Source organism: Novosphingobium sediminis, assembly GCF_007991615.1.
Lineage (GTDB): Bacteria > Pseudomonadota > Alphaproteobacteria > Sphingomonadales > Sphingomonadaceae > Novosphingobium > Novosphingobium sediminis.
This window is the reverse complement of sequence record NZ_BJYR01000001.1, coordinates 171754-227344: the sequence shown is the minus strand read 5'-3', so window position 1 is coordinate 227344 and position 55591 is coordinate 171754. Positions and strand designations below refer to the sequence as shown.

Genomic DNA, 55591 nt, shown 5'->3' with positions numbered 1-55591 from the left:
CGCCAGATATCGGCGGCGACCACCGGATGCGCGACGATCTTCACATCCGGAAACGCATCCTGCAGCACTTCCATCGCGAAGAAGTGATCGGGATGATCGTGCGTGATGAAGATCGTGGTGAGATGCTTGCCGCTGTCGAGCACCATCGCGACGACGCGGTAGGCATCGGCGCGGGTAAACGGCGCATCGACCAGCACCGCATCCTTCTCGCCCTTGATGAGCGCGATGTTCGCGAACAGCGAGCCGCCGCTGGTGCGCAGCGTCTCGACCGTGAGCGGCTTTTCCTGTGCGTTGGCAGAGGTGGCGGCAAGCAAGGCGCCCGCCAGCGCCAGAAGCGTTTTCCTGATCATCACAGAATTCCTGACTTGCCGGGGGCGAGGATGTGGTTGGGATCAAGCGCATGCTTGAGCTTGGCGTTGAACGCTCGGTTCACCGTGCCGAACTGCTCGGCAACGAGGTCCATCGCGTGGACGCCGGTGCGGTAGCTCGCCCAGCCCCGCTCGCCGAAGCCCGTGACCAGTTCGCGGTAGCAATCGTCGGCACGCTTTTCCTCGGCCGGGTCAGACTTGTCGTAGAGCAGCGCGATGATGTGGTGCAGTTCGCGGCTGCCGATGGCGAAGGCGGCGGTGTAGTCGAAGCCGTGCTTGCCGAGGATCTGCTTGGCGAGCTCAACCTGCCCTTGCGTCTCGCTGCCCTTTGCAGGCGCGACCGGCGCGAACCACGCGAGCCCGCCGCCCCCACCACCTTCTTTGGCGCCACGCCAGCGCGCAAGGCCGATCTCGTCGAGATTGAGGCCGCCCTGCATCAGTGTCGCGTGGTGGTGGAACCACGGGTTGTCACCCACGTCTTCCTGCGTCAGCACCTCGCCGTCGATCGCGGCAAAGGCGGCGCGGACGATCTTCTCGCTTTCGGCGATCATCCCTTCGGTGCCGTAGAGCGCGATGTAGGTGTTCCACATGCCGAGGTTGTTGTCGTGCGCAGCCTTGGCGACCGCCTCGTCGGTGATCGGCGTGGGCTGATCCCAAACCTCGCCGCGCCGCTTGAACATGGCGAGTTGGTAGGCCGCGCCCATCATCAGCACGACGTTCGGCACGATATTGGCGATCCGCAGCGGACGCATCGCCTCAACGATGCGGGCGACGTCCTCCATCTTCTTGTGGCGCACGACGAAGGGCTTGTAGACCGGTGGCTGCGGCATCAGCCACATGCCCATTTTGGTGACGACGCCGAAGTTCGACTGCGTGAACAGGCCATCGAGATAGGGTCCGTAGCCCCACTTGAACGCCTGCCACGCGGATGGGTTCTTCGTCGAACCCATGCCGGTGCGCAGGATTTCGCCGTCCGCGAGGACGACTTCCATTCCGCACTGGACCATGAAGTGCTCGCCATAGGGGGTATAGCCGACGCCGCGATCAAGCGTATTGCCGACCGGGCTGGCGATTGGGCCTACAGTCGGAACGTCGATCCACAGCGGGATGTTGTTCTCGACGAGGTAGTCCTTCAACTGGCGATAGGTAACGCCCGGCTCGACCAGCGCGGTGCACAGCTCGGTATCGACCGAGAGAATGCGGTTCATGCGCTTCAGGTCCAGCACCATCTGCCCGGGGGCAGCGGTAGTCGCCTGGCCGTAGCCCATGTTCTTGCCAGTCGATATCGGCCAGATCGGCTGGCGGAACTGGTTGGCGATCTTCACGATAGCCTGAACCTGCTCCACGTTCTCCGGGCAGACCGCGCCGACCGGCACATGCTTTGCATAAGGATCGGGCGTGTACGACTTCTTCCACGGCGATACCGCTTCCGGATCGGCGAAGACCCATTCATCACCCACAACCTTGCGCATGGCAGCAACCGCGCCCGCAAAATCGCGCTTCCTCACGCCGGGCGCGAGGACGGCCTTGGCCTTCGCGCCGGTGCCGAGGCCCACAGCGGCGGCCCCTGCTGCCGCGCCGCCCAGCAGGGAGCGGCGGTCGATATTCGCGGTCATTGGCCCTTTTCCTTCGGGTCTGCGCTGCTTTGCTGGACCCATGCTGCCAGGGCCTTGAGTTCGGCGGGAGTGACTTCGGTGGGTCGGAAAGCGGGCATCGCGTTCTGGCCATGACGGACAATGTATTCGACCGCCTCTGCCGGGAGTGCCCTGCCCCGTATCACCGGGCCGACGTTCTTGCCATGGCAATAGCCGCAAACGGATGCGTAAACCTGCTCCGGGCTACGCTGCGCTTGGTATTCGCCCAGCTTCTGCGCGGCTTGGGCGGTGCCCGCCAGCGCAAGTCCGGCGGCGAGGAGGACCGCGCGCTTCACTGGTACTTACCCAGCATCATGCCGCCGTCGATCACGACGTGGCTGCCGGTCATGTAGTCTGAGGCATCGGAGGCGAGCAGCAGGGCTAGCGGCTTCAGTTGATCCGTCTCAGCCACAGCGCCGAGCGGCACGATGGCGTCCCACGCCTTGCGCGCGACGGGATCCTTCTTGAGCCAGCCCCCGCCGATGTTCGTCACGAACGGACCCGGTGCGATGGCATTGATGCGGATGCGGAACTCGGCAAGTTCCAGCCCCAGCGCGCGCACCATATGCAGCACGCCTGCTTTCGCGGGCATATAAGGCAGGCCGACGATAGGCTCAGTCACCAGCCCTGCGTTGGAGGCGGTGCAGATGATCGACCCGCCACTGCGGCCATTGGCACGACCGGGCTGCTTCATCACGCGCACGGCGTTGCTCACGGTGTAGAACACGCCGGAGAGATTGACGGAGATCGACTTGTCCCAACGCTTGGGATCGTAAGTATCGACCTGACCATCGGGATTGCGGTGCCCGGCCGGATTCCAGAAACCCGCGCCAGTATCGATGCCGGCATTGGCGAAGGTGATATCAAGGCCGCCATAGACCTTGGCGTGGGTATCGAAAGCAGCAGCGACGGCATCGAAATCCGACACATCGAGCCTGTCGAAGCGCACCTCGCAGCCAGCCTCGCGCAACCGCGCTGCCTCGCGTTCGGCGCCTTCGCCGTCGATATCGGTCAGCGTGACCATCGCGCCTGCTTCCGCCATCGCTTCGGCATAGGCGAGGCCGATGCCCGAGGCCGCGCCGGTGACGAGCGCAGAGCGGCCCTTGATGTCAAAGCGGTCCAGAGTTGCCATTATTGTTGTGTCCTCTCCTGCCACAGCGGCCTTATTCGGCGGCTTGGGCTTGTCGTTCGCGGTCGATCAGGCGCTGCAGCATGCGGCGGGCGCGCACTCCGCCGCCATCGCCGTTCAGGATCAGCGGGCGCAGATCCCAGAAGTCCCGGCCTCGCATCAGCCGGTGGCTATCGCGGATCAGCGGCATGTCCTCCTGCTCGAACGCAAATTCGAGCGCGGCGCGCATACCGGCGGTAAACTCCGCATCGCCCAGCGCAAAATCGCGCGCGGTGGCCCAGAAGTAGTGCGTGGTATCCGGTGTTTCCGGCGTGAAGGCGTGCAGCGAGGGAAGCAGCGTGCAATCTTCGCGCGGCGTGCCCGGAGGCCCGGCGCGGAAATCGAAGTAGAGCACGGCGGGCGCGTGCCAAACGACCCAGCCATAGAAATCCTGCTTTACGCCGATGCGGCCCAGCATCCCGCCGATGCCTTCGGAGAGGTAGTCATCTAGCCGGATATACTCGGCATGGACCGTCTCGCCGTCCTGCCAGAACTTGCGGTCGCCCTCGGTAAAGGCGGCGGCCACCAGCGCCGGGTGGACGAAGTTGGCGTGGCTGAGATCGAGGATATTGTCGCTGTAGAGCTCGTAATGCCCTTCCGCGACGGTAGCGCCGCGCACGGCTTCCCACTTGGGATCGCCAAGCCAGCTGAAATCCGGGATCAGCGCGGGATCGGCCTTGTCAGCCTCTCCCATCCAGATCCAGAGGAGCGCGTGGCGTTCCACCAGCGGATAGACGCCGAGGCGGTTTTCCGGGAGTTGCCCGCCCGGATGCGGATTGTGGACGCAGGCGCCGGTGCCGTCGAAGCGCAGTCCGTGATAGGGGCACATCAGAGTGCCCTCCACCACCTTGCCCTGCCCGAGCGGCGCAAACCGGTGCGGGCAGCGGCCCGAAACCGCGTTGGCCTTGCTCTCACCATCGCGGAACAGCGCGACAGGCTCTTCCAAAAACACGCGCTGCTGGGGTTCATCGCCCAGATCGCTTGCCCAGCCCGCTACGTACCACGTGTTCCGCAGATACGTACCGACCGGCTCCGGACCGAGTTTGGGAACCCCAGCAGCGTTCATTTCAGCCTCTCCTCAGAGATAGAGCTGCTTGTTGATCGGGATGTTGTTTTCCCGGCAATAGGTCTCGTAGTGGTTCATGAACCACCACACATCGAGCGTCTCGACGTGGTTGCCATGCTCGTCGAAGAACTCGTTGGCCCCCTGCATGTGGAACAGCGCCTTCATCCCGTTCGGATCATCGGTCACGAGTGTGTGTGCGGTGCCCGGCGTTTCGGTGATGAACTCGCCCGGCTTGCACACCCAATCGTATTCCAGATAGCGGAACGAGCCTTCCAGCCCGATCGCCCACACGCGGCCGCGGTGCTTGTGCGTGCCGATCACGCCGGGGCCCTTGATCCACAGGATGTTGACGTAGACGTTGTCACGCACATCGAACGCCAGATGGCGGATCGCGGCGTTGTCGCCAAAAGGCACCCACGGGCTCTCTGCTTCCGAGGCGCCGACATACGTGCCCTCTACACCCTTGGACTTGATAAGCGCGCCGTAAAGCTCGGGCACATCGACGATCTTGTAGGCGCCCGAAGGCGGCGCGGTCATGGTAGCCATGGCTGGCGGTCCCTCAGAGATAGAGCTTGGGATTGATGGGAATGTCGTTTTCGCGGCAGTAGGTCTCGTAGTGGTTGATGAACCACCAGACGTCCGAGGTGTCGGCGTAGTTGCCGTTCTCGTCGTAGAACTCGATCGGGCCCTGCATCCACCCGAACAGCTTCACGCCTTCGGGGTGCTCGGTGACGAGGGTGTGGCTCTCGCCCGGAACCTCGAGGATCAGGCCGCCGGGCGAGGCAACCCAATCATACTCCAGATAGCGAACACTGCCTTCGAGGCAGACCATGACGATCGTACCGCGATGGAGATGCGTCCCGACAACGCCGGGGCCCTTGACCCACAGGATGTTGGAGAAGATGCCCTGCCGCACGTCGAACGCGAGGTGCTTGATCGCGGCGTTTTCGCCGAAGGGCACCCACGGACTGTCAACGTCGGTCTGCGCATCGATATAGCGGCCGCCCGGGCTCAGGCGCGCGACGAGTTCGCGGTGGGCAAAGCCGACATCGACGATTTCCTTCTTGGACGAAGGCGGTGCAGTCATCACGTTCATTTCGGGCGCTCCTCTTCAGCGGATAAGCGTATCGACATAGTCGGCGCCGATGCCGACCCGGTCGTAATGCTCGCGCGCGTTCTTGATGTAGTCAAACACATCGAAGTGGCCGGTGGTGTTGCCATCATCATCCAGCCACATCAGCGGGCCGGAGACGACGAAGAACACCTTCATCGGATCTTCGTGCTCATAGCAGACCAGCGTGTGGCTCTCGCCCGGCGTCTCGTAGATGAAATCGCCCGCGGTCGCGGTCCAGTCATGCTCGAGATAGGCCCACTTGCCGCTGATCGTGTAGGCCCAGATCGGGTGCGGGTGATAGTGACGGTTCACGAGGCCAGCGGATTTCGACATGAGCACATCGGCCCACATGTTCTTGGTCGGGCTGATCCAGACGGGCTTGGAGCTCACCGTCTCGCTGATCGGAACCCAGTAGCGCTCGTCACCCTCGGCGATCTTGGACATGTAGACTTCGGGAAGCCCGCCTTCCCGGAAGACCTTCTCGACCGGCTTGATGCCTTTCCAGAACTCGGAGTGGGCGGTTTCAGGCATTTTTCTCTCTCCACTTGCCAGTAGGGCGGGAACCTTCCGGCACCCGCCCCCTGTTTCACTCAGCTCAGAACTTCACGCCAAGCCGCGCGTACCACTCACGCGGACGGCTGTAGGTGCCGTAGAACTGGCCACCGGCGATCTGGGCCTGTCCGGTCACCAGATAGCGGGTGTCGGTGAGGTTGGTCCCGCCGACAGTCAGATCCCAGTGCTCGCCCGGCTCCTTGTAGGTGATCGAACCGTTGAGGATGTCCGTCGCCGCACGCTGCAGCAGATAGGCACGCTCGGTATCGTTCCACAGCGAGGTCGAGTGGGTGAAGTCCGCCACGAAGATCAGCTTGCTGCCGTTCTCGAACTTCGCCTCGTAACGCGGACTGATGTTGAACTTCCACTTCGGCGTCTTGGGCAGCTCTCCGCCCGGGAACACGCCGGCCTGGAACGGGTTTGCGGCAACCTGTGCCGGCCCGAGGACCGAGGTGTACTTGGCATCGAGGTAACCAACAGAACCCGTGAGGGTGAAGCCATCGACCGGCGCCGCGGTCACTTCGACCTCGAAACCCTTGATCTTGGCATCGCCCGCGTTCTGGATGGTCGGCGAGACGCCCTGCTGGAAGTTCAGCTGGATGCCCTTGTAGTCGGTCTGGAACACCGCCGCGTTGATCTGGAGGCGGCGGTCGAGCAGGGTCGACTTGACACCCAGTTCATACGTGGTCGCCTTTTCCTCACCGAAGCCCGGAGCATAGGGCAGCGGGTTGGAGAGGCGCGTCGTCCAGCCACCGGTCTTGTAGCCCTTCGACCAGCTGGCATAGACCATCACGTCGTCGTTCGGGTGGAACTGGAGACCGACCTTGGGCGCGAAGTTGTTGAACTTCTTCTTCTGCACACCCGCGACGTAGTAGCGAAGCGGCTGGCCCTGGTTCGGGAACCCGGCGGCAATGCGGCAATCGTCGCTGATCGGATCGATGTTGGCGCAAGCTGGCGGGCCGGCTCCGATCCCGGCGAGGAAGTTCAGGATCTTGTAGGTGAGGCCGTTGGCGTCGGACTGGAAGCCTTCGAATTCCTTGTCCTCGTGCGTGTAGCGGCCGCCTAGCGTGATGCCGAACATGTCGTTGAACTTGTAATCCACCTGACCGAAGAACGCGTAGTTCTTGGTCGAGAGATTGTTCGGACCATCGACCTGCAGCAGGCCTTCCGCGAAGGTCACGTAGTCGTGCAGGTTGCCCGCTTCCTTGAAGAAGTAGGCGCCGAGCACGTAGTTGAGCTTCTTGTCCATGGCATTGCCGAGGAGCTGGAGCTCCTGGCTGAACTGCCACTGGTCGGTGGTGAAGCTGGTGTGCAGGAAGTTGAGCGGCGACCCGTCGAGGTCGGTGCCCACGTTCCAGTGCAGTTCGCGGTAGCCGGTGATCGACTTCAGCGTGATCGAATCGCTGAGGTCATACTGCAGTGTCAGCGAGCCGCCGTAGGACTTCAGCTTCGAGTAGTTGTTGCCGTTGGCATAGCTCTTGTCGATGTCGCCGGTCAGGAAGCGATCATCATAAGGCAGGCGGTTGTTCTTGGGATCCGCATCGACATTGACGCCGTAGACGGTCGGGTTGTCGAAGATCGAGTTCAGGCCGCCGATGCCACCGATATAGGCAAAAGCGGGCGGGCCGCCGCCGCAGTCGGTCGACGAAGCGATGATCGCGCAGTTGTAGGTGCCCGCAAAGACCGCCGGCGTGGTCTTGATGAGCGTGTTGGCGATCTGGCTCTGATCGACGTTGGTGTAGTCGGCAGAGAGGGTCGCGGTGAACGGACCCTTGTCGTACTTCAGCTTGCCGCGCAGGTTCCAGTTGCCGTCGCCGCCTTCAGTGCCGAGCCCGGCGTTGTTGTAGCCGGCAGCCTTGTAGTTCTGGATGTTCGTCGAGGCGTAGTTGCTGGCCCCCGGATACGCGATGCGCTGGAGGTAGCCGCTGCGGTTCTTGGTCGAGAAGCTGACCGAAGCGCCGAGGCCGTCGGCAATCGGCAGGTCGACCGTGCCGCGCGTCTGGACGAGGCTGAAGCGGCCGACAGTGACGTCACCGACGAAGCGGAATTCCTTGCCCGGATCATGCGTGACGATCGAGATCGCGCCGCCGATGGTATTGCGGCCGAAGAGCGTACCCTGCGGGCCCTTGAGCACTTCGATGCGCTCGACGTCCGGCAGGTCCTGGTTCGCGCCGACCGAGCGGGCGAGGTAGACGCCGTCGAGGTAGATGCCCACGCCCGGATCGATGTTGAACGCAAAGTCGTTTGCGCCGATGCCGCGGATATAGGCCGAAAGCACCGCCGTCGAACCCGAGAAGGGCGTGCCGGCGTCCAGCGTCACGTTGGGCGCAAGATTGGACAGCGCCGCAACGCTGGTGACCGCGCGCTCCTGCAGCGCATTCGAGGTAAACGCCGTGATCGCGATCGGCACGTCCTGCACGTTTTCCGCGCGCTTCTGCGCCGTCACGACGATTTCCGCGATGCCGCCTTCGGGCGCGGCTTCAGCCTGGGCCTGCGGTGCGCTTTGCGCGAAGGCCGGTGTGCCCAGCGCTGCGGCGAGCACGGCAAGCGATACCGTTGTTCGTCTCATGTTGCTCTCCCTGTAAAAATGTCACTGACCGTTTCGTCCGGAGGACGGACGGACATGCGCATTCGTATGCTTACGCCGCTTCGGACCGACCGGCTTGCACTGGAGCGCAAGGCGATCAGGACTAAAGCGCAATTCGACCTATTTGCGCCGCCATTCACGTGGTGAAACGCCAAAGCGCTGGCGGAAAGCCCGCGCGAAGTAGGCGCTATCGTTGAAGCCCAGATCAAAGGCGACTTCGGTTATGCTTGCGCCCGGCGCTGCGGCAAGGCGCTCGGCAGCCCGGGCGAGGCGGCGCTCGAGGATGTAGGCGCTCGGCGTGGTGCCCATGCCGGCAAACAGGTTCTGGATCGTCCGCACCGACGCGCCGCAAGCCGAAGCAAGGCTGAGCGTGCGCAGGGCCGGATCGGCCAGTTGCGCCTCGACAATCCCGAGCACGCGGCGGTGCAGCGCACTATCTGCGGCAGGCGCTGCGGCATCAGGACGGGTCGCACCGCGCATGGCGAGCGCGACGAGGTCATAGAACACCTGGCTCACCCCATCCTGCCAGTCGGGATCGGCAAAGCCTTGCTGGCTCTGTCGCCACAGCGACAAGAGAAAATCGTGGAACACCCGCGCACCCGGCGTTTCCCCGCTCATGCGCTGGCGCAGAGCATCATCGATCCCGGGAAAACGCTCCGCCAGCGGCGCACGGGGGAATTCGACCACCAGCAGTTCGTGTGCGGCAAGGTCGATCGCGTAGGCCTCATGCGGGGAGGCGATCACGAAGTCTCCGGCGCCGAGCAAGGTCTCGGTTCCGCTCTGGCGGTGGCTGCTGGAGCCGCGGCACTGGAGGTGCAGGATCAGCCGCTCGTCCGCAGTATAGCGCGGATCGCGGCCGACGAACGATGCCGTCGAACGCGGGCGGATCATGGCAAGATCGCCGACCTGCCAGGTCCACATCTCACCGCTGAAATCACCGCTTCTGCTCTTGACGTACGTGCCGCTGTAGACGCGGTCGACCAGCTCGTTCCAGAACGCGAGCCGTTCGGGCGGGGCAATTCCTTCGGTGGCGAATTTCTGCACTGCTGTCATGGCGGGGGCGTCCTTTGCAGCGAGGTCAGGCGGGAACGGGAGCGCGGCGGGCGACGACGCGCGGGGCGGATTCGACAAGGCCAAGCGCGCAGATCCCGGCAAGGATGCACAGCGCGAGCATCAGCCAGAGCGCGGCAGACAGGCCGTAGACATCGGCAAGCGCGCCGGCGAGGAAGGGGCTGAGCACCCCGCCCAGAACTTCGCCGGTGCCCATCACGACACCGGTCAGTGTCGCGGTCAGGCGCGGGTCGACGGACTCGGACGGGATCGTCGCCATGAACATCGGGAACAGCCCGTTGAGCCCCCATCCGAAGAAGAAGATCGCCGCCAGCACCCACGCCGAACCGGTGTAGTAGAGCCCGCCCAGCGGCAGGATCACGCCAAGAAACGCAAACCCGATCATCACCGGGCGGCGGCCAATGGCATCCGAAATCGCGGGAACAACGAAGCTGCCCAGCCCCGCAGAGAGGCCGAGCGTCGCCATCAGCCAGCCCATCGTCTCGGGCGCGAAACCGCGCACCTTGGTGAGGTAGAGCGGCATGAACGCCCAGCACACCACGAGGTACGAAACGAGCAGCACCGAAATGATCGCGCAGAGCACGACGTTGCGGTGGCGAAACGCTTCCGAGAGCGGCACCTTGGGCTGCGCATCATCGTGGGTTTCGGCGGGCGGTTCGCGCAAGGTGAACCAGATCAGGATCGCGGTGATGAGGCCCGGCGCGGCGGCCAGATAGAAGCCCTCACGCCATCCATAAGTGGCAGCAACCGGCACCAGCAGCAGCGGCGCAAGGCCCGAACCAAGCAGGTTCGAACCAAGGTTCTGCGCCACGCCCATCGCAAGACCGCGCCGCTCGGGCGCGACTTCGCTGACGATCATCGAATGGCTGACCGGCATCACGCCGCCTTCCGCCGCGCCCATCAGCAGGCGCGCACCGAGCAGCATGAAGAACGATGAGGCAAGACCCGATGCGAACGAGCACAAGCAGAACGCAATCGTCGCGACGACGACCACCGGTTTCTTCGAACCGAGCTTGTCCGAAATCCGCCCAACCGCAAGACCCGAGAGCGCCCAGGTCAACGACAGTGCCGAGCTGAACATGCCAACCTGCGTGTTCGACAAGTGCAGATCGGGCTGCACATAGGGCATCAGGAAGTTGAGCGCATTGCGATCGAAAAACAGGATGCCAAAGTTGAGGCTCAGCAGCCCGACAACCCAGGCCTGATAGCCACCACTCGCGCGTTGCTGCGCGCCGCTCACAGGAACGGCCTCACGGGATCGGTCCTGCCATCCCAGTCCTGCGCCGCTTGCCATTGCGCGGTGAAAAACATGTTCATGCCCTCGGTTGCCGGGATCAGCTCGAGGAAACCCGGCCCCGCAGGATCGATGTTGTCCAGATATGCGACCGAGCCACCGGTCGGCACCGGCGCGCGGAAAGCCAATGCGTGGCCGCGATCGAGATAATCGGGCAGCGCAGCGTCGACGTCCTCGAACGCGATGCCGAAATGGTGGAAGCCGTAGCCGCGCTGCTCGATCACTTCACGATAAACGGACGGATGATCATCCAGCGGCTGGATGAGTTCGATCTGCATGTGCCCGGCAAAGCCCATCGCAATGGCGACATCGGCCTCGGAAGGCGCACCGCGATAGATCTGCCCTTCGCCCAGAAAATGATCGAGCAGGTAGAACGGCCCTGCCCCGAGGTCGCGCTGGAAATGAGAGATCGCGGCGCGGATGTCGGCAACGACGAACGCAGTCTGCACCACGCCCCCGATGCGTTGTCCAAAGCCCAGTGCCTGCGCCATTGCCTCTCGATCCCCTTCCTTCATGCCCGCCGCTGTTTTTCGGTCAGGCGCTTGCTCGCTAGAGCGTAATCACGACCTTGCCGAACAAGGCGCTCGATGACTGGTAACGGTAGGCATCGATGGCCTGCTCAATGCCGAACGTGCGGTCGATCACCGGCTTGATGCCGTGCGTGTCGATGAAGCTGTGGAGCCGGCTCGCCATCCCGCGCGAACCGACGAAAATGCCGCGGATCGAGCCGCCCTTGAACATCAGGCCATGCGGATTGGTATTGCCCTCGCGCGTCAGCACGCCGATCAGCGCGATCTCGCCGTTAAAACCGACCGCCGCGATACTCTGCGCCAGCGTCCCCGCGCCGCCGACCTCGACGACATGATCGACGCCGCCGCCAGCCAGCTTCGCCGCTGCCGCACCCCATTCGGGTACTTCACGATAGTTGATCGCCTCGTCCGCACCGAGCAGCTTCACACGGGCCAGTTTCTCATCCGATGAACTGGTTGCGATCACCTTGGCACCCGCCGCCTTCGCAATCTGCAGGGCCAGCAGCGAAACGCCGCCGGTGCCAAGCACGAGCACGCTTTCTCCTGCACGGACCGGATGCGGCCCTTCCATCAGCGCATTCCATGCGGTGACACCGGCGCAAGGAAGACAGGCCGCTTCCTCGAACGAGAGGCTTTGCGCCAGCGGCACGACACCGTGTTCGGGCAGGACGACCAGATCCTGCAACATGCCGGTTGCCGGCGGGGCACCAAGCGCAGGGCCAGCAGCCGGATTGGGCGGTCCATCGAGCCAGTTCTGGAAGAACGTTCCGGCGACGCGGTCGCCCGGCTTCACCGAGGTGACACCCGCACCAACCGCGACAACTTCGCCCGCGCCATCGGAAAGCGGCACGGTATCCATCGCCACGGTGCCGCCCATGTAGAGCCCTTGCGGGATGATCTGGTCACGGAAGTTGAGCGAGCAAGCGCGCACCCGCACCAGCACTTCGCCAGGGCCCGCCTGCGGTTCGGGCGCATCGCGCAAGGTCATGTCGTCCAGCGACGACGCGCCTGCCCGGATCACCCACTGCCGCATGCCTCAACCCTCCCATTTTGTGATGTGCGATAGTCGCACAGGAAGGCGCTGATTTAATCAGTAACACAAACAGATTTCACATGGTGCAATAGTCAGCCGAAGCTTTGCGCAAGCACCTGATCAGACAGCATTTCCTGCAAGCGGAGCGCCCACCGATTGAGTGGCAACTGCCCGGCCGATCGCCTGCGCGGTCTGATGCAGCGCCTCAAGGTGGCGATGCATCACCGCCTCGTCGGTGCCCCGCTTGGCAGGCCAGGTGAGATTGATCGTCGCGATCGGGGCACCGTTCGCCATGATGGCAACCGCCATCGAACGCCGCCCATCCCGCAGCACAAGCTGCTTCGAACGGTCTGGCCAGGGGTGCAGCGGTTCGCGCAGCGCATAGCCCCGATCGCGGGTCTCGGCGAGAATGGTGCGCAGGTCGTCCTCGCTCCCGGGCGCCGCATCCTTCGGGCGCAGCCGCGCGATGATCGCCTCGCGCTCCTGCTCATCGCAAGCCGCCAGATAGGCGCGGCCCGTGGCGGTATGGATGTAGGAAAGCTTGACGCCAACGGGTCCGAGAATGGCCGAATCGAGCCGGAACAGCGGGCTGTTCGTCTCCAGAATCTCCATGTGATCGAGCCGCGGAACACCCAGCACCGAAGGCCACGCCACTTTGGTCGAAAGCGCCTTCATGTAGGGCGAGGCGATCTCGGCAATATGCTCCACGGCGCTGCCAGTGCCGCGCGCGGCGGGCCCGAGATGCGGCAGATAGGCCCCATCCGCAAGGCGCTGCCAGATGAGTCCCTTGCGCCCCAAAGTGAGCAGCATGCGCAGCAAAGTCGCCTTTGGCAGCTGGAGCGCCTGATGCAGTTCATGCAGGCTCACCGCGCGGCGGGCCTGCACCTCGATCAGCACATCGAGCCCGCGTTCCAGCGCGCGTACGGTCTTTACCTTGCGTTCCAGCATCGTCTCTTCCCGGTGCTTCTTTCGCTTACCGCGCCAACCGGCCCGTCAGCGTGTTTCACCTTATGCAACGCGCCCATTGCATACCGTGGTGCAAAGTCAACCGCGATGTCGCACTCTTGGGACAGGGAGAGCGAGGGACAACCATGGCCGACACGAGCAAACCAAGCGTCATGCTCATCGTGACGCAGGACACCAAGGAAGAAGAAGCGCGCTTTGTCCGCGCGGTGCTGGAAGCGGCCGGGGTGCGCGTCGTCCACCTCGATCCCAGCGTGCGGCGCACCGTCGGCGGGGCGGAGATTTCGCCCGAAGACGTTGCGGCGGCAGCGGGCATGACCATCGAGGAAGTCCGCGCGCTCGGCCACGAAGGCAAGTGCCAGGACGCGATGATCCGCGGCTCGATCGCAGCTGCCCATGCGTGGAACGCGAAGGATCCGATCTCCGGCATCCTTGCGGTTGGCGGCTCGATGGGCTCGGCGCTCGCCGGTGCGCTCATGCAGAGCTTCCCCTACGGCCTGCCGCGCATGATCGTCTCGACGATGGCTTCGGGTTTCACCAAGCCCTACATGGGCGTGCAGGACATCGCGATGATGAACGCGGTGACTGATATTTCCGGCCTCAATTCGATCAGCCGCGACGTGTTCCGCAACGCCGCAAACGCGGTCGCAGGCATGGCCAAGGGCTATGATCCGAAGGCCGCAGCGGAAAAGCCGCTCGTCCTCATCACCACGCTCGGCACCACCGAAGCGAGCGTCAAGCGCATCCGTGAGGCGCTGGAAAGCGATGGCTGCGAGGTCATGGTGTTCCACTCATCGGGCGCCGGCGGACCTACGCTGGACGGCCTCGCGGCGGGCAAGGATGTCGCGCTCGTGCTCGATCTCTCGCAAACCGAGATCATCGACCACATCTTCGGCGGCCTAGCCGATACCGGCCCGGACCGGGGGCGCGCCGCGCTCCTCAAGGGCATTCCGACCATTCTCGCGCCCGGCAACGCGGATTTCATCATCGGCGGGCCGATCGATGCGGCGCGCGCGCAGTTCCCCGGCCGCCGCTATCACGAGCACAACCCGCAGTTGACCGCCGTGCGGACCAACATCGACGATCTCAAGAAGCTGGCCGACCACCTCGCGGCCAATGTGCGCGATGCCAAGGGGCCGGTGCGCGTGTTCACCCCGCTCCACGGCTTTTCCAATCACGATAGCCCTGCCGGGCACCTCATGGATCCAAGCGTACCGCCGCCATTTGCCGCGTACCTGCGAGAGGTCATGCCCGCTGAAGTTCCCGTGACTGCGGTTGACGCGCACTTCAACGACACCGCGTTCTCCGACGCAATCATCGCCGCCTCGCGCGAACTTCTGGCAGGCCGTACATGAACGACGATCTCCCCCTTACCGCCGAAGACATCGCCGAAATCGCGGCGATCATCGAGGCATCGCCCTACCGAGAACTGGACCTCTCTACCCGCCGCTTTCGCCTGCGCCTGGCGCGCGGCGATGGCGCGGAAACGAGCCTGACGCAGGAATGGCAATGGGCCGGGAGCGCGCCCGAGGCCGCCATTGCAGCCGATGCCGAGCATAGCGCCGATCCCGATGCCGTGGCAGCGCCGCTACCCGGCACGTTCTATCACGCCCCGCAACCCGGTGCGCCGCCGTTCGTGGCGGTCGGCGATGCAGTCGGCCCAGAAACGGTCGTCGGCATTGTCGAGACGATGAAGCTGATGAACCCGGTGCACGCCGGGCGCGCAGGCACCGTCGCCGGAATCCTTGTCCCCAACGCGACGATGGTCGCCAAGGGCGAACCGCTGATCAGGCTGAGCTGAGCCGATGATCCGCCGATTGTTCATAGCCAACCGCGGCGAGATCGCCCTGCGCGTGATCCGCACGGCGAAAGCCATGGGGATCACCACGGTGCTCGGTGTCTCCAGCGCCGATGCCGCCTCGCTACCCGCCTTGATGGCAAACGAGACCGTGCTTCTCGGCCCCGGCCCCTCCTCGCAGAGCTACCTAGCGATCGAACAGGTCGTCGCCGCGATGGTCGGCGCAAACTGCGATGCGGTGCATCCCGGCTACGGCTTCCTCTCCGAGAACGCCACTTTCGCAAAAGCGGTTGCAGAGGTGGGCATTCGTTTCGTTGGCCCTGACATCAGGACGCTCGAAGGAATGGGCGACAAGCTCGCCGCCCGCGCTCTCGCGGTCGAAGCAGGCCTCCCCGTCCTTCCCGGCGGTGAAGCAGCAACGCGCGAGGCGGTCCATGTCCGTGCGGGCCAGACCGGCTACCCGCTCCTGCTCAAGGCTGTCTCCGGCGGCGGCGGCAAGGGCATGCGCCGCGTCGACCGCGCCGAAGACCTCGATGCCGCGCTTGATATGGCGCAGGCCGAAGCACAGGCCGCGTTCGGCAACAGCGCGGTCTATGTCGAGCGCTTCGTCGCCAAGGGCCGCCACGTCGAGGTGCAACTGCTCGGTGATGGCACCCGCGCCATCCACCTTGGCACACGCGATTGCTCGATCCAGCGCCGCTTTCAGAAGCTGGTCGAGGAGGCTCCCGCCCCCGCCATGCCAGCAGAAGCGCGTGCCGGTATCGAGGACGCTGCGGTCCGCCTCGCGCAGCATATCGGCTATTGCGGCGCCGGGACTGCCGAGTTCCTCGTCGATGCGACCGACTTCTCGTTCTACTTTCTCGAGCTCAACGCGCGCATTCAGGTCGAGCATCCGGTTACCGAGGCGATCACCGGCGTCGATCTCGTCGAGCAGCAATTGCTGGTGGCATCCGGCAAGCCCTTGACGTTGACGCAGGCGATGGTGCGCCCGTTCGGCCACGCCATCGAAGTGCGCATCAACGCCGAAGACCCCGAAGCCGATTTCCGCCCCGCCCCCGGCCGCATTGCGCGCGCGGCATGGCCTGCCGGCCCCGGCATTCGCGTTGATACCCACATCGCGGCAGGCGGCGAGGTTCCGCCATTCTACGATTCCCTGCTCGGCAAGCTCATCGTCCATGCGCCGACCCGTGAGGAAGCGGTCGCGCGGCTCAAGGCGGCGCTGGCCAGCATTCGCATCGAAGGCGTGCCGACCACTGCCGGGCTCCACGCGCGCATCGCCGCCGATCCGCGCTTTGCGATTGGCGGCGTCGACACTGGTTTCCTGACAGGATTAGCCCAATGACCACCCTGAAGCTGGTCGACGTGACCATGCGCGATGGCAACCAGAGCCTGTGGGGCGCCACCGGGCTCAACACAGCGCACATGCTGCAGGCCGCCGCGCTGACCGAGGCTTGCGGCTTCCGCGCCATCGACTTCACCTCGTCGAGCCACATGGCCGTGGCCGTCCGCTACTTCCAGAACAACCCGTGGGAACGCCTGCGCCGCATGTCGTCCGCGATGCCGACGACGCCACTGCAATTCATCACCACCGGCCTGCGCTTCATCGCTTGGCAGCAGGCGGATCCTGAATTCATGCGCCTCGTCTACCGCGCGCTGCAGGTAAACGGCGTCGGCCGTTTCGTGCTGCTCGATCCGATGCATGAAGTGCCCGCCGTGATCGAAGCGGCGCGGCTGGTGAAGGAAGAAGGCAGCGCCGAGGTGATGTGCGCGCTCACCTTCACGCTCTCGGAATTCCACACCGACCAGTTCTACGCCGATTTCGCCCGAGCTGTCGGCCAGAGCCCGGATATAGACCTGTTCTATATCAAGGACCCTTCGGGCCTGCTTTCGCTTGACCGCGTGCGGACGCTGGTGCCCGCCGTGAAGGCCGCCATTGGCAATCGCCCGCTTGAAATCCACGCCCACACGACGATCGGGCAAGGCATGCTCTCCAGTCTCGAAGCCGCGAAACTCGGCATTTCCGCGATCCATGTCGGCATCGGTGCGGCAGGTGACGGCTCGTCGCTCCCCGAAGCGAACCGGATGCTGGCCAATCTCGATGAGGCGGGCCACACTGTCGATATCGATCGAGCCGCGTTGGCTAAGCTGACGTCCTATTGGAACCGTACCGCGCTTGCCGAAAACCTGCCGTTCGGGCAGCCGCAGAACTTCGACGCGAGCTTCCTCCGCCACCAGATCGCAGGCGGCGTGATGACAACCACCGCGCGCCAGCTCGCCGAACTCGGCCTTGCGGACCGCCTTCCCGCCGTGATCGCCGAAACCGAACAAGTCCGCGCCGAACTCGGCTATCCGATCATGGTCACGCCGTTCCCGCAGATGGTCATGAGCCAAGCGCTGTTCAACGTGATCGGCGAACGCCGCTATGCGCAAGTTTCCGATCAGGTGATCCGCTACTGCCTCGGCAAGTTCGGCAAGCCGACGTCCCCGATCGACAAGGCCGTACTCGCAGCGATTATGGACCGGCCCCGTGCGCGCGAACTGGAAAACGAGCCGACCTTCCCCGCGCTCAGTGATCTACGCAAACAGTTCGGCCATGCCATGCCCGATGAGGAGTTCCTCCTGCGCGCGGTAATACCGCCCGAACAGGTCGATGCGATGCTGGCCGCCGGCCCCTCGCGCGCCACCTACACCCCCGAGGCTGCACCGGTGATTGCGCTGCTGAAGAAGCTCGCATCCAAGCCCACCGCGCGCGACCTCATCATCGAACGCGGCTCGTTCCGCCTTGCCCTTCATGCCGGAGCCAGTCTGTGACGATTTCCCCTGAACACGCCGCGCGGCTCAAGGACGCCGCGGGTTTCATCTTCGATATGGACGGCACGATTGCCCTCGGCGATGCGCAGAGCGGGGGCCACAATGCCCTGCCCCACGCCGTCGCGCTGCTCGAAGCCCTGAAGGCACGCGGCACGCCCTTCGTGGTATTCACCAATGGCACCGCCAAGCCGCCAGCGGCCTATGCCGCATCGCTGCGCAAGGCCGGGTTCCCGGTGGAAGACGCGCAGATGCTGACGCCTTCTTCGTCCACGGCTGACTGGCTGAAGCGCACCGGCATCGGCAAGGTCCGCGTGCTGGGCAACCCCGGCTGCCGCGCGCCGCTCGATGATGCCGGCCTAGATGTAGTGGGGCCGTCCGACGAGGCCGATGGCGTTGAAGCCGTTTACACCGGCTGGTTCCGCGAGTTTGATTTTCCCGCGCTCGAAGCCGCCTGCGATTCGCTGTGGAAGGGCGCCAAGCTCCTTACCGCAAGCAATGTTCCGTTCTTCGCCACCGCCAATGGGCGCGCCATCGGCGCGAGCTACCCGATTAACGCGATGCTGACGGCGATGACCGGAAAGCGCCCGCGCATCCTCGGCAAGCCCTCGCGCGTCGCCTTCGATACCGCGCGTCTGCTGATGAACCTCCCGCGCAGCGCGGCGAAGCAGATGGTCGTCGTTGGCGACGATCCCGCGCTTGAAATGCGCATGGCCAATGCCGTGGGTGCGCTCTCTGTCGGCATGGCGACGGGGATCATGGCCAAGGGCACCGAACTTCCCGAGCGCGACCGGGCGGCGGTGCTGCTCGACAGTCTGCAGCCGCTGCTGGACCTGCTTTAACGCTTCCTCGCTGTCGGAGCGTGGAAATCTGGCGGCTTGCCGGACACCCAGGCGACGAATTTGGCGACCACCGGATCGGCCCGCAGGGCCACAACATCGGCGCCGATCCGCGCCAGTTCGCCATTGCTGAACTGCGCATGGAGCGTGCGGTGGCAGATCGGATGCACCGCGACCGTCTCGCGCCCGCCCCGGCTCTTGGGCACGGGATGGTGCCATTCCACCTTGCGCCCGAGCGGCCGTTCGCAGAGCCAGCAGTGTTCCGCCACGGCTATTCCGTGCCTTGCGGTTCGTCTTTCATCTGGCCCGCACGCCACAAATAAAGCCCGGCGCTGATAATGATGCCCGCGCCGAGCAGCGCAGTCGCATCGGGCTGTTCGTGAAACAGCAGCCAGCCATAAAAGCCCGCCATGATGAGCTGGAAGTAGGTCATCGGGGCCACGGTGGCGGCGCCGATCCGCGAGGTGGCAAAATAAATCAGCGCGTGCGCGGTGCTGCCCGTAACCGCGATTATCGCGCTCTTGGCGACAACGCTCCACGGCGGCGGGCCGACATGGAGCATGGCAATCCCGCTGAAATGGCCGATGAGCGTGAACAGAACGAGGAAAAGCGTGGCAAAGATCGCCACGTTGACCTGCATGGAAAGCGCCGAGCCGCGGCCTAGCACCGCCCGGTTGCCAATGATGAGCAGCGCCATGCCAACAGCCGCGAACAGGGGGAGCATGGCCGCCGGTCCGATCACGGCAAAGTTGGGCCGCAGCACGATCAGCACGCCGGCAAAGGCCACCAGGCTGGCAATCCAGGTCTCGCGTCGCATCGGTTCGCCGATCAGCGCGGCAGCGAGCAGCGCCGTCACCATCGGGCTGGTGAAGGAGATCGCAGTTGCCTCCGCAATCGGCATGATCTGCACGGCAGTGAAGAAGGTGGTGGCCGAAAACGCAACGCCGAACCCGCGCACCGCATGCCAGCCCATCCGCTCCATGCGGAAACCGCCCCAGCCTTCACGCCAATAGAGCAAGGCGCTTAGGCCCAATGTGCCGATGACATAGCGCAGCGCTGCAATCGCCGGTCCGGGCCAGAGCCCCGTCATCGACTTGACCAGCGTATCGCCGGTCGAAAGGAATGCGAAACCGCCAAGGGCGAGCAGCAGTCCGTCTCTCGTCTGGTTGCGCAATCGCCCCTCCCCGTTCCAGCCTCTTTGCGGGAAGCGGCCTTACGCGCAACCCTCGATACTGGTCATGTTCCACAATCAGTGGCATGGCGACGCGACAGCCTTGCATCAAAGGCTCGTTGAGGCTTCTTTACGGCTTGTTTACCAAGCTTTGCGTACCATTCGCGCATTGCAGGAGGTAGTTTGATGGTGGAACAGCACGGACGCGATGCCGCAGCCGCGCTGCACGGATCAGCGCACTCCCCTGCGCAGGCCCCCGCGCTTTCCGTCGTCGTGCCCTGCTACAACGAAGCCGAGGGGCTGCAGGAACTGCACCGCCGGCTGATCGCCGCGATCGAACCCCATTTTGCGCATGATTTCGAGATTGTGCTCGTCAACGATGGCTCCCGCGATGCGACCTGGGCGGGCATGGTTGCGCTGTCCGATGCCGATCCGCGCGTCCTTTGCGTCAACCTTGCGCGCAATCACGGGCACCAGTTGGCACTGACTGCGGGCCTCGCGCAGGCGGCTGGAGAGCTGATCTTCGTGCTCGACGCCGATCTGCAGGATCCCCCCGAACTGATCGGCCCGATGCTCGAACTCATCCGCGCCGGCCACGATGTCGTCTATGGCCAGCGGCGCAAGCGTGACGGCGAGACCGCGTTCAAGCGTGCGACCGCCTCTGCCTTCTACCGCCTGCTCGACCGGCTGGTCGATGTCGATATCCCGCGCGATACGGGCGATTTCCGCCTGATGACCCGCCGTGTGCTCAATGTGCTGCAGGCCATGCCGGAGCGCTACCGGTTCGTGCGCGGCATGGTGAGCTGGGTCGGGTTCCGGCAGGTTGCCCTCCCCTATGATCGCGACGCGCGCTTTGCGGGCGAGACCAAGTATCCGCTCCACAAGATGATTTCCTTCGCGATCGACGCGATAACCAGCTTCTCGGTTGCGCCCCTGCGCATCGCATCATGGATGGGGGTCTGCGCCGGGATCGGAGCGATGCTCATGCTGGCCTATGTTCTGGGCGCGTGGGTCAGCGGCCATGCGATCAGCGGCTGGACTTCGACGCTGGCGATCATCCTCGTCCTGGGCTCCACCCAGCTGATGATCCTCGGCATCATGGGCGAATATCTTGGCCGCATGTATATGGAAGCCAAGCGCCGACCGCTCTACATCATCGACGAGGTGCACGGCGTTCGCGGTGCGCGCGGCAGTGCCGTCCACCAGCTCCACGATACCATCAAGGAACGCGTTCATGGGTGAGACCATGCCGGTGCACGCCCCGGCCGAGTTCGACAAGGTCGCGCAGGACTACCGCGCCCAGCATGCCCAATCGACCGGCGTATCGGAAGCGGAGCTGGACTATTTCGCCAGCTACAAGATCGAGCACGTCAAGCAGCTGTGGCAGGCCCGCGGGCGCTCGCCGCGCATGATCATGGATTTCGGCGCCGGGATCGGCAACGCGCTGGCGCCGATGCACGAAGCGTTTCCCGATGCGGAAATCATCGCGCTCGACGTTTCGCGCGCCAGCCTCGATCTCGTTGATACGCAGGCGATCCCGAATGTGCGCACGCTCGCATATGACGGGCTCAAGGTTCCCCTGCCCGATGCCAGCCTCGACTGCGTGTTCATCGCCTGCGTGTTCCACCACATCCCGGCCGAGCATCACATCGCCATCCTGGCAGAGCTGCGCCGCGTCCTGCGGCCCGATGGCGTCATCGTGCTGTTCGAACACAACCCGCTCAATCCGCTGACCCGCCTTGCCGTAGCCCGCTGCGAGTTCGACCGCGATGCAGTGCTGATCGGCGCGGGTGAAATGCGGCGGCGCATGGTGGCAGCCGGCTTCGTCCGTACGCGCCGCACGTTCTGCCTGTTCTTTCCGCCCGCGCTCAAGGTGTTAAGCCCGCTCGAGCGTTTCCTCGGCTGGCTGCCGCTGGGCGCACAATACCACCTTGTCGAAAGCTGAGCTGAACCTGCCGTGATCTTGCGCAAGGTGGATGCGCGTTAACCATACCTTGAGGGCTCGTGCGTATCCCTGAGAGGATGCTGAACCCACCCTTCCCCGCAAGCGATGCGATGGCGCCCGTTCACCGGGCCCGGTCGCACAGTGTTCTGCTGGAAAGCCGCAGCCTTGCGCTTGGCATCATCGGCTTCCTGCTGCTCGATCAGGTGCTGCTGCTCGCCATGCTAGGGCTTTCACCGCTCGCCATGGGCGCCGCGGCGACCCTTTCGGCAGCGCTTTGCGCTGCGCTGTGGCGGCTGCGGGGATGGACCGGTGAAGCCGCCGTGCAGCCACGCACGTTCGGTCTGCTGTTCGCTGGCGCGCTCGTCCTGTTCATCCTCGGCGGTGAAGGGCGCTTCGTTTATGCGAACACCGATTGGCAGGTGCGCTATGCGGTGCTCAACGATCTCGTCAATCATCCGTGGCCTTGGGCCTACCAGACCGATGCCGGGCCGACGATGCTGCGCTGCCCGGTCGGTATCTACCTTGTGCCGGCGCTCGTCGGAAAGATCGCCGGCTCCTACGCCGCGCAGCTGGCCTTGCTGGTGCAGGATGCCGCGCTGCTGACGGCGGTGGTGGCGCTTGCCGCGCCGCTGTTTGCCGGCGTGGTGCGCCCCTGGCTGACCCTCCTGCTTGTGCTCGGCTTCAGCGGCCTCGATCTCATCGGGCAGCTGATCTACGGCGGCAGCGCGCTCGTCCACCTCGAGCAATGGGATCTGATGCAGTACACCGCCGTGGTGACGCTGGCCTACTGGGTTCCGCAGCACGCGCTTGCCGGATGGATCGGTGCAGCGTTCTACCTCAGCTGGCGAGCAGGCAAGATGCCGCTGGCGGTTATGCTGAGCCTCGTTCCCGCGCTGGCACTGATGTCGCCGCTGGGCGGTCTCGGCATCGTGCCGTTCGTGATCGCAGCCGGGCTTGGCGAACTTTTTGCTCGCCGGATCAGGCCCGCCGACATCTTCCTGCCCGCCGTTTCTGTCGCGCTTGCCCTGCCCTCGCTGCTCTATCTGGCGAGCGGGCTCGGCGGTGTTCCCAGCGGCACCTCGCACTATCCCGTGCAGGCCTATGTCCTGTTCTACTTGTTCGAGGTCGTGCCGTTCCTGTGCGTCCTCTATCTCTCGCGCGGATCGTGGAACCTTGACCGGGTCACTTTGCTCATCAGCGTCGTCATGCTGCTGGTTCTGCCGTTTGGCCGAGTTGGCGAGAAGATCGACTTCATGATGCGGGTCTCGATCCCGTCCCTCGCCTTCATCGCGATCGCCATGGCCGGCGTGCTGCGTTCGGCCCCGGACGCGCAGGACCAGAACGGGCAGGCCGCCCGCCGGATCGCAATCTGCGTCTTCCTGATCGGGCTGGTCGTGCCAATCGGCGAAACCGCCCGCGCCATCCTGCTGCCGCGCGCGCCAGAAGTGCACTGCGGCTACTACGGCGTCGTGCCCGGCGGCTATTCCACCTACATCGCGCCTTATGACCGGATGATCGGCGCGATTCGCCCCGCCCACCCGGCTATTGTGCCGATCCGGGAACCCGCCAAGTGCTGGGATGTCCCATGGCCGGACGCCGCAAAGCCCGGCTTTCCGGAGTATGTGCTGGTATGACGGGCGCTCTCGCCCCCCTCCTGCCGCACCGTCTGTGCGAAATCGGGATCTGTTTAGGAAATCCTGAAGGTTTCGGCGGTATTCACCACGCATCGGAAGATCGTGCTGACCATTGTCGGTGCAAGTCATCCGTTACGAGAACAGGGAAATCTGCATGAGCGCATTTGGCCGCAAGTCCGGAGTCAGCGGGGGAAGCACTGCAATGCGTCCGTCGTTCGGCGTGGCGCGTCCGATGAAGGCGGGCGAAGGTTCGGCTGCACCGGTTCCGGTGCCGATGGGCGGTGAGCAATTCCCGCCGCTCCCGAACATGGATGTTGCTGACACCGGTGCGAAGGACAAGTCGGACGCGATGACGCGTCTGGCCGACCGCATCAACGGGGTCAACGAAGGCAACTATCAGGCAGAAGGCTTCGAAGCCTCGGTCCACAAGATCAAGGAACAGGTGCTTCCGCGCCTGCTCGAACGCGTCGATCCCGAAGCGGCGGCCACGCTGACCAAGGAAGAACTGTCCGAGGAATTCCGCCCGATCATCATGGAAGTGCTGGCCGAGCTCAAGGTCACGCTCAACCGGCGCGAACAGTTCGCGCTCGAAAAGGTGCTGATCGACGAGCTGCTCGGCTTCGGCCCGCTTGAGGAACTGCTCAACGACCCCGAAATCACCGATATCATGGTCAACGGTCCCGAGCAGACCTACATCGAAAAGAAGGGCCGGCTGGTCATCGCGCCGATCCGGTTCCGCGATGAAAGCCACCTGTTCCAGATCGCCCAGCGCATCGTGAACCAGGTCGGCCGCCGCGTCGACCAGACCACGCCGCTGGCCGACGCCCGCCTCAAGGATGGCAGCCGCGTCAACGTGATCGTGCCGCCGCTCAGCTTGCGCGGCACCGCGATCTCGATTCGTAAGTTTTCCGAGAAGCCGATCACGCTCGACATGCTGCGCGATTTCGGTTCGATGTCAGACAAGATGGCAACTGCGCTCAAGATCGCAGGCGCCTGCCGCATGAACATCGTCATCTCGGGCGGTACCGGTTCGGGTAAGACGACCATGCTCAACGCCCTGTCGAAGATGATCGACCCGGGCGAACGCGTGCTGACCATCGAAGACGCGGCCGAACTTCGCCTGCAGCAGCCGCACTGGCTGCCGCTCGAAACCCGCCCGCCGAACCTTGAAGGCCAGGGCGCCATCACCATCGGCGACCTTGTGAAGAACGCCCTGCGTATGCGTCCTGACCGCATCATCCTGGGCGAAATTCGCGGCGCGGAGTGCTTCGACCTGCTCGCAGCCATGAACACCGGCCACGATGGTTCGATGTGTACGCTCCACGCCAACAGCCCGCGCGAATGCCTTGGCCGTATGGAAAACATGATCCTGATGGGCGACATCAAGATCCCGAAGGAAGCCATCAGCCGCCAGATCGCAGAATCGGTCGATCTCATCGTGCAGGTGAAGCGCCTTCGCGACGGTTCGCGCCGCACCACCAACATCACCGAGGTGATCGGGATGGAAGGCGATGTGATCGTGACGCAGGAACTGTTCAAGTTCGAGTATCTCGACGAGAACGAGGACGGCAAGATCATCGGTGAATTCCGACCCTCGGGCCTGCGCCCCTACACCCTCGAAAAGGCGCGCCAGTTCGGCTTCGATCAGGCTTACCTCGAAGCCTGTCTCTGAGGCTTGCCGCTGATCTAAAGGCTTGATCGGTATCCCCCCTGCCTTATGGCGGGGGGCATGCCGACTGCACAAAGACCGATCTATGCGCTGGGCCTGCGCCTTGTCGCGATGCTTGCGCTATCGGTCATGCTGCTCCTGGTGAAGCTCACCGGCGAACATGGCATCACGCTTCCCGAAACACTGTTCTGGCGGCAACTCCTTCCCGGCCTTGCGCTCCTCGGCTGGCTCGCCGCTCGTGGCCAGCTTGGCCGCGTCCGCACGAAGCGGCCGTGGATCCATGCCCGCCGCGCGCTGATCGGCGGGCTCGGCATGTTCCTCACGCTCGGCGTGGTGCAGATCCTGCCTCTGGCGGAGGCAACCGTGCTCGGCTTCACCGCGCCGATATTCGCCGTGCTGCTGGCCGTCGTCCTGCTCGGCGAAAAGGTCGGCGCATGGCGCTGGACGGCCGTGCTGCTCGGGCTCATCGGCATCATGATCATCGCGGGGCCGGACCGCGCGCATCTTCCCCTGAATGGCCTTGCCACCGGCATCGGCGCCGCCTTCATGGTCGCGCTCATCTCGATCCAGTTGCGTGATCTCGGCCGCACCGAGGAACCGGTCAGCATCGTGTTCTGGTTCTCGGCCTTCTGCGCGCCGCCGCTTGCTCTCTTCATGTTGTGGACAGGCCTGCCCCACCACGACCTTGCCGGCTGGGCCATGCTCGGCGGCATCGGCGCGACGGGCCTTGCCGCGCAACTGCTGATGACCGCTGCGCTGCGCTATGGCAGCGTCTCCAGCGTTATCGTGATGGACTACTCGCAGTTCGGCTGGGCTACGCTGTGGGGCTGGCTCGTGTTCGCCCACGTGCCACCGGCGCAGACGTGGATCGGCGCTCCCGCCATCATTGCGGCGGGCCTTATCATCGCCTGGCGCGAACAGGTGCGCGGCAGCGCCGCGGGTTCGCGATCACCTGCCGCCTGAGCAGACCTCCCACTAACGTCAGCTAGGCGAGACCTGCCCGAAAGGGCATGCCGCCCGGTGAGTGGAGAGGAAAACAAAATGAATTCAGGCGCGGTGGACGACTTCAATCTTGTTGTCGTGGGCAGCGGTGCGGCTGGCCTTGTGGCGGCGATCACGGCTTCGCGGCTCGGCCTGCGTCCGCTGATCATCGAGAAGGCTGACGTCTGGGGCGGCACCACCGCGACTTCGGGCGGCGTGCTGTGGGTGCCGAACAATCCGGTGATGGAGGCCGATGGCTCGCTGGAAGATCCCGTCACAGTGCGTACCTATGTTGAAGGTCTGCTCGGCGAGGCGGGCGAACGAGACCGGGCCAAAGCGCACGCCTTTCTCGAAACCGCGCCGGCGATGGCGCGCATGCTGGCAGACGAGGGCATGCGCTGGATCCGCAGCCGCACCCACCCCGACTATTACCCGCATGTCGAAGGCAATGGCATTGGCCGCACGCTCGAATCTGCCGAATTCGACGGGACGGTGCTAGGCGAACGCTTCCTCACCATGCGCAACGCCGGTCTCGACATACCGGCCCTCAGCAGCGATCAGTTCGGCACGGTCGCACTCGCCAAATCGCGGGTGGGCCCGCTGGTGGAAACGACCGTGACCGTGGGCAAATACAAGCTCAAGCGGATGCTGGGCAGGAAGCCGCTGGGCAATGGCCGCGCGCTAGTGGCCGCGCTGATGAAGATCGCGATGGACCGCGGCATCCAACTGCGTCTCTCGACCGCGATGGTGAGCCTAGTCGAGGACCGAGGCGCGGTGACCGGCGTGGTGGTCGAAGGCCCGAATGGCCGCGCAACGCTGCAAGCACCGGCTGGCGTGGTGCTGACCGCAGGCGGCTTCTCGCGCAACTCCGCTCTGCGCAAGCAATTGCAGGGCCGCGAGAGGGTTTGGCCCAATGCCATCCCCGAAGACGAAGGTGATGCGCTCAACGCAGGCCTCACGGTCGGCGCGGCTCACGAACGGACCGACGATAGTTGGTGGATGCCCTCGATCGAGATCGACGAGCGCACCAATGCCCTTGCCCTCGGCCTGCGCGCGCTGCCCGGCAGCATCGTCGTCAATGCCGAGGGACAGCGCTACATGAACGAGGCCGCGTCCTACATGACCACCGGCCGCGTGATGTTCGAGCACGGCGCGGCGACAAGCCGGCACTGGCTTATCATGGATGGCAAGTTCCTGAAGAAATACGTTTTTGCTGAACTCTCTTCATCGCGCGTACGCGAGAAGATGCTGAAGATCGGCACCCTCCGGCAAGCCGCAACCATCCCCGCCCTCGCGCAGCAATGCGGTCTTCCGCCCACCGCTCTCGATGCCACCGTCGCGCGCTTCAACGTATTCGCCAAGGCTGGCCGCGATGAAGACTTCGGCCGGGGCAACACTGCCTATGATCGCCACTGGGCCGATCCGGCGCACAAGCCCAACGCCAGCCTCGGCGCGATCGAGAACGGGCCATTCTGGGCCGCGCTGATCCGCCCCGGCGATCTCGGCACCAACGGCGGCCTTAAGACCGATCAGCATGCGCGCGTGCTGGACACATCGGACAAGCCGATCACCGGGCTCTATGCGGCAGGCAATTCAGCCAGTTCGCCGTTCGGGCGCGCCTATCCCGGTGCCGGCGCGACAATCGCGGCGGCGGCCACTTTCGGCCACCTTGCCGCGATCCACGCTGCAAAACGCTACAGCAATGCCTGACTAGTTGACCTGCCGGTCCATGCCTTCCCAGTAAGGTTCGCGCAGGTTTCGGCGCAGGATCTTGCCCGAGGGATTGCGCGGCAGCGCCGGGATCACGTCGACCGACTTGGGCACCTTGAACCCGGCGATACGCTCACGCGCCCACGCGATGACGCTCGCCTCGTCCACTTCGCAGCCCTCGCGCGGGACGACACAGGCCTTCACCGCCTCACCCCAGCGGGCATCGGGCACGCCAATCACCGCAACTTCTGCCACCTGCGGATGGCCATAGATCGCGCTTTCGACTTCCGCCGGGTAGACGTTCTCGCCGCCCGAGATGATCATGTCCTTGATGCGGTCCTGGATGAAGACATAGCCGTCCTCGTCCATGTAGGCGGCGTCCCCGGTGCAGACCCAGCCATCGCTGGTGAGCGTCTTTGCAGTCGCCTCAGGCAGTTGCCAGTAGTGCAGCATGTTGGCCGCCGAGCGTGTCTGGATCTCGCCCACAGTGTGACGGGGCACTTCATTGCCGGCGCTGTCGACGATGCGGATCTCGACCCCCGGCGATGCCTTGCCCGCCGATCGCATGCGCGAATTGCCATCAAGATCATGGTCAGACGGCGGCAGCACCGCGATCGTACCGGTCGTCTCGGTCATGCCGTAGCACTGCATGAACGAGGCGTTGGGGATCGTCGTCACCGCCTGCCGCAGCAGTTCGAGCGGGATCGGCGCGGCACCGTACATCACGTACTTCAACTTGGTGAAATCGGTCTCGGTCGCCTTGGGATGCTGGATCAGCATCTGCAGCGCGGCGGGCACAATGAAGAAGCGGGTGATCCCCTGCCCGATCGCGTCCAGCGCGCCGTCTGCGGTGAATTCGGCTTGCACGATCGCTCGCACGCCTGCGCAGAACGCCATCGTGCCAAGCCCGGTGCCACCGATATGTGCGCAAGGCATGCAGACGAGAATCGCCTCGTCGTCCTCCCACTCCGCCCACGGCAGCCCGGCATCGAGGGCAGGCGCGCGCAGGCCCATGAAATTGCGCTGGCACAGCACCGCGCCCTTGGGCCTTCCGGTCGTGCCCGAGGTGTAGAGTTGGAGGAATGCTGCCTCCGGCTCTGCTGCGGTGATCGGATCCGCAGGACAGTCCGGGATTGCCGCGCGTGCCTGTGCTTCCTCGATAACCTGCGGCCGCTGCGGCACTTCGGCAGCCAATTGATGCGAGACCGCTTCGAACCCGTCCCCTGCAAAGAGCAACTTCGTCCGGGTATCCTCAAGGATGTACGCCATCTCAGCCGGAGCAAGCCGCCATCCAATCGGCACCATCACGACACCGATCCGCCCACACGTGAGCAGCATCTGGAAATAGAGATCGCAGTTCTTGCCGATCCAAGCGACCCGGTCGCCCTTCACCACGCCGTGCGTGGCAAGAAAGGCAGCAAAGCGGCGCGAGAAAACCTCGACTTGCGCATATGTCGTTATGCGGCCGTCCTGCTCGTGCGACACTGCATCGGGCCGCTCCTCCGCCCAGTGCCGAAAGAACGCATCGAACGTCTCGAAACCTGCCGTCTCGCGCATATGGCCATCCCTTTCCCGGCGCCGCTCGTTTCGGGCCTGCTCAGTCAGCGTTCACCTAGCCGGTGGCAGGGACGCATCAACCGCGGCAGACCCCGCGACTTAACCACGCGATTAAAGGGACAAGAACCATGGTACGCAAGGTGATTTTTTCCATCGCGCTCACCGGCATGGTGCTGGGCATCACCGGCTGCAAGACCGTGAAAGGGATCGGCGGCGATATCCAGTCGGTCGGACAGGCCGGGTCGGACGTGATCCACGGCCGCAAGTGACGATCAGACGTTGCTGAGGCTTTCGGGGCGCTCGCCAAATAGCCGCGCGTAGCAATCCATGGCGTACTTGTCGGTCATTCCGGCCATGAAATCCGCGATGTGACGGCTCCGCGCCGGCTCCTCCGCTGGAAGACTTGCGCGCCAGCTTTCGGGGAGGTTTTCCGGCTCGGCCCGGTATGCGGCAAACAGCCGCGCGATCACGCCGCGCGCACGGCTCGCAACTTTCTCCTGAGCCTCGTGCAGATAGAGCGTCTTGTACATGAAGGACTTCAGCGTCCGCTCTTCAGCGGCCATAGCGGGCGAAAAGCCGGCGAGCGTTCGTCCGGCCGCGCGCACTTCGTTAACGCTCTGCGCACCGCTTTCCTTGATCCGCCGCTGCGCTTCGCCGATCACATCATTGACCATGCGCCCGATCTGTCCGCGCACGAGTTCGCGCAGCAGCCGGTCACGCGGGGCGCCGGGAAAGCGAGCCTCGATATCGCGCCATTGCGCTTCGAGCGAAGGCAGCGACAGCAGCGTATCGAGTGTCAGGAAGCCCGCCCGCAGGCCGTCGTCGATGTCGTGGTTGTCATAGGCGATGTCGTCTGAGATCGCCGCGACTTGCGCTTCCAATGAGGCATGCTGCGCGAGATCGAGCGGGAACGCGGCGTCGAGTTCGGCCAGCGCCCAAGTCGGCTGGTAAACCGGACCGTTGTGCTTCGCGAGGCCCTCGAGCAACTCCCACGAGAGGTTGAGCCCTTCGTGACGCGGATAGGGGCTTTCGAGCCGCATCAGAACGCGCAGCGTGTTGGCGTTGTGATCGAAGCCGCCATGGTCCGCCATCGCTTCTTCCAGCGCGTCCTCTCCGGCATGGCCGAACGGCGGATGACCGATATCGTGCGCAAGGCAAAGCGCTTCGGTCAGATCCTCATCGAGCCCCAGCGCACGCGCGATCACCCGGCCGATCTGCGCGACTTCGAGGCTGTGCGTCAGCCGGACGCGGTAATGATCGCCATCAGGAGCGATGAACACCTGCGTCTTGTGGCGCAAACGGCGGAAGGCGATCGAATGGATGATGCGGTCGCGGTCGCGCTGGAACACGCTGCGCGGCCCGCGCGCGGTTTCACCGGCCAGCGTGAACTCCCGCCCGCGCGAGCGATCGGGATCGCAGGCCCATGGTGCGCGTTCCATCACGACTTGACCTGCATATTTGGCAACAACCTCACGCGAAAGCGGTAGGGCGGCCCTAGCCCGGCTTGCGTTCCGGCGCCAGACCGCTGGCGCAGAGCAGCGCCGAACCGACCGTGACCTCGATCAGCTCGCGATCGCCCACGCGCCGAACGGTCATCACGTAATCCGCAATAGAGCGCTTGGGCGACTGAAGCGCCTGCAGCTTGCGCAACTGGCCGAGCGTCAGGCGGTCTGTCATCCGTTCAGCCATGCACGCAGCGTTAGGCTGTGACAGCCCGGCATCCATCAGCGCGGAACGGACGCGGCCTTCCGCGAGCTTGGCCGGTGTGCAGGCGGCAAGGACGATAGTGAGGGCGGCAAGCGTGGCGGCGCCGGCGCGGACAGTCATTCAAGATCGCTCCCGTTAAGCCGGACCGGGCCGCGCCCTGTCCGGATGGACCACTCATGCCAGACAAACGCGGCCACAAACACCGCAAGCAGCAGCGCCATGGAAACCCGCGCGGTCTCGGCATCGGCCCAGTTCGCCGCAACGATCGAGAAGCTGAGAGCAAGCGCCATGATCGGCACCACCGGATGGAGCCGAATGCGGAAATGCTCGCTCAACACCCCCGCCCTGCGTCCGGCGATCACGGCGAGGCCGAGCAGCAGGTATTCGGAAAAATTGCCGCTGGTGAGGAGGACGAGGCGGCGCTCACCAAGGAATGTGCACATGCCGCCAACCACCAGCAGCACCGCCAGCGCCCCGGTCGGCGCGCGCGTACGCGGGCTCACGATCCGTAGCACCCGGTTGACCGGAGCGGGAAATACGCCGTCGCGCCCTAGTGCATGGAGCTGCCGGGAAAGCGCCATCATCACCGCAATCGCACCGTTGAAGATTGCCGCAATGATGCCGAGCGAAACGAGCGAAGTTACGAGCGGACCAGTCGTTTCCTCCATGAAATGCGCCATGGGCGCCTCGGAGGAAAGTGTGGCACCGACATCGCTCATCGCGAGAATCATGAGCACTACCGGCACCGAAATGACCACGGCCGCGATGAGGCCCGTCCAGGCAACGACCGGCCCCATGCGGCGCTTGGCATCGAGCATGTCCTCCGCAAAGAAGGTCGCCCAGTCCGCTCCGGCCGTCATCGAGGCCCCGGCAATGACCGCGAGAGCAATACTCGCCGCCGGGGTTGCCGCAAGGCCAGCGCCGACGGCCGCAGCGACCGGATGCAACACGAGCCCAATGTTTGCCGCGCGAAAATGCGTTAGCGCCGCATAGGAGAGCACTGACAGCGCAATGACTTCGATAACGAGGAAAGCGGCAATCACTTTCGCGCCGCGCTTGATCTGCGCCGCGGCGATCAGGCAGGCGAGCGCAAGCGTGGCGAGAGCAGCCACATCTTGCGGCATCCATGGCAGGAATAGGCGGATATAAGGACCGGTCCCGGTGGCGAAGAAGGCCAGCAGCGGGAACAGGATCACCGTACGCAGGATGACGAAGGGAAAGGTCCAGCGCGGGCCGAGGATCGTGTTCAGCGCGGGGTAGACACCGCCTGCGCCGGGATAACTTGCTGAAAGTTCGGCAAACAGAAGCGCCATTGCCGAAGCGAGCACACCGCCGCCGATGAACCCGATCGCGGCCCCCGTCCCCGCCATGTGCAGGATGGCGTTGCCGCCAATGAACACGGAAAGGACCGGGGAAAGCGCCGAGATCGTCAGGAGGAAGACTTCGCCGGGTGAGAGCACCCGGACGAAGCTTCCTGTCTGATGCGGCGAAGCCGCTGGTTCGTGCGGCTCCACGTGGGCTGGCTTAGTGCGCCAGCGCCTTGTTGATGTCCTCGACCATCTTCTTGGCGTCGGCGAGGAGCATCATGGTCTGGTCCATGTAGAACACGTCGTTGTCGACACCGGCATAGCCGACACCGCCCATCGAGCGCTTGATGAACATGACCGTTTTGGCCTTGTCGACGTCGAACACGGGCATCCCGTAAATCGGCGAGGACTTGTCGGTCTTCGCCGCCGGGTTGACCACGTCGTTGGCGCCGATGATGAACGCGACGTCGGCCTGTGCGAACTCGCCGTTGATGTCTTCAAGTTCGAAGACTTCATCATAGGGCACGTTCGCTTCAGCGAGCAGCACGTTCATGTGGCCGGGCATGCGGCCCGCGACCGGGTGGATGGCGTACTTGACGTTGACGCCTTCCTTCTTGAGCAGATCGCCCATCTCGCGCAGCACGTGCTGGGCCTGCGCCACCGCCATGCCGTAGCCCGGGATGATGATGACGTTTTCAGCTTCCTTCATCAGGTAGGCCGCGTCCTCGGCCGCGCCGCGCTTCCACGGACGCTGCACCTTGGCCGCACCGCCTGCTGCCGCTTCCGGAGCCGCGCCGAAGCCGCCCGCGATCACCGAGATGAAGCTGCGGTTCATCGCCTTGCACATGATGTACGAGAGGATCGCACCCGACGAACCCACCAGCGCGCCGGTGATGATCATCGCGGTGTTGTGGAGCGTGAAGCCCATCGCCGCCGCGGCCCAGCCCGAATACGAGTTGAGCATCGAGACGACCACCGGCATGTCCGCGCCGCCGATCGGGATGATCAGCAGGAAGCCGATGGCGAAGCTGAGCGCAGTGATCACCGCGATCACCCACGGCGACTGGTCCGTGGTGAAGTAGCCAACGAGGCCGAGGATCGCGAGGAGCGTGCCGAGGTTGATCGCATGGCGACCGGGCAACATGATCGGCGCGCCGCTCATGTTGCCGTTGAGCTTGAGGAACGCGATGACCGAGCCCGAGAAGGTGATCGCACCGATGGCGATGCCGAGGCCCATTTCGATGCGGCTCTGCACTTCGATCACCCCGTCCGGCCCGGCAATGCCGAACGCGATGGGGTTCAAGTAGGCAGCAAGACCGACGAGCACCGCCGCAAGGCCGACCAGCGAGTGGAAGGCCGCGACAAGCTGCGGCATGTCGGTCATCTTGATCCGCCGCGCGGTCACGAAGCCGAGGCCGCCGCCGACTGCGATGGCTGCGGCGATTTCAGGCAAGCTCGCGAGGCCGTGCGTCGCTAGCGTGGTGACCATCGCGATGGTCATGCCGACGATGCCATAGCGGTTGCCCGCACGCGATGTGGCCGGGCTGGAAAGCCCGCGCAGCGCCATGATGAACAGGACGCCGGCTACCAGATAGGCAAGCATCGCCCAGGGAGGAGTGGTGATGTGTTCCATCACTTCTTCTCCTTCTTCTTGTACATCGCGAGCATGCGCTCGGTGACGGCGAAGCCGCCGAAGATGTTGACCGAAGCCAGCACCACCGCCGCAAGACCGAGCCACTTGGAAATGGCCGAACCTTCAGCCGCACCGGCAACCAGCGCGCCGACGACGATGACCGAGGAAATCGCGTTGGTGACCGCCATCAGCGGCGTGTGGAGAGCCGGGGTCACCGACCAGACGACGTAATAGCCCACGAAGCAGGCCATCACGAAGATGCTCAAGATTGAAATGAAGTCCATGTCAGCCCCCCTCAGCCGAGCAGTCGTTCGTTCACGACCTTGCCGCCCTGCGTAAGGCGGATGGCATTGCCGATTTCCTCATCGAGCACGGGCTTGCCCGCTTCCTTGTCCCAGAATGCGGACAGGAAATTAAAGAGGTTGCGGCTGAACAGCGCCGAAGCATCTGCCGCCAGATGCGTGGCCGTGTTCGAATAGCCGACGATCTTGACGCCGTGCTTTTCGACGACCTGATCGGCGACCGAACCTTCTACGTTACCGCCGGCCGAAACCGCGAGATCGAAGATCACCGAACCGGGCTTCATCGTCGCGATCTGTGCATCGGTGATGAGGCGCGGTGCCGGGCGGCCCGGGATCAGCGCTGTGGTGATCACGATATCCTGCTTGGCGATATGGCTGGAGACCAGTTCGGCCTGCGCCGCCTGGTACTCGGGGCTCATCTCGGTCGCGTAGCCGCCAGCACCCTCGCCTTCGATCCCCGCGACGTTCTCGACGAAGATCGGCTTGGCGCCGAGCGACTGGATCTGCTCCTTGGTCGCCGAGCGAACGTCCGTGGCGGAAACCTGCCCACCAAGGCGGCGCGCGGTGGCGATCGCCTGAAGGCCGGCAACACCGACGCCCATGACGAAGACCTTGGCCGCCGAAACGGTGCCGGCTGCGGTCATCATCATCGGAAACGCGCGGCCATAAATGTCCGCCGCCACGATGACTGCCTTGTAACCGGCGAGGTTCGATTGCGAGGAGAGGATGTCCATCGACTGCGCGCGGGTGATGCGCGGCATGAACTCCATCGCCAGCGCTTCGTAGCCGCCTGCCGCATAGGCATCGACCCGCTCACGCTTGCCGAAGGGATCAAGACCCGCGACGACCCACGCGCCCGGGTTGGCCCCGGCCAGCAGATCGACTTCCGGACCCTGCACGCCCAGCACGATATCCGCGCCGGCAGCCACGCCGCTCGCCACGATCTCCGCGCCCGCAGCCTGATAGGCCTCGTCGCTGATCGAAGCGCTCATGCCCGCTCCTGCTTCCACGCGAACGGCAGCGCCGAGACCGATGAATTTCTTCACCGTCTCGGGTGTTGCCGCCACCCGGTGCTCACCGCTGGCCCGCTCGCGCAGGACAGCGATCGTTGTTGCCGCCCCCATCCGAGGCTCAGGCGATCAGGTACATGACGAAGAGCACGATCAGCGCGATCACCGGAGTGGCGATCTTGATCATGCCGACGAAGCCTTCGTAGGTGGCCGTCGCTGCCTTGATGTTGTTCCCGGCATTGTTGGTGGCGCCCATGACAAACCCTTCCTGATTGCGTTTTAAACGTCCAATTGACCGCATCCTCTAGCGGCGGCGCAACCCCGGCTCAAGCGGAACCGGTGGTTTTGCGCTTAATCTGACCTTTACCCAAATGGGCTAGACCCCGGCACTATGCAAAAGGACCGGGAAAGACATGGCAGAGCCTACTGATCGCCTGCTGATGCTCATCGATGACGAGCCTGCACAGTGCCGCCTCATTTCGGCGCTCGCGGCGCGGGAGGGCTGGCGCACGATCATCGCCCGCGATTCCGAGACGGCAATTGCCACGCTCGGCACGCGCCAGGGCATGCAGCTCGACGCAATCATTCTGGATCAATGGGTTCCGGGCGACGAGGCCTGCGCGCTGATAGCGGAACTGAAAGCCCGCCGTCCTGCGCTGCCCATTCTGATGATCACCACGAGCGCCTCGCCGCTGCTCGCGGTAGAGGCGATGCGCGCGGGTGCTTCGGACTATCTCATCAAGCCGGTCGCGCCCGATCGGCTGCTTCAGGCGCTACGCACGGCGACCCGGCGCGAGGAATCGCCTGACGAACTGCAACCGCTGACCGAGAAGTTTTCCGGTACGCTCGATTTCGATTCGATGATCGGTGCCGCACCCGGATTCCGTGCTGCGCTTGCCGTCGCTGCCAAGGCAGCACGCACGCAGAACACCGTCCTGATCGAAGGTGAAAGCGGCACCGGCAAGGAAATGCTGGTGCGTGCGATGCACGCCGCCAGTCCCCGCGCGAAAGCCCCTCTCCGGATCGTCAACGCGGGCGGCATTCCGGCCAACCAGATCGAATCAGTTCTGTTCGGCCACGAGAAGGGTGCCTTCCCCGGCGCCTTCGAGCGGCATGTGGGCGCGCTTCAGCATGCCGATGGCGGCACGCTGGTGATCGACGAGATCGACCGGCTGTGCCTTGCGGCGCAGGCCCGTCTCGCCCAGTTCCTCCAGCGCGGCGATATCCAGCCTATCGGCGCGCGCCACAGCTTCCGGCTCGACGTGCGCGTGATCGTTTGCAGCAATGCGGACCTCGACGATCTGGTCGATGTGCAGCTGTTTGATCCGGCCCTGCTCGAAGCACTGAGCGGGGTCCATGTGCATCTTCCTGCCCTGCGCGAACGCGCGGGCGACATTCCGGCCCTTGCCCGCCACTTCCTGACCCGCATCGGCGAACAGCCGGGCCTGAGGCCGCTTGGCATCACCGATGGTGCGCTGTCCCTGCTCGCTGCGTACGATTGGCCGGGCAACGTGCGCCAGCTTCAGGCGACCCTCTTCCGCGCAGCCGTGTTCTGCGACGGGGAGGCGCTTACCGCGCAGGACTTCCCGAACCTTTCGAACATGATCGGCGAGGCACCGCGCGCCGCACCGTCAGGCACCGAGGGCGCAGGCGTCATGCTCTATTCACCCGACGGCAACCTGCGCCCGCTCGAAGAGATCGAAGCCGACGTTATCCGCCTCGCCATCGGTCACTATCGCGGCCGCATGACCGAAGTCGCGCGGCGGCTCGGCATCGGGCGCTCGACGCTCTATCGCAAGCTGTCCGAGCTCGGGATCGACAACGTAGCCTGAAGCCCACTCTCGATTCTGGCAGCGTTGCTCCCGCGCGTGGGGCTGTTAAGTCTCGTCCCGGCAGGTCGCAGCGGCCGCCGGGAGGAGAGCATTCGATGGCAGGACAAAAGCTGCTGGAAGGCATTCGCGTTGTCGATCTGACCAGCGTGGTCTTTGGCCCCTATGCGACCGAGACGCTTGCCGACCTCGGAGCAGACGTGATCAAGGTCGAGGTGACCGGCGGCGATATCTTCCGCCATGCCGGAAAGCCCGCTGCGACGCCCGGCATGGGGCCCTGCACGCTCAATCTCAACAAGGGCAAGCGCAGCCTCGCGGTCGATCTCAAGAGCGCGGAGGGCAAGGCCGCGCTTGCCGCGCAGCTCGCCGAGGCGGACGTCTTCATCCACAACGTGCGCGGCAAGCCGATCGAGCGGCTCGGTTTCGGGTATGAGGATGTGAGGGCGATCAAGCCGGACATCATCTACGTGCACTGCACCGGCTTTGGCTCGGGCGGCCCTTATGGCGACCTGCAGGCCTATGACGACGTCATTCAGGCTGCGACTGGCACGACCAACCTGCTTTCACGCGTCGATGGCAACCCCGTGCCGCGCTTCCTGCCCTCGCTGATCGCCGACAAGGTTTCGGGGCTGCACGGCGCATATGCCGTGATGGCCGCGATCATCCACAAGCTGCGCTTCGGCGAGGGGCAGTTCGTCGAAGTGCCGATGTTCGAGAGCTTCGCGCATTTCATGATGCAGGAGCATCTTTATGGGCTGACGCTGGTGCCGCCAAAGGAACCGGCGGGCTATCCGCGTCAGCTCGATCCATTCCGCCAGCCCTTCCCGGCCAAGGACGGCTATGTCGTGATCGTGCCCTACACGCCCGATGCGATCGATACGGTGATTGCGCTGCTGGAGGCCCCTGAACTCGCCACAGACCCGCGCTTCATCGACTACCCATCGCGCATGCGCAACATCAGCGAATTCTACGCGGAAATGGCCAAGCGCACGCCCAAGCTGACGATGGCGGAATGGGCGGCGAGGATGGCCGAGCACCAGATCCCGTGCATGCCCGTGCGCGATCTCGACGAGCTGATCGACGACCCGCACCTCAAGGCGGTCGATTTCTTCCAGCAGCGCACGCACCCGACCGAGGGCGAATACCTCAAGATGCGCAGCCCGGTCACTTTCTCGGTCGGCGGTTTCGAGGTGCAGCCGGCCCCGCACATCGGCCAGCACAACGAGGAGCTGGGCGCCCCGCCCATGCCCGTCAAACGCCGAGCTGGCTGAAGTCCGTCAGCGCCGCATCGCGCAGGCCGCGCCAGACGCGCAAGGCCTGCACGGTCTCCGCCACATCATGGACCCGCACCATCTGCACGCCCGCATCGAAGCCCTTGGCCGCGAGCAGCAGCGATCCGCCAAGGCGCTGGTGCGCGGGAGCTTCGCCTGAAAGCGCGCCGATCATGCGCTTGCGGCTCGCCCCCAGCAGCAGCGGCTGGCCGAGCGCATGGAACAGCGGTAGCGCATTGATCAGCGCGAGGTTCTCTGCAAGCGACTTGCCGAAGCCGATACCCGGATCGAGCACGATCTTGTCGCGCGCGATCCCGCCCGCGACGGCCGCATCGCGCCGTTCGCGCAGGGCATCGAACACATCGAGCACGACATCGGCATAGTGCCCGTCGGCATGGAGGTCCTTCTCGCCGCCCGGTGCATGCATAAGGACGACCGGCACCCCGCTAGCCGCAACGACTTCGATCGAGCGCGGATCGTGGCGCAGCGCGGAGACATCGTTGACGATGTGCGCGCCCGCCGCGAGCGCTTCGGCAAGCACGGTCGAACGGCGGCTGTCGATGGAAATGGCCGCGCCGCTCGAGGCCAGCTTGGCGATGACGGGTACAACGCGTTTGACCTCGTCCCCTTCCCACACGGCAGGGGCGCCGGGGCGGGTAGATTCCCCGCCGACATCGATGATCGCAGCGCCCGCTTCCAGCATGGCCGCTGCATGTTCCAATGCGGCTTCGGGCTTGTCGAGGAACTTGCCGCCATCGGAGAAGCTGTCGGGCGTCACGTTGAGGATGCCCATGACTTGCGGCTGATCGAGCCGCACCGTGCGCGCGCCGCATGTCAGCGGCCCGTGCTGGGCCTTGAGATTGGCCCATTGCGTCTGCGCTTCGGCCGCGACCGCATCGGGTAGCGCATCCAGCACGGCGTTTGCTTCGTCAGCAGCAAAGCGGCGGCGCGAAACAACCTTGGCGCCTTCGCGCACGATCAGCGCGAAACGTGAGGCGTAGACCAGTCCCCCGGCCAGGCGGATCGCCCCGCCCTCCTCGCTTTGCGGGCTATCGGCAAGGCCGATCGGACGGATGTAGATCTTCTGCGCCATGGCCGAACCTTAGCCCACGCGGCGGCGTGCGGCGAGACGCATGGCGTGCAGAAGCACGGCCTTGGTCCAGCGCGCATGGCAGCGCAGCACCAGCGGATCGGGCATCAGGCCCAGCAGCGGGAACACGTCAGTCCTCGACCGCGATCAGATAGAGCTGGCGCAGCGCGTCGAGCGGCTTGACCTCGCCCTCATGCTCGACGTGCCAGAAAGTCCAGCCATTGCAGGATGGCGCGCCTTGCACCGCAGAGCCGATGCCGTGGATCGAACCTGACTGATCGCCCGCCGTGATCGAACCATCGGCGCGCACGTTCGCCGCCCAGCGGCGCTTTCGGTCGAACAGCTGCGCGCCCGGCGCGATCATGCCGCTCTCGACCAACTGGCCAAAAGCGACGCGCGGTGCGCTGCGCTTGCTCATCATCGTGGTGAGCGCGCTTTCATCGAGCGGCAGCGCGGCGGCAATGCGCTCTTCCGCCACGGCAATATAACTCTCCTCGCGCTCGCAGCCGATCCACTCGCGGCCCAGACGGCGCGCGACTGCGCCTGTCGTACCGGTGCCGAAGAAGGGATCGAGCACGACGTCGCCCGGTTTGGTCGTCGCCAGCATGACGCGGTAGAGCAGCGCTTCGGGCTTCTGCGTCGGGTGCGCCTTCACGCCGTCCTTGCGGATGCGCTCAGGGCCTCCGCAGATCGGCAGAACCCAGTCAGACCGCATCTGCAACTCGTCGTTGAGCGTCTTCATCGCGCGGTAGTTGAAGGTGTACTTCGCCTTCTCGCTGCGCGAGGCCCAGATCAGCGTCTCGTGCGCGTTGGTGAAGCGGGTGCCCTTGAAATTGGGCATCGGATTGGCCTTGCGCCAGACAATATCGTTGAGGATCCAGAAGCCGAGATCCTGCAGCAGCGCGCCAACGCGGAAGATGTTGTGATAGCTACCGATCACCCAGATCGCGCCGTCAGGTTTGAGCAGGCGGCGCGCTTCGGTCAGCCATTCGCGGGTGAACCGGTCATAGATTTCAAAGCTGGCAAACTTGTCCCAATCGTCCGTCACAGCATCGACATGGCTGCCATCGGGCCGCGCGAGATCGCCGCCCAATTGCAGGTTGTAGGGCGGATCGGCGAAGATCAGGTCGATCGAGGCCGTGGGCAGTTCGCGCATGCGCTCGATGCAATCGCCGCGCAGGATCTGCCCGAGCGGGAGTGCGAGTTTGCTTACCGCCGCCGCCGCATTGCTGCGCAGCGCGCGCGCCGCCGTTTTCGCCTGACGTTCCTTTGCCAGAGCCACCATAGCCGCCTTGTCCCCTGCTGATACGGCCCGACAGGTGAATCATCCGCGACTCGCCGTCAAGCCGCGACTCGCCAGATTCCGCCGAGTCGCAGGTGCTTTGGGTATGAGAACGGAACGAGTCCGCATCTACATATGGAGTCCGCCAAATCCGCTGCACGCCATATCTGGTGGGTGTGGCTGGGCGGATTCACCGGCGAAAAAAGTTTTCGGCGCCCTCAGCCAAGAACGGCTGCAACCGGCGCGAAGCTGCGCCGATGGTGGGGGCTGGCGCCGTGCTGGCGCAGCGCCGCCATGTGCTCAGCCGTGCCATAGCCCGCGTTGCGCTCCCAGCCATAGTGCGGGAAGTCCGTTGCCGCTGCCCGCATCAGCCGGTCGCGGTGCTCCTTGGCGAGGATCGAGGCGGCGGAGATACAGGGTTCGGTGGCATCGCCTTTCACGATGGCGCGGGCCTGCCAGCGCCATTCCGCGCAGCGCTTTGCCGGCGTCATGTTGCCATCGATGAGCGCCATGCCGATCGCGCTTTCCCCAAGCTGGTGCTCCAGCGCCGCCACCGCGCGGGTCATCGCCAGCATGGTAGCCGCAAAGATGTTGAGGCGGTCGATCTCTTCGACTTCGGCCACGCCAAGCGCCCAGTGGCATGTCTCGCGGATCAGCGGCTCCAGCCTCGCCCGGCGCGCGCCGCTGAGCACCTTGGAATCGGCGAGGCCTTTCGGCGGCTGCGGGCCAAGGACCACTGCGGCAGCGACCACCGGCCCAGCCAGCGGCCCTCGCCCCGCCTCGTCCACGCCCACAATCAACCCGGATTGCAGAGGTGATCCGTTTCCGGCGCTGACAGGCCTCCCGTTCGCTGGCATGGTGCCTGCCATGAAAAGATCAGCTTCTACGCGTTTCGCCATGGCCGCCCTCATCTCCGAAATGGCAAGCAAGCTCAAGTTGAGCGGGAGCTTGTCCCTTGGCTTTTGATCCTGCCCGCGTCGATTGCTGGATCTTCGATCTCGACTACACGCTTTATCCGCCGGCCTGCGGCCTGTTTGGCCAGATCGATCAGCGGATGGGGCAGTTCATCGCCAATCTGCTCGGCTGCGATCCGATCGAAGCAAAGCGCATCCAGAAGATGTACTTCCACGATCACGGCACCACGCTTGCGGGCCTAATGCACTACCACGCAATCGATCCGCGCGAGTTTCTGGATTTCGTCCACGATGTCGACATGACCGTGCTGGCCGAGGCCCCTCGCCTTGCCGAGCGGATCATGGCCCTGCCCGGCCGGCGGCTGATCTTCACCAACGGCGACCGCCCCTATGCCGAGCGGGTACTCACCGCACTTGGCCTCGATGGCTGTTTCGAAGGCATGTGGGACGTTATTGCGATGGACTACAAGCCCAAGCCCGAGCCTTCCGCCTATCACGGCCTGATCGCGGAATTCGGTTTCGATCCGGAACGCGCAGTGTTCGTGGAGGATTCGGCACGCAACCTCCCGCCAGCCAAGGCGCTTGGCATGCAGACCGTGTGGATCGATTGCGCCAGCGAATGGGGCGACCGTGCCAAGGATGATGCCGCGATCGATCTCGTCATCGACGATCTGCCGCAGTGGCTTGAAATGCTATCCGGAGAGCTTGCAGGCAGCGCCGCGCTCCGTTAGGCCCCGCGCTCTGATTTCCCGGAGAGCCATAGCCATGACCGCAGATCTGCAGGCCGCCATCGAAGCAGCGTGGGAAGACCGCGCCAACGTCACGCCCGCCAGCGCCGCAGTGCGCGAAGTGGTCGAGGCCGCGCTCGAGATGCTCGACGGCGGCAAGGTGCGCGTGGCGGAGAAGGTGGACGGCGAGTGGACCGTGAACCAGTGGCTCAAGAAGGCCGTACTGCTCTCGTTCCGCCTGAACGATAACGCTGTGATCGAGCACGGCGCGGGCGGCGCACCGGCTTACGACAAGGTTCCCTCGAAGTTTGAAGGCTGGGGCGAAAACCGCTTCCGCGAGGCAGGTTTCCGCGTTGTCCCGGGCGCCGTTACCCGCCACGGCGCGCATATCGCCAAGGGCGTGGTGCTGATGCCGAGCTTCGTGAACATCGGCGCCTATGTCGATGAAGGCACGATGGTCGATACTTGGGCGACGGTCGGCTCGTGCGCGCAGATCGGCAAGAACGTGCACATTTCAGGCGGCGCCGGCATCGGCGGCGTGCTCGAACCGCTCCAGGCTGGTCCGGTCATCATCGAGGACGGCTGCTTCATCGGCGCGCGTTCGGAAGTGGCCGAGGGCGTGATCGTCGGCGAAGGCGCGGTTCTTTCGATGGGCGTCTACCTCGGCGCTTCGACCAAGATCGTCGACCGCGCGACGGGCGAAGTCCACATGGGCCGCGTGCCGCCCTACGCCGTGGTCGTGCCGGGCGCGATGCCGGGCAAGCCCCTCCCCGACGGCACACCCGGCCCCTCGCTCTATTGCGCGGTGATCGTGAAGACTGTGGATGCGCAGACCCGGAGCAAGACCGGAATCAACGAACTGCTCCGCGACTGAGCCATGGCAAAGGCCGTGACCCGCTGGGTTCTGGCCCTGCTCTACGCTCTGGCCGGTGCGCTGCATCTGCTCCTGCCGCGCCCGTTCCTCGGCATCATGCCGACATGGGTGCCGCAGCCTGAACTGGTGATCGCGCTGACGGGCGTTGCCGAGTTGGCGGGTGCTGCCGGCCTGCTGCAACCGTGGTCCCCCGCGCTACGCCGCGCAGCAGGCTGGGGGCTTGCCGCTTACGCCGTCTGCGTGTTCCCGGCAAACATCGTGCACTTCATCCGCGACATGGCGCGGCCCGATCATGGGCTCGGCCTCGGCTACCATGTCCCGCGTATGTTTCTGCAGCCAATCCTCGTGTGGCTGGCCTTATGGGTTGCGGATGCCCTGCCCTTTCGGGCAAGGGGCAAGGCATGAGCGATGAAGACTATGTGTTCGACGAGGACAGCGGCGAGTGGATGCCGGCGTCCGAACTGGCAGCGAAGCGCGCAGCGGAGGGCACGGTTGAGGTGCGCGATGCGGTGGGCAACCTGCTGGCCGATGGCGATCAGGTCACGCTGATCAAGGACCTCGAGGTCAAGGGCGCGGGCCAGACGCTCAAGCGCGGCACGCTCATCAAGTCGATCCGACTGACCGGCGATGCTCAGGAAATCGACTGCCGCTTCGATGGCATCAAGGGCCTCGTCCTGCGCGCGGAATTCGTCAAGAAGCGCTGATTTTCAAGGCGTCTTCTGCGCATCGGTGAGCTCGAAACTACCGTCGAGCCGGTGCCAGACGGTAACCCTCCACCGGGCGCCATCAGTCATGCGCAGGACCATGCGCAGATTGGTCCCCGCCACGACCTGCGTCTCGGCCGACGTAACTTCTGCCAGCTGCCCAGTCCCCTGCGGAAGATGCTCCGCGGCATAGGCTGCTGCAGGCTGCACTCCCTCCCCCTTGGGGTCCGCAGCCTGCCAACCGCCTGCCACGATCGGCGCGGGCGAGCGCTCGGCAGGCATCGGCGCGCAAGCCGCGAGCGCTGCCGGTAGCGCCAGTGCCAGCACTCCGAACCAGCAATTGCACGTTTTGCAAGTGGCCGCGCGATCATTACATTTGCGGCTCATTGTGCGCTGCACCATGTACATCTCAACCAGAAAAACAGGGGTGCTCGAAGGCAAATTCTTCCGGTTTCAATGGAGATTTTGCCATGTTTATCAAGTCGTTCCAGATCGCTGCCGCTGCTGCACTAATCGCCGTTCCGGCGCTTGCTCAGGCTGAAGATGCCGGCGCAAAGTTCACCCATGAAGGCGTCACCTACGTCTATACCACGCAGGTCGCAAACGGCGAGCGCGTGATCCGCGGTTCGGCCTTTGGCGGCAAGGCACCGTTCGAACTCCACGTTCGCGGTCGCTACGTGACCGGCACGTTCAACCACCAGGCTGTCGAATTCACCAAGGCCGAAGCCAAGGCGATGGGCATTCAGGTCGCCTCCAACTGATCTGACGAGGCGGCTCTTCGGGCTGTCTTTGAAAACAGGCCCTTGCGCAGCGCTGTGCGGCGTTTCGCAAGGGCTTTTTCATGTCTGAATGCAGGCCAAGCCTGTCGCAACCGGCAGTGCTGTGGCACAGGCACGGGATGAACGCACCGCCCGCCATGAGCCCCATCCGCATCCTCGTCGATGGCGATGCCTGCCCGGTTAAGGACGAGGTCTACAAGGTCGCCTGGCGGCATGAAATCCATGTCGTGGTGGTGAGCAATTCACCGTTCCGCGTACCCGTTCATCCGCTGGTGCGGCGCGTGGTGGTGGATGGCGGCTTCGATGCGGCCGACGACTGGATCGCGGCTGAGGCATCCCCTCGCTGCGTGGTGGTGACAGCCGATATCCTGCTGGCGGATCGCTGCCTGAAAACGGGCGCCGTCGTGCTTTCCGGCAATGGCAAGCCCTTCACCGCCAATTCGATCGGCGGCCAGATCGCAACCCGCGCCATCATGGCTGACTTGCGCGCAGGCGGCGACGTGATCGGAGGGCCAGCGCCGTTTTCCAAGGCGGATCGCTCGCGATTTCTCTCGGCACTCGACGAAGCGCTGGTGCGGCTGAAGCGAGGTTAGTTTCGCGATGCCGCCGCCCGCTTGGCGCAGGCGGTTCTCCTCCCCATCCCTCTCGGAACGGGGAGGAGCCGGACATCACTCAGCGGCAGGCAGGTAGAGTTCGCTGCCCGCCTCGCGGTACTTCTCGCTCATTTCGGCCATGCCGGCTTCCGCCTCGGCTTCATTCGCGACGAAAGTCCCGATCTCGGCGTTCTGCTTGGCCGCGAATTCGCGCACTTCCTGCGTGATCTTCATCGAGCAGAACTTGGGCCCACACATCGAGCAGAAGTGCGCGGTCTTGGCGCCTTCGGCCGGCAGCGTCTGATCGTGGTACTGCTCGGCCGTATCGGGATCGAGCGACAGATTGAACTGATCGCGCCAGCGGAATTCGAAGCGGGCGCGGCTCAGCGCATCGTCGCGCAGCTTGGCCGCCGGGTGGCCCTTGGCAAGATCGGCCGCGTGGGCGGCGAGCTTGTAGGTGACCACGCCGACCTTCACGTCATCGCGGTCGGGCAGGCCGAGGTGCTCCTTGGGGGTGACGTAGCAGAGCATCGCCGTGCCGAACCAGCCGATCATCGCCGCGCCAATGCCGCTGGTGATGTGGTCGTAGCCGGGCGCGATATCAGTCACGAGCGGCCCGAGGGTGTAGAACGGGGCTTCACCGCAGGCGGCGAGCTGCTTGTCCATGTTTTCCTTGATCTTGTGCATCGGCACGTGGCCGGGGCCCTCGATCATCACCTGAACGTCCTGTTCCCACGCGCGCTTGGTCAGTTCGCCAAGGGTGTAGAGCTCGGCGAACTGGGCTTCGTCGTTGGCATCGGCCACCGAGCCCGGACGCAGGCCATCGCCCAGCGAATAGGCGATATCGTAGGCCTTCATGATCTCGGTGATCTCGTCGAAGTGCTCGTAGAGGAACGATTCCTTGTGATGCGCAAGGCACCACTTGGCCATGATCGAACCGCCGCGGCTGACGATGCCCGTCACGCGCTTGGCGGTGAGCGGGATGTAAGGCAGGCGCACGCCCGCGTGGATGGTGAAGTAGTCGACACCCTGTTCCGCCTGCTCGATCAGCGTATCGCGGAAGATTTCCCAGGTCAGTTCCTCGGCAATGCCGCCGACCTTTTCGAGCGCCTGATAGATCGGCACGGTGCCGATCGGCACGGGGCTGTTGCGCAGAATCCATTCGCGCGTGTCGTGGATGTTGCGGCCCGTCGAGAGGTCCATGACGGTGTCCGCGCCCCAGCGCACCGACCACACCATCTTCTCGACTTCGTTCGCGACATCCGACGCGACGGCGGAGTTACCGATGTTCGCGTTGATCTTGACGAGGAAGTTGCGGCCGATTGCCATCGGCTCGCTCTCGGGGTGATTGATATTGCTGGGGATGATCGCGCGGCCGCGCGCGACTTCCTCGCGCACGAATTCGGCGGTAACGTAGTCCGGGATAGCGGCACCCCAGTCCTGCCCATCGCGGGCAAGCGCTTCCTTGAGCTGGCGGCGGCCGAGGTTTTCACGGACGGCCACGTATTCCATCTCGCGCGTGATGATGCCCTGGCGGGCGTAGTGCATCTGGCTGACATTGCCGCCCGCCTTCGCACGCAGCGGCTTCTGCACGACGTTGGGGAAACCGGGGACACCGCCCGAGCGGTCCGGGCCGAGTTGGCCGTTGTCTTCCGGCTTCACTTCGCGAGCACTGTATTCCTCAACATCACCGCGGCCCATGATCCAGTCGCGGCGCAGCTTGGGCAGGCCCTTGGCGATATCGATCTGGGCGTTCGTATCGGTGTAGGGGCCGGACGTGTCATAAACGCGCAGCGGCGGCTCGCCCGAGGAGGGTTCGAGCGCGATTTCGCGCATAGCGACGGTTATGCCGGGAAAGCGCGGGCTTTCGACGTGGATCTTGCGGCTGCCGCGAATGGGGCCGGTGGTAACGCCGATGGGCGTGGCCTGCGGGCCATTTTCAAGGCGTGAATTGATATCTGCCATAGCGTGCGCTCCTCTCGGCGGACGGATCGCGGGCGCTGGCGTGCAGGCTGACCGCTCCCTCCGCCCGTGCTAACGGGTTCAGGTTCGACGGGTCGGGCTGCGTGACCAGCCCCTCTCAGCCAGCACTGGCTCCCCGGGGAATAGGTCCGTTCTAGTGCGGTAGCGCGGCCTCGTCCACAGTGTTTGGGACTTGGGTTTGGGGGCTGGACTTTAAGCGAGCGCTTAAACATACTCGGCACCAAGATCCCGCCGAAAGCCGAGCGGGCGCATCGGAGCAGGACATGGCGAGCCAGACCCTCACCCGCGAACGGGCGATCAATCCATATGACGTTAGCGCGGATGCGCTCTACACCGAGGATACCTGGCGCGAGCCGTTCGCAGTCCTGCGCAAGGAGATGCCGGTCAGCTGGCGTCCCGAAAGCCCGTTTGGCGCGTACTGGTCGGCGGTAACGCATGAGACGATCCAGGAGATCGAGCTCATGCCGGATGTGTTTTCCTCTTCGTGGAAGCTCGGCAACATCACGATCGCCGAATCGATCAACGAAGCCGAGTTCCCTAACTTCATCGCGCAGGATCCGCCGATCCACACCGCGCAGCGCAAGGTGATCGCACCAGCGTTCAGCCCGGGGCAGATGATCAAGCTGGAAGCGCAGGTGCGCGGGCGCGCGAAGATGCTGTTCGATGTGCTGCCAATTGGTGAGACGTTCGACTGGGTGGAGCAGCTTGCCATCCCGCAGACCTTGGGGATGTTGTGCAGTCTGTTCGATTTTCCGTTCGAGGAATGGCGCGATCTCAAGCGCTGGTCGGACTATGGCAGCGGCGTTTCAGCCGATAATCTGACGCCGGAATACCGTGCCGAATGGATGAAGCAGATGGGCGAGATGCTCGCGCGCTTCGACCGCGAACTTGATGCGCGGCGCGGGCTGCCGCCGACGGACGACCTCCTGAGCCGTATGGTCCATTCGGAAGCGATGGGGAACCTGCCGGCGCTGGAGCGGCTGGCGAACATTGCACTGCTGATCGTGGCGGGGAACGATACGACCCGCAATTCGATCGCTGGGCTGGTCGAGGCGCTGACGCTCTATCCGGAACAGCTCGACAAATTGCGCGCCGATCCGACGCTTTCGGCCAATGCCGCGCAGGAAATCATCCGCTGGCAGACCCCGGTGACGCACATGCGCCGCACCGCCACGCGCGATGTCGAAGTGGGCGGGCAGCATATCCGCGAGGGCGAGAAGATCGTGATGTGGTACATCTCGGGCAACCGCGATGAGAGCGTGTTCCCGAATGCCGAGCAGTTCGACGTGACGCGCGAGAATGCGCGGCGGCATATCGGCTTCGGCCACGGCATCCACCGCTGCGTCGGGGCGCGGCTGGCTGAAGTGCAGATCGCCGCGGTCATCGACGAGATCGTCGAGCGGGGGCTGCGGCCGGTGATGGCCGGCAAGCCCGATCGGTTGGCGAGCCCGTTCCTGCATGGGTTCAATGCGATGCCCGTGCGGCTGGAGCGGAACTGAGATGAAGCGCGTCTGCATCATCGGTGCCGGCTGCTCGGGGATCACGGTCGCCAAGCGGCTGAAGGACTACGGGATCAGCTACGACGAGTTCGATGCTTCGGACGATATCGGCGGCAACTGGTACTACAACAATCCCAACGGGTTATCGGCCTGCTACCAGAGCCTGCATATCGATACCTCGAAGTGGCGGCTGGCGTTCGAGGACTATCCGGTGCCGGCGGACTGGCCGGACTTCCCGCACCATTCGCAGCTGCTGCAATACTTCCGCGATTATGCCGACCACTTCGGCCTGCGCGAGAACATCACGTTCAACACTCGGGTCGAGAAAGCGACGCGCAAGGCCGGCGGCGGCTGGGAGGTGCGACTCTCAAGCGGGGAGACGCGCGAGTACGAGGCGCTGGTGGTGGCGAATGGGCACCACTGGGCGGCGCGCATTCCTGAGTACCCCGGGCACTTCGATGGCGAGCAACTACACAGCCATTCGTTCCGCAGCGCGTTCGAGCCGGTCAACTGCGTCGGCAAGCGTGTGCTGGTGGTCGGCATGGGCAATTCGGCGATGGATATCGCGTCAGAGCTTTCCCAGCGCGCGATTGCCGAGCGGCTCTACGTCTCGACCCGGCGCGGGGTCTGGGTGCTGCCGAAGTATTACAAGGGCCAGCCGATCGACAAGAACCCGGCTCCGGCGTGGATGCCGCGCAAACTGCGCACGGCGCTCGGCACACGCATGATAAAGGGCCTTGTCGGCAAGATGAGCGACTATGGCCTACCCGAACCCGAGATCGGCCCGTTCGATGCGCATGCCACGGTTTCAGGCGAATTTCTGCTCCGCGCCGGATCCGGCGACGTGACGATGAAAGGCGCAATCGAACGGCTCGACGGCGGAGCCGTAGTGTTCAAGGATGGTAGCCGCGAGCAGATCGACGTCATCGTCTGGGCAACGGGCTATGACATCCGCTTCCCCTTCTTCGATGATCCCTCGTTCTGCGCCGATGCCGACAATCGGCCTCCGCCGCTGTTCAAGCGGATCATGAAGCCAGAAGTGCCAGATCTGTTCTATGCCGGGCTTGGCCAGCCGCTGCCGACGCTGGTCAACTTTGCCGAGCAGCAGTCAAAGCTGATCGCGGCCTATCTGGCGGGGGCGTACACCCCTCCCCCGCTTGGCGAGATGCACCGCATCATCAAGGCTGACGAGGAATACCACACCGGCCACTACTATGCGGCGCGGCGGCACACGATCCAGCTCGATTTCGATGATTACGTGCGGGATTTGCTGAAGGAAATCGCGGTGGGGAGCAAGCGCGCCAAAGCGGCCTGACTTGGCATCCTCCGATCATAACCCTCTCCCCCGAAAGGGAGAGGGCTTGATCCTGTATTACTCCGCGGCTTCCAGCGCCGCCGCTTCGGCACGCACGCCGTCGTAGACGAACTCACTGGCTGCCGGATCGATGAAGGGAATTTCCTCCCGCTCGCTCCAGTAGTCCTGATTGTGCTGCCATTCGGGCTTGTCGCCGCGCTTGGACATACGGTCCAGATCGCGCATGAGGTAGGTCGGGTTGAAGTTGTCGGCATCAATCCACGGCAGGATCTTCATGTCCTTGTCTTCTTCGCGCAGCGCAACCTCGACCTTGTGCGCATGGGACGCGTCCATGTGGTTGAGCATCTTGCACACGAAATCGCCGACAATATCGACGCGCAGGGTCCACGAAGCGCGGAAGTAGCCAAACACCCAGACAAGGTTAGGCACTCCGGTGAACATCATGCCCCGGTAGTTCACCGTATCGGCCCAATCGACGGCCTTGCCATCGACTTCGAACGGAATCTCGCCCAGCACCGAGAGACGGAAACCGGTGCAGGCGACAATCATGTCCGCCTCGATTTCCTGACCGGAACTGACCCGCAGGCCCTTCTCGGTGAAGGTTTCGATGGTGTCGGTGATCACAGATGCGTTGCCCGCAACGACCTGCTTGAACATGTCGCCATCGGGCAACTGCGCGAGCCGCTGCTGCCACGGGCGGTACTTCGGCGTGAAGTGCGGCTCGAAGTTGAAATCCTCACCCACGTAGCCGCGGATCAGCGCGCGCAGTTCCTCGGCCATGGCCTCGGGTTCCTCGCGGCTGCGACGGTCCATCTCGTAGAAGTTGTAGATGTAATCCTGCCGCACGACGCGGTGGATCGTCGGCTCGTCCACGCCGATGGTGCGCAGACGGTCTGCGAGTTCGCACACGTTGGGCGCGCAATAGAACCATGTCGGCGAGCGCTGGACCATGGTGACCTTGGCCCCCGCTTCGCACAGCGCCGGGACGATGGTGGCCGCCGTGGCGCCCGAACCGATGACAATGACGTGCTTGCCGGCAACGTCGGTTTTAGGATCCCACAGCTGTGCGTGGACGAAATGCCCCTTGTACGAGGCCATGTTCGGCCAATCAGGAGTATAGGGCGTCTTGTGATCGTAGTAGCCCTGACACATCCACAGGAAGCCGGCGGTGTAGACCACTTCGCTGCCGTCCTTGCGGCGGGCGTTGACGGTCCAGATACTATCCGCGCTCGACCAGCTGCAGGCGGTGATCGTGTGGCCGTAATGAATCTGCGGCCCGATGCCGTTCTCCTCGATCACTTCGCCCATGTACTTGAGGATCGCATCGGCCGAGGCGATCGGCGTGCCGGTCCACGGCTTGAAGCGATAGCCGAAGGTATAGAGATCGGAATCGGAGCGGATGCCGGGATACTTATGCGTTTCCCACGTGCCCCCAAAGGTGTCCTTGCTTTCGAGAATGGCGTACGTTTTGGCCGGGCACTGGTCCTGCAGATGCTTTGCGGACCCGATGCCGGAAATTCCGGCCCCGACGATCAGGACATCGACGTGCTGTGCAACCTGTTCTGCCATCATGCTCTCCATCTTGCCGGACCTTTGACCCTTCTCCGCCGCTGCGGGCGAGCCGCGTGCGTCCGGGGAGCCTGTTGGACCGATTACGGCGGTTCTCGCCTTGTCGCCGCAAGGAGGCCTTGATCCGCATCAAAACGCAACAGGAATCTGGGGGCAACGGACCGTTCGGGGGCAGAACATTGCCGATTGTTCATGTTGCGGAACGGTCGGTGAAAGATGCGCTTTGCCATAAGGCCATGGTCACCACGAGCGGTCCTTTACTCCACAAGTGCTGGACCGAGCGCCGCGACAATCCCTGGGAGAAGGGCGACTCCCCCCAGTAGCCCTTTGTAAGTCCTTCGGGGATGGCAACCTTCACTGCCATCCCCGGGGCCCCCTTCCCCGGCCCCTCCCCATATCCCCTGTCTTCACGAACGGGCAGGGCTGCCCCGGTTGCGCGGGAGTGGCCCAGCGCCTATCGCCAGCGGTGATGAATGCACGGCGTTGCGATATCGCTATCCTTGGTGGGGGCCTTGCTGGCGGTCTCATCGCGCTTGCGCTGGCGCGGTATCGACCCGAGCTTTCGCTGTTGATCGTGGAACAGGGCGATTGCCTTGGCGGCAACCACGTATGGTCGTTTTTCGCCACCGATACCGATCATGAGGCGACCGAATTGCTCGCACCGATGATCGAGGCGACGTGGCCGGATTACAATGTTCACTTTCCGCGCCACAGCCGCCACCTCGCCACACGCTACAGCGCTATGACTTCGGAGAAATTCGACACGGCACTGCGGGCGGCGTTGCCGGAGGACGCGATCCTCACCCGGCAGGCCGTGAAACACGCCAACGAGACCGAAGTCATGCTGGCGGATGGCACACTCGTTAGCGCGGGCGGCGTGATCGATACGCGGGGTCTGCGCGATGTCTCGCACTTTACCGGCGGGTGGCAGAAGTTCGTCGGCCGCAAGTTCAAGCTGAAGGCGCCGCATGGCCTAGAACGGCCAATCGTGATGGACGCCACGGTCGAACAAATCGACGGCTACCGCTTCATGTACGCCCTGCCTTTCGCGAGCGACGTGATCTTTCTCGAGGACACCTACTACTCGGACAGCAGCGTGCTCGACCGGCCGCTGCTTGAGGCACGGATCGACGCCTACCTTGCCGAACGCGGGTGGGAAGTTGAGGCGCTGATCAATGAAGAGCACGGCGTGCTGCCCGTCGTCGCAGGCGGCGACTTTGCCGGGTTCTGGCGCAATGGCGGAGAGGACACGGCGCGCGCCGGCTCGCGCGCAGGGCTGTTTCATTCGCTGACAAGCTATTCCGTGCCCGATGCAGTTCGCTTTGCGCTCGCCCTTGCCCATCACGGCGCTCTCGATGGTGCGGGTCTGAAGGCGTTCTCTGCCAAGTGGGCTAAAGGGCACTGGGAAAACCAGTCCTATTACCGCATGCTTTCGGCGTTGTTGTTTGGCGGCGCCTATCCGGAAGAACGACTGCGTATCCTGGAGCGGTTCTATACGATGAAGCCGCAACTGATCGAGCGGTTCTATTCGGGGCGTTCGACTTCTTACGACAAGTTCCGCATTCTGGCGGGTATTCCGCCGATCCCGATTCCTCGGGCACTTGGCACGATTACCGGTTTTGGCCGGCAACCGGCGCCGTTGAAGTTTTCAGGAGTTTGAGTTCCACCATGAAGAAAGTCGCAGTCATCGGGGCCGGTTTCGGCGGACTGGCGCTGGCGATCCGCCTGCAGTCGGCAGGGATCCAGACCACCGTGATCGAAGCGCGCGACAAGCCGGGCGGGCGCGCCTACTACTGGGAGCGCGACGGCTTCACCTTTGACGCAGGGCCAACCGTGGTTACCGATCCGCCGTGCCTCAAGGAGTTGTGGGCGCTTTCGGGCCACGACATGGCCGAGGACGTCGAACTCATGCCGGTCAAGCCGTTCTACCGGCTCAACTGGGCGGACGGGACAAACTTCGACTACACCAACGACGAAGCGATACTGAACGCTGAAATCGCCAAGCTGAGCCCGCGCGACGTAGCGGGCTATGCCGAGTTCCTGAAGTTCTCGGCCGGGGTGTTTGAGGAGGGCTATGTGAAGCTCGGCTCGGTCCCGTTCCTCGACTTTGCCTCGATGATCAAATCGGCGCCGCCGCTGATCCGCTATCAGGCGTGGCGGTCGGTCTATTCGATCGTTTCGAGCTATATCGAGAACGACAAGCTGCGCGAGGCGTTCAGCTTCCACTCGCTGCTGGTGGGCGGCAATCCGATGACAGCCAGCGCGATGTACGCCCTGATCCACAAGCTGGAGAAGGACGGCGGCGTGTGGTGGGCCAAGGGCGGCACCAACAAGCTGATCGCGGGCATGGTGAAGCACTTCGAGAGGCTTGGCGGCACAGTGCGGCTGGGTGATCCGGTGGTTCACATCCATTCGCTGGGCGACCGGGTAACGGCGGTCGAAACCAAGAGCGGCTGGCGCGAAAACGTCGACGCGGTCGCCTCGAACGGCGATATCGTGCACTCCTACGCCGATCTGATGCCCGACAATGGCCATGCGCAGCGCCGGGCCAAATCGCTGAAGAAGAAGAAATTCTCTCCGAGCCTGTTTGTCGTGCACTTCGGCGTCGAAGGCACCTGGCCGGGGATCGCACATCACATGATCCTGTTCGGTCCGCGCTACAAGGGCCTGCTGGACGACATCTACAACCACGGCGTCCTGCCCGAGGACTTCTCGATCTATCTGCACCACCCCTCGGTGAGTGATCCGTCGATGGCCCCGCCGGGCATGAGCACATTCTATGCGCTGGTGCCGGTCGCCAACATGGGCAAGCTGCCGGTAGACTGGGACGAAGTGGGACCGCTGATGGAAAAGCGCGTGCTCGACGAAGTCGGCCGCCGCCTGATCCCGGACATCCACAGCCGGATCGTGACGAAGTTCCACTATACGCCGAAGGACTTCTCGGTCGATCTTTCGGCGCATCAGGGCAGCGCGTTCAGCCTTGAGCCGCTGCTCACGCAATCCGCATATTTCCGCGCGCACAACCGTGACGACGCGATCAGGAACTTCTATCTGGTAGGCGCAGGCACCCATCCGGGTGCGGGCATCCCCGGCGTCGTCGGCAGCGCGAAGGCGACAGCCGGGCTGATGATCGAGGATCTGCTGGAAAGGTAATCCGGGCGTGAAACGGCTGGCGGTCTATTGCGGTTCGGCATCGCCGGCAGATGCACGCTATGTTGCGCTGGCGCGGAGCGTGGGCGCGGAGCTGGCCGAGCGCGGCATCGGCGTAGTCTATGGCGGCGGGCGACTGGGCCTGATGGGCGCAGTTGCTGCCGGCGCGCTTGAAGCTGGCGGCGAAGTGATCGGAGTAATCCCGCGCGCACTGGCCGAGGCTGAGGTCGCCAACCCCGATTGCACCAGCCTGACGATCGTGGAAACGATGCACCAGCGCAAGCAGGCCTTCACCGACCTCTCGGACGGGTTCCTGACCTTGCCCGGCGGCGTCGGCACGATGGACGAACTATGGGAGGCGGTGAGTTGGGCGCAGCTTGGTTATCACTCCAAGCCTGTCGGTCTGCTCAATGCCTTCGGTTTCTACGACAAGCTGCTGGCATTCCAGACGCACATGATCGAGGTCGGCTTCATCCGTCCGGTCCATGGCGGGATCATTCTGGCGGAGGCGTCGCTTGATGTGCTGCTGGCGCGCATGGCGGCGCATGTGCCGCACAAAC

At 64.3% G+C, this 55591-nt stretch carries 55 protein-coding genes and 1 riboswitch (2 of these 56 running past the window's edge); of the genes, 25 read left to right on the top strand and 30 right to left on the bottom strand.

The features are described 5' to 3' along the window. From NSE01_RS01015 to NSE01_RS00950, 14 genes are all read right to left on the bottom strand, one after another. Positions 1-350 carry the 5' portion of an MBL fold metallo-hydrolase gene (locus tag NSE01_RS01015; protein ID WP_147157752.1) on the bottom strand. The gene continues 538 nt to the left of window position 1, outside the view, so only the first 350 of its 888 coding nucleotides appear in the window; the start codon lies at positions 348-350; its stop codon lies off the left edge, out of view. Continuing rightward, a complete protein-coding gene (locus NSE01_RS01010; protein WP_147157751.1) occupies positions 350-1984 on the bottom strand; it encodes an FAD-binding oxidoreductase in 1635 nt (544 codons plus the stop codon). Before NSE01_RS01010 ends, NSE01_RS01015 begins: the two co-directional genes overlap by 1 nt. Beyond that, positions 1981-2298, bottom strand: coding sequence for a c-type cytochrome (locus NSE01_RS01005; RefSeq protein WP_147157750.1), 318 nt, complete (start codon positions 2296-2298; stop codon positions 1981-1983). The genes NSE01_RS01010 and NSE01_RS01005 overlap by 4 nt, the downstream gene beginning before the upstream one ends. Next, positions 2295-3134: an SDR family NAD(P)-dependent oxidoreductase gene (locus NSE01_RS01000; protein WP_147157749.1), complete on the bottom strand. Its 840-nt coding sequence runs from the start codon at positions 3132-3134 to the stop codon at positions 2295-2297. Before NSE01_RS01000 ends, NSE01_RS01005 begins: the two co-directional genes overlap by 4 nt. A 31-nt stretch (positions 3135-3165) precedes the next feature. Continuing rightward, on the bottom strand, positions 3166-4236 hold the full coding sequence (locus NSE01_RS00995) for a Rieske 2Fe-2S domain-containing protein (RefSeq protein ID WP_147157748.1): 1071 nt from the start codon (positions 4234-4236) through the stop codon (positions 3166-3168). Positions 4237-4248: 12 nt separating this feature from the next. Further along, a complete protein-coding gene (locus tag NSE01_RS00990) occupies positions 4249-4782 on the bottom strand; it encodes a 2,4'-dihydroxyacetophenone dioxygenase family protein (protein ID WP_147157747.1) in 534 nt (177 codons plus the stop codon). 13 nt (positions 4783-4795) lie between these two features. Continuing rightward, the gene (locus NSE01_RS00985) at positions 4796-5332 is read right to left on the bottom strand and encodes a 2,4'-dihydroxyacetophenone dioxygenase family protein (protein ID WP_147157746.1); all 537 of its coding nucleotides are present in this window, start codon (positions 5330-5332) and stop codon (positions 4796-4798) included. 15 nt (positions 5333-5347) lie between these two features. Further along, complete coding sequence (locus NSE01_RS00980; RefSeq protein ID WP_147157745.1) at positions 5348-5881, bottom strand: 2,4'-dihydroxyacetophenone dioxygenase family protein; 534 nt, start codon at positions 5879-5881, stop codon at positions 5348-5350. 64 nt (positions 5882-5945) lie between these two features. Then, complete coding sequence (locus NSE01_RS00975; RefSeq protein ID WP_147157744.1) at positions 5946-8471, bottom strand: TonB-dependent receptor; 2526 nt, start codon at positions 8469-8471, stop codon at positions 5946-5948. A gap of 138 nt (positions 8472-8609) precedes the next feature. Continuing rightward, positions 8610-9542 (bottom strand): helix-turn-helix domain-containing protein, encoded by a 933-nt coding sequence (locus NSE01_RS00970; RefSeq protein WP_147157743.1) that lies wholly within the window; start codon positions 9540-9542, stop codon positions 8610-8612. Between the two features lie 25 nt (positions 9543-9567). Next, positions 9568-10800 carry an MFS transporter gene (locus tag NSE01_RS00965; RefSeq protein ID WP_246134968.1) on the bottom strand — a complete coding sequence of 411 codons (1233 nt, stop codon included), beginning with the start codon at positions 10798-10800 and terminating at the stop codon, positions 9568-9570. Further along, entirely contained in the window at positions 10797-11345 is a 549-nt protein-coding gene (locus NSE01_RS00960) for a VOC family protein (RefSeq protein WP_147157741.1), read from the bottom strand. Before NSE01_RS00960 ends, NSE01_RS00965 begins: the two co-directional genes overlap by 4 nt. Before the next feature lie 58 nt (positions 11346-11403). After that, complete coding sequence (locus NSE01_RS00955) at positions 11404-12417, bottom strand: zinc-dependent alcohol dehydrogenase family protein (RefSeq protein WP_147157740.1); 1014 nt, start codon at positions 12415-12417, stop codon at positions 11404-11406. Positions 12418-12537: 120 nt separating this feature from the next. Continuing rightward, positions 12538-13365 carry an IclR family transcriptional regulator domain-containing protein gene (locus NSE01_RS00950; RefSeq protein ID WP_147157739.1) on the bottom strand — a complete coding sequence of 276 codons (828 nt, stop codon included), beginning with the start codon at positions 13363-13365 and terminating at the stop codon, positions 12538-12540. 143 nt (positions 13366-13508) lie between these two features. Between NSE01_RS00950 and NSE01_RS00945 the strand changes: the two genes are divergently transcribed. Genes NSE01_RS00945 through NSE01_RS00925 form a run of 5 tightly spaced genes read left to right on the top strand, consistent with a single transcriptional unit; the run spans position 13509 to position 18828 of the window. Next, complete coding sequence (locus NSE01_RS00945; protein ID WP_147157738.1) at positions 13509-14735, top strand: Tm-1-like ATP-binding domain-containing protein; 1227 nt, start codon at positions 13509-13511, stop codon at positions 14733-14735. Beyond that, positions 14732-15181, top strand: coding sequence for an acetyl-CoA carboxylase biotin carboxyl carrier protein (locus tag NSE01_RS00940; protein WP_147157737.1), 450 nt, complete (start codon positions 14732-14734; stop codon positions 15179-15181). The genes NSE01_RS00945 and NSE01_RS00940 overlap by 4 nt, the downstream gene beginning before the upstream one ends. A gap of 4 nt (positions 15182-15185) precedes the next feature. Then, positions 15186-16520: an acetyl-CoA carboxylase biotin carboxylase subunit gene (locus NSE01_RS00935; RefSeq protein WP_147157736.1), complete on the top strand. Its 1335-nt coding sequence runs from the start codon at positions 15186-15188 to the stop codon at positions 16518-16520. Beyond that, positions 16517-17989 (top strand): biotin carboxyl carrier protein, encoded by a 1473-nt coding sequence (locus NSE01_RS00930; protein ID WP_147157735.1) that lies wholly within the window; start codon positions 16517-16519, stop codon positions 17987-17989. The genes NSE01_RS00935 and NSE01_RS00930 overlap by 4 nt, the downstream gene beginning before the upstream one ends. After that, entirely contained in the window at positions 17986-18828 is an 843-nt protein-coding gene (locus tag NSE01_RS00925; protein ID WP_147157734.1) for an HAD-IIA family hydrolase, read from the top strand. Before NSE01_RS00930 ends, NSE01_RS00925 begins: the two co-directional genes overlap by 4 nt. Here NSE01_RS00925 and NSE01_RS00920 read toward each other — a convergent pair. Together NSE01_RS00920 and NSE01_RS00915 are read right to left on the bottom strand one after the other, a co-directional pair. Then, entirely contained in the window at positions 18825-19094 is a 270-nt protein-coding gene (locus NSE01_RS00920) for an HNH endonuclease (RefSeq protein ID WP_246134967.1), read from the bottom strand. The genes NSE01_RS00925 and NSE01_RS00920 overlap by 4 nt on opposite strands. 2 nt (positions 19095-19096) lie before the next feature. Then, positions 19097-19999: a DMT family transporter gene (locus NSE01_RS00915; RefSeq protein ID WP_147157733.1), complete on the bottom strand. Its 903-nt coding sequence runs from the start codon at positions 19997-19999 to the stop codon at positions 19097-19099. A 183-nt stretch (positions 20000-20182) separates the two neighbouring features. Between NSE01_RS00915 and NSE01_RS00910 the strand changes: the two genes are divergently transcribed. The 6 genes from NSE01_RS00910 to NSE01_RS00885 all read left to right on the top strand — a co-directional run bounded on the left by NSE01_RS00910 (position 20183) and on the right by NSE01_RS00885 (position 27935). Beyond that, entirely contained in the window at positions 20183-21238 is a 1056-nt protein-coding gene (locus tag NSE01_RS00910) for a glycosyltransferase family 2 protein (protein WP_147157732.1), read from the top strand. Continuing rightward, positions 21231-21941: a class I SAM-dependent methyltransferase gene (locus NSE01_RS00905; protein WP_246134966.1), complete on the top strand. Its 711-nt coding sequence runs from the start codon at positions 21231-21233 to the stop codon at positions 21939-21941. The genes NSE01_RS00910 and NSE01_RS00905 overlap by 8 nt, the downstream gene beginning before the upstream one ends. A 110-nt stretch (positions 21942-22051) precedes the next feature. Further along, the gene (locus NSE01_RS00900; protein ID WP_147157731.1) at positions 22052-23575 is read left to right on the top strand and encodes a hypothetical protein; all 1524 of its coding nucleotides are present in this window, start codon (positions 22052-22054) and stop codon (positions 23573-23575) included. Between the two features lie 154 nt (positions 23576-23729). Next, positions 23730-25247: a TadA family conjugal transfer-associated ATPase gene (locus NSE01_RS00895; protein WP_174811974.1), complete on the top strand. Its 1518-nt coding sequence runs from the start codon at positions 23730-23732 to the stop codon at positions 25245-25247. A gap of 57 nt (positions 25248-25304) precedes the next feature. Next, positions 25305-26207 (top strand): DMT family transporter, encoded by a 903-nt coding sequence (locus NSE01_RS00890; protein WP_246134965.1) that lies wholly within the window; start codon positions 25305-25307, stop codon positions 26205-26207. 78 nt (positions 26208-26285) lie between these two features. Further along, positions 26286-27935, top strand: coding sequence for an FAD-binding protein (locus tag NSE01_RS00885; RefSeq protein ID WP_147157729.1), 1650 nt, complete (start codon positions 26286-26288; stop codon positions 27933-27935). On the opposite strand, the gene NSE01_RS00880 is transcribed toward NSE01_RS00885, so the two are convergent. After that, positions 27936-29492 (bottom strand): long-chain-fatty-acid--CoA ligase, encoded by a 1557-nt coding sequence (locus NSE01_RS00880; RefSeq protein ID WP_147157728.1) that lies wholly within the window; start codon positions 29490-29492, stop codon positions 27936-27938. A gap of 128 nt (positions 29493-29620) precedes the next feature. Here NSE01_RS00880 and NSE01_RS00875 point away from each other — a divergent pair, with 128 nt between their 5' ends. Continuing rightward, positions 29621-29761, top strand: coding sequence for an Entericidin EcnA/B family protein (locus tag NSE01_RS00875; protein ID WP_147157727.1), 141 nt, complete (start codon positions 29621-29623; stop codon positions 29759-29761). A 3-nt stretch (positions 29762-29764) separates the two neighbouring features. On the opposite strand, the gene NSE01_RS00870 is transcribed toward NSE01_RS00875, so the two are convergent. From NSE01_RS00870 to NSE01_RS00840, 7 genes are all read right to left on the bottom strand, one after another. Next, positions 29765-30931: a deoxyguanosinetriphosphate triphosphohydrolase gene (locus NSE01_RS00870; RefSeq protein ID WP_147157726.1), complete on the bottom strand. Its 1167-nt coding sequence runs from the start codon at positions 30929-30931 to the stop codon at positions 29765-29767. 55 nt (positions 30932-30986) lie between these two features. After that, the gene (locus NSE01_RS00865) at positions 30987-31319 is read right to left on the bottom strand and encodes a hypothetical protein (protein ID WP_147157725.1); all 333 of its coding nucleotides are present in this window, start codon (positions 31317-31319) and stop codon (positions 30987-30989) included. Then, positions 31316-32659 carry an APC family permease gene (locus NSE01_RS00860; protein ID WP_170233705.1) on the bottom strand — a complete coding sequence of 448 codons (1344 nt, stop codon included), beginning with the start codon at positions 32657-32659 and terminating at the stop codon, positions 31316-31318. The genes NSE01_RS00865 and NSE01_RS00860 overlap by 4 nt, the downstream gene beginning before the upstream one ends. 64 nt (positions 32660-32723) lie before the next feature. After that, positions 32724-34139, bottom strand: coding sequence for an NAD(P)(+) transhydrogenase (Re/Si-specific) subunit beta (locus NSE01_RS00855; RefSeq protein WP_147157723.1), 1416 nt, complete (start codon positions 34137-34139; stop codon positions 32724-32726). Beyond that, complete coding sequence (locus tag NSE01_RS00850) at positions 34139-34423, bottom strand: NAD(P) transhydrogenase subunit alpha part 2 (RefSeq protein ID WP_147157722.1); 285 nt, start codon at positions 34421-34423, stop codon at positions 34139-34141. The genes NSE01_RS00855 and NSE01_RS00850 overlap by 1 nt, the downstream gene beginning before the upstream one ends. Before the next feature lie 11 nt (positions 34424-34434). Further along, the gene (locus tag NSE01_RS00845; protein ID WP_147157721.1) at positions 34435-35565 is read right to left on the bottom strand and encodes an NAD(P) transhydrogenase subunit alpha; all 1131 of its coding nucleotides are present in this window, start codon (positions 35563-35565) and stop codon (positions 34435-34437) included. A 7-nt stretch (positions 35566-35572) separates the two neighbouring features. Next, positions 35573-35707 (bottom strand): aa3-type cytochrome c oxidase subunit IV, encoded by a 135-nt coding sequence (locus NSE01_RS00840; RefSeq protein ID WP_147157720.1) that lies wholly within the window; start codon positions 35705-35707, stop codon positions 35573-35575. A gap of 157 nt (positions 35708-35864) precedes the next feature. Here NSE01_RS00840 and NSE01_RS00835 point away from each other — a divergent pair, with 157 nt between their 5' ends. After that, the gene (locus tag NSE01_RS00835) at positions 35865-37283 is read left to right on the top strand and encodes a sigma-54-dependent transcriptional regulator (RefSeq protein WP_147157719.1); all 1419 of its coding nucleotides are present in this window, start codon (positions 35865-35867) and stop codon (positions 37281-37283) included. A gap of 95 nt (positions 37284-37378) precedes the next feature. Further along, on the top strand, positions 37379-38551 hold the full coding sequence (locus NSE01_RS00830; protein WP_147157718.1) for a CaiB/BaiF CoA transferase family protein: 1173 nt from the start codon (positions 37379-37381) through the stop codon (positions 38549-38551). Here NSE01_RS00830 and folP read toward each other — a convergent pair. From folP to rnhB, 3 genes are all read right to left on the bottom strand, one after another. Beyond that, a complete protein-coding gene (gene folP / locus NSE01_RS00825; RefSeq protein ID WP_147157717.1) occupies positions 38532-39644 on the bottom strand; it encodes a dihydropteroate synthase in 1113 nt (370 codons plus the stop codon). The two genes, NSE01_RS00830 and folP, sit on opposite strands and share 20 nt — an antisense overlap. 127 nt (positions 39645-39771) lie before the next feature. Continuing rightward, positions 39772-40926, bottom strand: a complete 1155-nt coding sequence (locus tag NSE01_RS00820) for a site-specific DNA-methyltransferase (RefSeq protein ID WP_147157716.1) — start codon at positions 40924-40926, stop codon at positions 39772-39774. 215 nt (positions 40927-41141) lie between these two features. After that, on the bottom strand, positions 41142-41780 hold the full coding sequence (rnhB, locus tag NSE01_RS00815; RefSeq protein WP_147157799.1) for a ribonuclease HII: 639 nt from the start codon (positions 41778-41780) through the stop codon (positions 41142-41144). A 98-nt stretch (positions 41781-41878) separates the two neighbouring features. On the opposite strand from rnhB, the gene NSE01_RS00810 reads away from it, so the two are divergent. From NSE01_RS00810 to NSE01_RS00795, 4 genes are read left to right on the top strand one after another with little or no spacing between them, the layout of a single operon-like run. Continuing rightward, a complete protein-coding gene (locus NSE01_RS00810) occupies positions 41879-42568 on the top strand; it encodes a pyrimidine 5'-nucleotidase (RefSeq protein WP_147157715.1) in 690 nt (229 codons plus the stop codon). Positions 42569-42602: 34 nt separating this feature from the next. After that, positions 42603-43439 (top strand): 2,3,4,5-tetrahydropyridine-2,6-dicarboxylate N-succinyltransferase, encoded by an 837-nt coding sequence (gene dapD, locus NSE01_RS00805; RefSeq protein ID WP_147157714.1) that lies wholly within the window; start codon positions 42603-42605, stop codon positions 43437-43439. Between the two features lie 3 nt (positions 43440-43442). Then, positions 43443-43844 (top strand): DoxX family protein, encoded by a 402-nt coding sequence (locus NSE01_RS00800; protein WP_147157713.1) that lies wholly within the window; start codon positions 43443-43445, stop codon positions 43842-43844. Then, positions 43841-44143, top strand: coding sequence for an alkylphosphonate utilization protein (locus tag NSE01_RS00795; RefSeq protein WP_147157712.1), 303 nt, complete (start codon positions 43841-43843; stop codon positions 44141-44143). The genes NSE01_RS00800 and NSE01_RS00795 overlap by 4 nt, the downstream gene beginning before the upstream one ends. A gap of 3 nt (positions 44144-44146) precedes the next feature. On the opposite strand, the gene NSE01_RS00790 is transcribed toward NSE01_RS00795, so the two are convergent. Continuing rightward, positions 44147-44470: a cystatin domain-containing protein gene (locus NSE01_RS00790; protein ID WP_170233704.1), complete on the bottom strand. Its 324-nt coding sequence runs from the start codon at positions 44468-44470 to the stop codon at positions 44147-44149. A 143-nt stretch (positions 44471-44613) separates the two neighbouring features. On the opposite strand from NSE01_RS00790, the gene NSE01_RS00785 reads away from it, so the two are divergent. Beyond that, complete coding sequence (locus tag NSE01_RS00785) at positions 44614-44904, top strand: hypothetical protein (RefSeq protein WP_147157710.1); 291 nt, start codon at positions 44614-44616, stop codon at positions 44902-44904. A 137-nt stretch (positions 44905-45041) separates the two neighbouring features. Beyond that, complete coding sequence (locus NSE01_RS00780) at positions 45042-45515, top strand: YaiI/YqxD family protein (protein ID WP_147157709.1); 474 nt, start codon at positions 45042-45044, stop codon at positions 45513-45515. A 75-nt stretch (positions 45516-45590) separates the two neighbouring features. On the opposite strand, the gene thiC is transcribed toward NSE01_RS00780, so the two are convergent. Beyond that, entirely contained in the window at positions 45591-47480 is a 1890-nt protein-coding gene (gene thiC, locus NSE01_RS00775) for a phosphomethylpyrimidine synthase ThiC (RefSeq protein WP_147157708.1), read from the bottom strand. Between the two features lie 38 nt (positions 47481-47518). Further along, a riboswitch (TPP riboswitch) is annotated at positions 47519-47626 on the bottom strand. A gap of 135 nt (positions 47627-47761) precedes the next feature. Between thiC and NSE01_RS00770 the strand changes: the two genes are divergently transcribed. Both NSE01_RS00770 and NSE01_RS00765 read left to right on the top strand, forming a co-directional pair. Further along, the gene (locus NSE01_RS00770; RefSeq protein WP_147157707.1) at positions 47762-48997 is read left to right on the top strand and encodes a cytochrome P450; all 1236 of its coding nucleotides are present in this window, start codon (positions 47762-47764) and stop codon (positions 48995-48997) included. Between the two features lies 1 nt (position 48998). Further along, positions 48999-50312 (top strand): flavin-containing monooxygenase, encoded by a 1314-nt coding sequence (locus tag NSE01_RS00765; RefSeq protein ID WP_246134964.1) that lies wholly within the window; start codon positions 48999-49001, stop codon positions 50310-50312. 57 nt (positions 50313-50369) lie between these two features. Here NSE01_RS00765 and NSE01_RS00760 read toward each other — a convergent pair whose 3' ends face one another. Then, the gene (locus NSE01_RS00760; protein ID WP_147157706.1) at positions 50370-51881 is read right to left on the bottom strand and encodes a flavin-containing monooxygenase; all 1512 of its coding nucleotides are present in this window, start codon (positions 51879-51881) and stop codon (positions 50370-50372) included. Positions 51882-52350: 469 nt separating this feature from the next. Between NSE01_RS00760 and crtY the strand changes: the two genes are divergently transcribed. The 3 genes in view from crtY to NSE01_RS00745 are tightly spaced (at most 8 nt apart) and all read left to right on the top strand, a layout consistent with a single transcriptional unit that may run on beyond the window. After that, complete coding sequence (gene crtY / locus NSE01_RS00755) at positions 52351-53541, top strand: lycopene beta-cyclase CrtY (protein WP_147157705.1); 1191 nt, start codon at positions 52351-52353, stop codon at positions 53539-53541. Between the two features lie 8 nt (positions 53542-53549). Beyond that, positions 53550-55034, top strand: a complete 1485-nt coding sequence (locus NSE01_RS00750; protein WP_147157704.1) for a phytoene desaturase — start codon at positions 53550-53552, stop codon at positions 55032-55034. Between the two features lie 7 nt (positions 55035-55041). Next, positions 55042-55591, top strand: the 5' portion of a protein-coding gene (locus NSE01_RS00745; protein WP_147157703.1) for an LOG family protein. 32 nt of this gene lie beyond the right edge of the window; only the first 550 of its 582 coding nucleotides appear in the window; its start codon is at positions 55042-55044; the stop codon falls past the right edge of the window.

Bases quoted from the DNA above. Each gene is read 5' to 3' on its own strand.
- NSE01_RS00855 (WP_147157723.1), bottom strand. From the start codon at position 34,139: ATGGAACACATCACCACTCCTCCCTGGGCGATGCTTGCCTATCTGGTA.
- NSE01_RS00970 (WP_147157743.1), bottom strand. From the start codon at position 9,542: ATGACAGCAGTGCAGAAATTCGCCACCGAAGGAATTGCCCCGCCCGAA.
- NSE01_RS00845 (WP_147157721.1), bottom strand. From the start codon at position 35,565: ATGGGGGCGGCAACAACGATCGCTGTCCTGCGCGAGCGGGCCAGCGGT.
- NSE01_RS00770 (WP_147157707.1), top strand. From the start codon at position 47,762: ATGGCGAGCCAGACCCTCACCCGCGAACGGGCGATCAATCCATATGAC.
- NSE01_RS00795 (WP_147157712.1), top strand. From the start codon at position 43,841: ATGAGCGATGAAGACTATGTGTTCGACGAGGACAGCGGCGAGTGGATG.
- NSE01_RS00905 (WP_246134966.1), top strand. From the start codon at position 21,231: ATGGGTGAGACCATGCCGGTGCACGCCCCGGCCGAGTTCGACAAGGTC.
- NSE01_RS00885 (WP_147157729.1), top strand. From the start codon at position 26,286: ATGAATTCAGGCGCGGTGGACGACTTCAATCTTGTTGTCGTGGGCAGC.
- NSE01_RS00900 (WP_147157731.1), top strand. From the start codon at position 22,052: ATGGCGCCCGTTCACCGGGCCCGGTCGCACAGTGTTCTGCTGGAAAGC.
- NSE01_RS00955 (WP_147157740.1), bottom strand. From the start codon at position 12,417: ATGCGGCAGTGGGTGATCCGGGCAGGCGCGTCGTCGCTGGACGACATG.
- NSE01_RS00960 (WP_147157741.1), bottom strand. From the start codon at position 11,345: ATGGCGCAGGCACTGGGCTTTGGACAACGCATCGGGGGCGTGGTGCAG.
- rnhB (WP_147157799.1), bottom strand. From the start codon at position 41,780: ATGCCAGCGAACGGGAGGCCTGTCAGCGCCGGAAACGGATCACCTCTG.
- NSE01_RS00870 (WP_147157726.1), bottom strand. From the start codon at position 30,931: ATGGAACGCGCACCATGGGCCTGCGATCCCGATCGCTCGCGCGGGCGG.
- NSE01_RS00980 (WP_147157745.1), bottom strand. From the start codon at position 5,881: ATGCCTGAAACCGCCCACTCCGAGTTCTGGAAAGGCATCAAGCCGGTC.
- NSE01_RS00800 (WP_147157713.1), top strand. From the start codon at position 43,443: ATGGCAAAGGCCGTGACCCGCTGGGTTCTGGCCCTGCTCTACGCTCTG.
- NSE01_RS00880 (WP_147157728.1), bottom strand. From the start codon at position 29,492: ATGCGCGAGACGGCAGGTTTCGAGACGTTCGATGCGTTCTTTCGGCAC.
- NSE01_RS00765 (WP_246134964.1), top strand. From the start codon at position 48,999: ATGAAGCGCGTCTGCATCATCGGTGCCGGCTGCTCGGGGATCACGGTC.
- NSE01_RS00850 (WP_147157722.1), bottom strand. From the start codon at position 34,423: ATGGACTTCATTTCAATCTTGAGCATCTTCGTGATGGCCTGCTTCGTG.
- NSE01_RS00945 (WP_147157738.1), top strand. From the start codon at position 13,509: ATGGCCGACACGAGCAAACCAAGCGTCATGCTCATCGTGACGCAGGAC.
- NSE01_RS00875 (WP_147157727.1), top strand. From the start codon at position 29,621: ATGGTACGCAAGGTGATTTTTTCCATCGCGCTCACCGGCATGGTGCTG.
- NSE01_RS00865 (WP_147157725.1), bottom strand. From the start codon at position 31,319: ATGACTGTCCGCGCCGGCGCCGCCACGCTTGCCGCCCTCACTATCGTC.
- NSE01_RS00995 (WP_147157748.1), bottom strand. From the start codon at position 4,236: ATGAACGCTGCTGGGGTTCCCAAACTCGGTCCGGAGCCGGTCGGTACG.
- NSE01_RS01000 (WP_147157749.1), bottom strand. From the start codon at position 3,134: ATGGCAACTCTGGACCGCTTTGACATCAAGGGCCGCTCTGCGCTCGTC.
- NSE01_RS00750 (WP_147157704.1), top strand. From the start codon at position 53,550: ATGAAGAAAGTCGCAGTCATCGGGGCCGGTTTCGGCGGACTGGCGCTG.
- folP (WP_147157717.1), bottom strand. From the start codon at position 39,644: ATGGCGCAGAAGATCTACATCCGTCCGATCGGCCTTGCCGATAGCCCG.
- NSE01_RS01010 (WP_147157751.1), bottom strand. From the start codon at position 1,984: ATGACCGCGAATATCGACCGCCGCTCCCTGCTGGGCGGCGCGGCAGCA.
- NSE01_RS00760 (WP_147157706.1), bottom strand. From the start codon at position 51,881: ATGGCAGAACAGGTTGCACAGCACGTCGATGTCCTGATCGTCGGGGCC.
- NSE01_RS00940 (WP_147157737.1), top strand. From the start codon at position 14,732: ATGAACGACGATCTCCCCCTTACCGCCGAAGACATCGCCGAAATCGCG.
- NSE01_RS00820 (WP_147157716.1), bottom strand. From the start codon at position 40,926: ATGGTGGCTCTGGCAAAGGAACGTCAGGCGAAAACGGCGGCGCGCGCG.
- thiC (WP_147157708.1), bottom strand. From the start codon at position 47,480: ATGGCAGATATCAATTCACGCCTTGAAAATGGCCCGCAGGCCACGCCC.
- NSE01_RS00780 (WP_147157709.1), top strand. From the start codon at position 45,042: ATGAACGCACCGCCCGCCATGAGCCCCATCCGCATCCTCGTCGATGGC.
- NSE01_RS00935 (WP_147157736.1), top strand. From the start codon at position 15,186: ATGATCCGCCGATTGTTCATAGCCAACCGCGGCGAGATCGCCCTGCGC.
- NSE01_RS00910 (WP_147157732.1), top strand. From the start codon at position 20,183: ATGGTGGAACAGCACGGACGCGATGCCGCAGCCGCGCTGCACGGATCA.
- NSE01_RS00840 (WP_147157720.1), bottom strand. From the start codon at position 35,707: ATGGGCGCCACCAACAATGCCGGGAACAACATCAAGGCAGCGACGGCC.
- dapD (WP_147157714.1), top strand. From the start codon at position 42,603: ATGACCGCAGATCTGCAGGCCGCCATCGAAGCAGCGTGGGAAGACCGC.
- NSE01_RS00830 (WP_147157718.1), top strand. From the start codon at position 37,379: ATGGCAGGACAAAAGCTGCTGGAAGGCATTCGCGTTGTCGATCTGACC.
- NSE01_RS00950 (WP_147157739.1), bottom strand. From the start codon at position 13,365: ATGCTGGAACGCAAGGTAAAGACCGTACGCGCGCTGGAACGCGGGCTC.
- NSE01_RS00990 (WP_147157747.1), bottom strand. From the start codon at position 4,782: ATGGCTACCATGACCGCGCCGCCTTCGGGCGCCTACAAGATCGTCGAT.
- NSE01_RS00890 (WP_246134965.1), top strand. From the start codon at position 25,305: ATGCCGACTGCACAAAGACCGATCTATGCGCTGGGCCTGCGCCTTGTC.
- crtY (WP_147157705.1), top strand. From the start codon at position 52,351: ATGAATGCACGGCGTTGCGATATCGCTATCCTTGGTGGGGGCCTTGCT.
- NSE01_RS00985 (WP_147157746.1), bottom strand. From the start codon at position 5,332: ATGAACGTGATGACTGCACCGCCTTCGTCCAAGAAGGAAATCGTCGAT.
- NSE01_RS00930 (WP_147157735.1), top strand. From the start codon at position 16,517: ATGACCACCCTGAAGCTGGTCGACGTGACCATGCGCGATGGCAACCAG.
- NSE01_RS00835 (WP_147157719.1), top strand. From the start codon at position 35,865: ATGGCAGAGCCTACTGATCGCCTGCTGATGCTCATCGATGACGAGCCT.
- NSE01_RS00975 (WP_147157744.1), bottom strand. From the start codon at position 8,471: ATGAGACGAACAACGGTATCGCTTGCCGTGCTCGCCGCAGCGCTGGGC.
- NSE01_RS00895 (WP_174811974.1), top strand. From the start codon at position 23,730: ATGAGCGCATTTGGCCGCAAGTCCGGAGTCAGCGGGGGAAGCACTGCA.
- NSE01_RS00785 (WP_147157710.1), top strand. From the start codon at position 44,614: ATGTTTATCAAGTCGTTCCAGATCGCTGCCGCTGCTGCACTAATCGCC.